This is a genomic window from Micromonospora sp. NPDC049679 (assembly GCF_040659735.1).
GTDB lineage: Bacteria > Actinomycetota > Actinomycetes > Mycobacteriales > Micromonosporaceae > Micromonospora_I.
On record NZ_JBFANZ010000014.1, the window covers coordinates 1 to 56,929 of the forward strand.

The 56,929-nt window shown below is 69.5% G+C and carries 49 protein-coding genes, 1 tRNA gene and 1 pseudogene (1 of these 51 cut by a window edge); 31 read left to right on the plus strand and 20 right to left on the minus strand.

Annotation, left to right across the window (positions count from 1 at the left end):
* Positions 1-114: 114 nt before the first annotated feature.
* Together AB0J06_RS11555 and acs are read right to left on the minus strand one after the other, a co-directional pair.
* Entirely contained in the window at positions 115-2,904 is a 2,790-nt protein-coding gene (locus AB0J06_RS11555; RefSeq protein ID WP_357427312.1) for an immune inhibitor A domain-containing protein, read from the minus strand.
* Between the two features lie 239 nt (positions 2,905-3,143).
* Complete coding sequence (gene acs / locus AB0J06_RS11560) at positions 3,144-5,105, minus strand: acetate--CoA ligase (protein ID WP_357427314.1); 1,962 nt, start codon at positions 5,103-5,105, stop codon at positions 3,144-3,146.
* Positions 5,106-5,407: 302 nt separating this feature from the next.
* On the opposite strand from acs, the gene AB0J06_RS11565 reads away from it, so the two are divergent.
* Positions 5,408-6,154, plus strand: a complete 747-nt coding sequence (locus tag AB0J06_RS11565) for an oxidoreductase (protein ID WP_357427316.1) — start codon at positions 5,408-5,410, stop codon at positions 6,152-6,154.
* A 541-nt stretch (positions 6,155-6,695) separates the two neighbouring features.
* On the opposite strand, the gene AB0J06_RS11570 is transcribed toward AB0J06_RS11565, so the two are convergent.
* Together AB0J06_RS11570 and AB0J06_RS11575 are read right to left on the minus strand one after the other, a co-directional pair.
* Positions 6,696-7,496, minus strand: a complete 801-nt coding sequence (locus AB0J06_RS11570) for an HAD-IB family hydrolase (protein WP_357427318.1) — start codon at positions 7,494-7,496, stop codon at positions 6,696-6,698.
* Positions 7,497-7,698: 202 nt separating this feature from the next.
* Positions 7,699-8,226, minus strand: coding sequence for a tyrosine-type recombinase/integrase (locus AB0J06_RS11575; protein WP_357427320.1), 528 nt, complete (start codon positions 8,224-8,226; stop codon positions 7,699-7,701).
* Between the two features lie 1,144 nt (positions 8,227-9,370).
* Here AB0J06_RS11575 and AB0J06_RS11580 point away from each other — a divergent pair.
* Positions 9,371-9,817, plus strand: a complete 447-nt coding sequence (locus AB0J06_RS11580; RefSeq protein ID WP_357427322.1) for a hypothetical protein — start codon at positions 9,371-9,373, stop codon at positions 9,815-9,817.
* A 643-nt stretch (positions 9,818-10,460) separates the two neighbouring features.
* Here AB0J06_RS11580 and AB0J06_RS11585 read toward each other — a convergent pair.
* From AB0J06_RS11585 to AB0J06_RS11605, 5 genes are all read right to left on the minus strand, one after another.
* Positions 10,461-11,255, minus strand: coding sequence for a hypothetical protein (locus AB0J06_RS11585; RefSeq protein WP_357427324.1), 795 nt, complete (start codon positions 11,253-11,255; stop codon positions 10,461-10,463).
* Between the two features lie 11 nt (positions 11,256-11,266).
* Positions 11,267-11,743, minus strand: coding sequence for a hypothetical protein (locus AB0J06_RS11590; RefSeq protein ID WP_357427326.1), 477 nt, complete (start codon positions 11,741-11,743; stop codon positions 11,267-11,269).
* Between the two features lie 453 nt (positions 11,744-12,196).
* Positions 12,197-13,675 (minus strand): class I SAM-dependent DNA methyltransferase, encoded by a 1,479-nt coding sequence (locus AB0J06_RS11595; protein ID WP_357427328.1) that lies wholly within the window; start codon positions 13,673-13,675, stop codon positions 12,197-12,199.
* Positions 13,668-14,909 carry a restriction endonuclease subunit S gene (locus AB0J06_RS11600; protein WP_357427330.1) on the minus strand — a complete coding sequence of 414 codons (1,242 nt, stop codon included), beginning with the start codon at positions 14,907-14,909 and terminating at the stop codon, positions 13,668-13,670. The genes AB0J06_RS11595 and AB0J06_RS11600 overlap by 8 nt, the downstream gene beginning before the upstream one ends.
* Positions 14,906-17,668: a DEAD/DEAH box helicase family protein gene (locus AB0J06_RS11605; RefSeq protein WP_357427332.1), complete on the minus strand. Its 2,763-nt coding sequence runs from the start codon at positions 17,666-17,668 to the stop codon at positions 14,906-14,908. The genes AB0J06_RS11600 and AB0J06_RS11605 overlap by 4 nt, the downstream gene beginning before the upstream one ends.
* A gap of 217 nt (positions 17,669-17,885) precedes the next feature.
* On the opposite strand from AB0J06_RS11605, the gene AB0J06_RS11610 reads away from it, so the two are divergent.
* Complete coding sequence (locus AB0J06_RS11610) at positions 17,886-18,404, plus strand: hypothetical protein (RefSeq protein WP_357427334.1); 519 nt, start codon at positions 17,886-17,888, stop codon at positions 18,402-18,404.
* Between the two features lie 168 nt (positions 18,405-18,572).
* Here AB0J06_RS11610 and AB0J06_RS11615 read toward each other — a convergent pair whose 3' ends face one another.
* Positions 18,573-18,800, minus strand: coding sequence for a hypothetical protein (locus AB0J06_RS11615; protein ID WP_357427336.1), 228 nt, complete (start codon positions 18,798-18,800; stop codon positions 18,573-18,575).
* 131 nt (positions 18,801-18,931) lie between these two features.
* Here AB0J06_RS11615 and AB0J06_RS11620 point away from each other — a divergent pair, with 131 nt between their 5' ends.
* Positions 18,932-19,531 (plus strand): helix-turn-helix transcriptional regulator, encoded by a 600-nt coding sequence (locus AB0J06_RS11620; RefSeq protein WP_357427338.1) that lies wholly within the window; start codon positions 18,932-18,934, stop codon positions 19,529-19,531.
* Between the two features lie 285 nt (positions 19,532-19,816).
* Here the strand turns inward: AB0J06_RS11620 and AB0J06_RS11625 are convergent, their stop codons facing one another.
* Positions 19,817-20,635 (minus strand): hypothetical protein, encoded by an 819-nt coding sequence (locus AB0J06_RS11625; RefSeq protein WP_357427340.1) that lies wholly within the window; start codon positions 20,633-20,635, stop codon positions 19,817-19,819.
* A 731-nt stretch (positions 20,636-21,366) separates the two neighbouring features.
* Complete coding sequence (locus tag AB0J06_RS11630; protein WP_357427342.1) at positions 21,367-22,554, minus strand: GNAT family N-acetyltransferase; 1,188 nt, start codon at positions 22,552-22,554, stop codon at positions 21,367-21,369.
* Between the two features lie 184 nt (positions 22,555-22,738).
* On the opposite strand from AB0J06_RS11630, the gene AB0J06_RS11635 reads away from it, so the two are divergent.
* The 8 genes and pseudogenes from AB0J06_RS11635 (at position 22,739) to AB0J06_RS11670 (ending at position 28,811) form a co-directional block, all read left to right on the plus strand.
* Positions 22,739-23,962 (plus strand): M48 family metalloprotease, encoded by a 1,224-nt coding sequence (locus AB0J06_RS11635; protein ID WP_357427344.1) that lies wholly within the window; start codon positions 22,739-22,741, stop codon positions 23,960-23,962.
* Positions 23,963-24,150: 188 nt separating this feature from the next.
* Positions 24,151-25,206 (plus strand): septum site-determining protein Ssd, encoded by a 1,056-nt coding sequence (gene ssd, locus AB0J06_RS11640; RefSeq protein ID WP_357427526.1) that lies wholly within the window; start codon positions 24,151-24,153, stop codon positions 25,204-25,206.
* Positions 25,203-26,390: a TadA family conjugal transfer-associated ATPase gene (locus tag AB0J06_RS11645; RefSeq protein WP_357427346.1), complete on the plus strand. Its 1,188-nt coding sequence runs from the start codon at positions 25,203-25,205 to the stop codon at positions 26,388-26,390. The genes ssd and AB0J06_RS11645 overlap by 4 nt, the downstream gene beginning before the upstream one ends.
* Positions 26,391-26,575: 185 nt before the next feature.
* Positions 26,576-27,157, plus strand: a pseudogene (locus AB0J06_RS11650) (hypothetical protein); the annotation flags it as partial.
* Positions 27,157-27,885, plus strand: a complete 729-nt coding sequence (locus AB0J06_RS11655; protein WP_357427348.1) for a type II secretion system F family protein — start codon at positions 27,157-27,159, stop codon at positions 27,883-27,885. The pseudogene AB0J06_RS11650 and the gene AB0J06_RS11655, both read left to right, overlap by 1 nt.
* Positions 27,886-27,910: 25 nt before the next feature.
* A complete protein-coding gene (locus AB0J06_RS11660) occupies positions 27,911-28,078 on the plus strand; it encodes a DUF4244 domain-containing protein (RefSeq protein WP_081883916.1) in 168 nt (55 codons plus the stop codon).
* Positions 28,075-28,443, plus strand: coding sequence for a TadE family type IV pilus minor pilin (locus AB0J06_RS11665; protein WP_357427350.1), 369 nt, complete (start codon positions 28,075-28,077; stop codon positions 28,441-28,443). The genes AB0J06_RS11660 and AB0J06_RS11665 overlap by 4 nt, the downstream gene beginning before the upstream one ends.
* Entirely contained in the window at positions 28,440-28,811 is a 372-nt protein-coding gene (locus AB0J06_RS11670) for an Rv3654c family TadE-like protein (RefSeq protein WP_357427352.1), read from the plus strand. Before AB0J06_RS11665 ends, AB0J06_RS11670 begins: the two co-directional genes overlap by 4 nt.
* A gap of 27 nt (positions 28,812-28,838) precedes the next feature.
* Here AB0J06_RS11670 and AB0J06_RS11675 read toward each other — a convergent pair whose 3' ends face one another.
* A complete protein-coding gene (locus tag AB0J06_RS11675; protein ID WP_357427354.1) occupies positions 28,839-29,030 on the minus strand; it encodes a hypothetical protein in 192 nt (63 codons plus the stop codon).
* A gap of 426 nt (positions 29,031-29,456) precedes the next feature.
* Positions 29,457-31,868, minus strand: a complete 2,412-nt coding sequence (locus AB0J06_RS11680) for a DEAD/DEAH box helicase (protein ID WP_357427356.1) — start codon at positions 31,866-31,868, stop codon at positions 29,457-29,459.
* Between the two features lie 139 nt (positions 31,869-32,007).
* On the opposite strand from AB0J06_RS11680, the gene AB0J06_RS11685 reads away from it, so the two are divergent.
* From AB0J06_RS11685 to topA, 6 genes are all read left to right on the plus strand, one after another.
* Positions 32,008-32,364, plus strand: coding sequence for an STAS domain-containing protein (locus AB0J06_RS11685; protein WP_357427358.1), 357 nt, complete (start codon positions 32,008-32,010; stop codon positions 32,362-32,364).
* Entirely contained in the window at positions 32,361-32,798 is a 438-nt protein-coding gene (locus AB0J06_RS11690; RefSeq protein WP_357427360.1) for an ATP-binding protein, read from the plus strand. Before AB0J06_RS11685 ends, AB0J06_RS11690 begins: the two co-directional genes overlap by 4 nt.
* A gap of 207 nt (positions 32,799-33,005) precedes the next feature.
* On the plus strand, positions 33,006-35,378 hold the full coding sequence (locus AB0J06_RS11695; RefSeq protein WP_357427362.1) for a sodium-translocating pyrophosphatase: 2,373 nt from the start codon (positions 33,006-33,008) through the stop codon (positions 35,376-35,378).
* 129 nt (positions 35,379-35,507) lie between these two features.
* A complete protein-coding gene (locus tag AB0J06_RS11700; protein WP_357427364.1) occupies positions 35,508-36,050 on the plus strand; it encodes a hypothetical protein in 543 nt (180 codons plus the stop codon).
* Positions 36,041-36,655, plus strand: a complete 615-nt coding sequence (locus tag AB0J06_RS11705; protein WP_357427366.1) for a hypothetical protein — start codon at positions 36,041-36,043, stop codon at positions 36,653-36,655. Before AB0J06_RS11700 ends, AB0J06_RS11705 begins: the two co-directional genes overlap by 10 nt.
* Positions 36,656-36,996: 341 nt before the next feature.
* Positions 36,997-39,828 (plus strand): type I DNA topoisomerase, encoded by a 2,832-nt coding sequence (gene topA / locus AB0J06_RS11710; protein WP_357427368.1) that lies wholly within the window; start codon positions 36,997-36,999, stop codon positions 39,826-39,828.
* 12 nt (positions 39,829-39,840) lie between these two features.
* Here the strand turns inward: topA and AB0J06_RS11715 are convergent, their stop codons facing one another.
* The gene (locus AB0J06_RS11715; protein ID WP_357427370.1) at positions 39,841-41,169 is read right to left on the minus strand and encodes a D-arabinono-1,4-lactone oxidase; all 1,329 of its coding nucleotides are present in this window, start codon (positions 41,167-41,169) and stop codon (positions 39,841-39,843) included.
* Positions 41,170-41,357: 188 nt separating this feature from the next.
* Between AB0J06_RS11715 and AB0J06_RS11720 the strand changes: the two genes are divergently transcribed.
* On the plus strand, positions 41,358-41,990 hold the full coding sequence (locus tag AB0J06_RS11720; RefSeq protein ID WP_357427372.1) for a TetR/AcrR family transcriptional regulator: 633 nt from the start codon (positions 41,358-41,360) through the stop codon (positions 41,988-41,990).
* Between the two features lie 43 nt (positions 41,991-42,033).
* Here AB0J06_RS11720 and AB0J06_RS11725 read toward each other — a convergent pair whose 3' ends face one another.
* Positions 42,034-43,242, minus strand: a complete 1,209-nt coding sequence (locus AB0J06_RS11725) for an amino acid deaminase/aldolase (RefSeq protein ID WP_357427374.1) — start codon at positions 43,240-43,242, stop codon at positions 42,034-42,036.
* 314 nt (positions 43,243-43,556) lie between these two features.
* Between AB0J06_RS11725 and tmk the strand changes: the two genes are divergently transcribed.
* From tmk to AB0J06_RS11760, 7 genes are all read left to right on the plus strand, one after another.
* Positions 43,557-45,650, plus strand: a complete 2,094-nt coding sequence (tmk, locus tag AB0J06_RS11730) for a dTMP kinase (RefSeq protein WP_357427528.1) — start codon at positions 43,557-43,559, stop codon at positions 45,648-45,650.
* Positions 45,650-46,876: a DNA polymerase III subunit delta' gene (locus tag AB0J06_RS11735; protein WP_357427376.1), complete on the plus strand. Its 1,227-nt coding sequence runs from the start codon at positions 45,650-45,652 to the stop codon at positions 46,874-46,876. The genes tmk and AB0J06_RS11735 overlap by 1 nt, the downstream gene beginning before the upstream one ends.
* Positions 46,877-46,978: 102 nt before the next feature.
* Entirely contained in the window at positions 46,979-47,479 is a 501-nt protein-coding gene (locus AB0J06_RS11740) for a sigma-70 family RNA polymerase sigma factor (RefSeq protein ID WP_357427378.1), read from the plus strand.
* Positions 47,472-48,650, plus strand: a complete 1,179-nt coding sequence (locus tag AB0J06_RS11745; RefSeq protein WP_357427380.1) for a sialidase family protein — start codon at positions 47,472-47,474, stop codon at positions 48,648-48,650. Before AB0J06_RS11740 ends, AB0J06_RS11745 begins: the two co-directional genes overlap by 8 nt.
* 103 nt (positions 48,651-48,753) lie before the next feature.
* Positions 48,754-49,080, plus strand: a complete 327-nt coding sequence (locus AB0J06_RS11750) for a YbaB/EbfC family nucleoid-associated protein (protein WP_357427382.1) — start codon at positions 48,754-48,756, stop codon at positions 49,078-49,080.
* Position 49,081: 1 nt separating this feature from the next.
* Positions 49,082-49,387, plus strand: a complete 306-nt coding sequence (locus AB0J06_RS11755) for a hypothetical protein (RefSeq protein WP_357427384.1) — start codon at positions 49,082-49,084, stop codon at positions 49,385-49,387.
* Positions 49,387-50,046: a hypothetical protein gene (locus AB0J06_RS11760; protein ID WP_357427386.1), complete on the plus strand. Its 660-nt coding sequence runs from the start codon at positions 49,387-49,389 to the stop codon at positions 50,044-50,046. Before AB0J06_RS11755 ends, AB0J06_RS11760 begins: the two co-directional genes overlap by 1 nt.
* Positions 50,047-50,277: 231 nt before the next feature.
* Here the strand turns inward: AB0J06_RS11760 and AB0J06_RS11765 are convergent, their stop codons facing one another.
* A complete protein-coding gene (locus AB0J06_RS11765) occupies positions 50,278-51,756 on the minus strand; it encodes an LPXTG cell wall anchor domain-containing protein (protein WP_357427388.1) in 1,479 nt (492 codons plus the stop codon).
* Between the two features lie 260 nt (positions 51,757-52,016).
* On the opposite strand from AB0J06_RS11765, the gene ricT reads away from it, so the two are divergent.
* On the plus strand, positions 52,017-52,859 hold the full coding sequence (gene ricT / locus AB0J06_RS11770) for a regulatory iron-sulfur-containing complex subunit RicT (protein WP_357427390.1): 843 nt from the start codon (positions 52,017-52,019) through the stop codon (positions 52,857-52,859).
* A 108-nt stretch (positions 52,860-52,967) separates the two neighbouring features.
* Here ricT and AB0J06_RS11775 read toward each other — a convergent pair whose 3' ends face one another.
* Entirely contained in the window at positions 52,968-54,677 is a 1,710-nt protein-coding gene (locus AB0J06_RS11775; RefSeq protein WP_357427530.1) for a metallophosphoesterase, read from the minus strand.
* 260 nt (positions 54,678-54,937) lie between these two features.
* Here AB0J06_RS11775 and AB0J06_RS11780 point away from each other — a divergent pair.
* Positions 54,938-55,014 (plus strand) — tRNA-Thr (locus AB0J06_RS11780).
* Between the two features lie 14 nt (positions 55,015-55,028).
* On the opposite strand, the gene AB0J06_RS11785 is transcribed toward AB0J06_RS11780, so the two are convergent.
* Positions 55,029-55,259, minus strand: coding sequence for a hypothetical protein (locus AB0J06_RS11785; protein WP_357427540.1), 231 nt, complete (start codon positions 55,257-55,259; stop codon positions 55,029-55,031).
* On the opposite strand from AB0J06_RS11785, the gene AB0J06_RS11790 reads away from it, so the two are divergent.
* The 3 genes from AB0J06_RS11790 to AB0J06_RS11800 all read left to right on the plus strand — a co-directional run bounded on the left by AB0J06_RS11790 (position 55,194) and on the right by AB0J06_RS11800 (position 56,883).
* Positions 55,194-55,589, plus strand: coding sequence for a nucleoside deaminase (locus AB0J06_RS11790; protein WP_357427392.1), 396 nt, complete (start codon positions 55,194-55,196; stop codon positions 55,587-55,589). The genes AB0J06_RS11785 and AB0J06_RS11790 overlap by 66 nt on opposite strands.
* A 106-nt stretch (positions 55,590-55,695) precedes the next feature.
* Positions 55,696-55,911 (plus strand): hypothetical protein, encoded by a 216-nt coding sequence (locus AB0J06_RS11795; protein ID WP_357427394.1) that lies wholly within the window; start codon positions 55,696-55,698, stop codon positions 55,909-55,911.
* Positions 55,912-56,412: 501 nt separating this feature from the next.
* Positions 56,413-56,883, plus strand: coding sequence for a hypothetical protein (locus AB0J06_RS11800; protein ID WP_357427396.1), 471 nt, complete (start codon positions 56,413-56,415; stop codon positions 56,881-56,883).
* Here the strand turns inward: AB0J06_RS11800 and AB0J06_RS11805 are convergent.
* A protein-coding gene (locus AB0J06_RS11805; protein ID WP_357427398.1) for a hypothetical protein crosses the window boundary here: on the minus strand, positions 56,853-56,929 show its final stretch. The gene runs 151 nt beyond the window's last position; only the last 77 of its 228 coding nucleotides appear in the window; the start codon falls outside the window, past its right edge; its stop codon occupies positions 56,853-56,855. The genes AB0J06_RS11800 and AB0J06_RS11805 overlap by 31 nt on opposite strands.

The window sequence follows — 56,929 nt, forward strand, 5'->3', positions numbered from 1 at the left end:
CCGACCGTCACGAACCCGCCCGGCTTCGCCGAGCTCATCCTCCCCGGGTTCGTCCTCGGCAGCGTCTCGATGGCCTACATCGCCCGGCTCGCCCGTCACTCGTGTCGCGCTACGTCAGCTCTTGGCCGGGGTGACCCGCACCGTGGCGTACGAGTTGTCGCCGGCGGTGCTCACGATCCGCATCGTGACGCCGTAGCTCACGCCCGCGTCGCCGGGATTTCCGGAGCCGAGGACGGTGAAGCCGAGGTCGGTGCCGTAGACGCCCCGGGCCGGGGTGCCGTCGGCGTTGACCGCCCGGGTGCTGTACGGCGCGTTCCCCCGCGACGGGACGACCACCGAGGCGTCGTTGTCACGGGCGAAGAACTGCGACCCGCGGACCTCGATCCCCGGAGTCCAGCCCTTCGCGTCGGTGAAGGCGTACGTCGCCGGCTGCGGACCGAACTTCGTGCAGTACTCGCTGTACGGCTCGTCGGGCGCCTCGAAGCACTCCTGGAACCCGTAGCTCGGGTGGAGCGTGAACGCGGCGTTCGACGACTGGGGCCGGCTGGGAATGTTGTCCAACGTGGACGGATCCTTCGCCGCGGCCTCACCCTGCCGGCGGAACGGATCGAAGTGCGAGTCCACGATGAGTAGCCCGCCCTTCGCCCCGTAGCTCGGCGTCGAGGTGAGGTTGGCGGTGACGTGGTTGACGTCGCCGAACGCGGTGTCCCGGTACCAGACCAGCATGCCGGGGGCGTTGTACTTGACCTTCTCCACCTTCCACGCGTCCCGCGAGTACGTGGTGTCGTAGGTGTACTTCAGCCCCTCGTCGAAGCCGTCGAAGTTGCGCCACTCGGCCAGGTAGTAGTGCGCCCGCACCTGGGTGCCCGAGTCGATGTGCCAGCCCGCGCCGGACGTGTCGGTCCAGGTGCCGCCGGTCGCGGTCCAGCCGTTGGCGCCACCCTCCACGTCGTCGCTCCACGTGGTCGCGCCGGCACCGGTCACCGAGAAGTCGTCGGAGAACCAGCCGCGCTCCAGGAAGCCGGCGTCGCTGGCGTAGCGGAGCCGCACCGTGACGGTGCTGCCGGCGTACGCGCCGAGGTCGACGTAGTCGTGCCGCCAGCCGTGGGTGTCACCGGTCAGGCCGTACTTCTTGTTGCCGAAGTCGGCCAGCCGCCCATTCGGGTCGGGGTAGTCGTCATCGGTGGAGACCACGTTGCCGGCCTCGTCGTGGACCTTGAGCTCGGTCCAGTTGGCCCCGCCGTTGGTCGACACCTCGACGAAGCCGAAGTCCCAGCCGTCCTCGATGACGTAGTTGTTCCACATCCAGAACTTGGCGTCAGCCGCGGCCGGCACCGTCACCTGACGCGTGAGCTTGACGTCGGCCCAGTCCTGGTCGGCGCCGCTGTACCACATGTTGCCACCGCTGTGCGGCTCCCCGAGCGTGATCACCTTGTTGGGCAGGTCGACCTTGATGCCGTCCTGGGTGCCCTTCGGGGTGCGCGAGGTCTGCCCCAGCTTGACCGTCCGCGGGTCGCTGTTCGGGGCGAGCGTCAGCGGGTTGGCCCAGCCGAGCACCCACTTGTCCCAGAGCCCCATGTGCGTCGGCAGCGACTGGAAGATCGGCCCGGCGTGTGAGCCGGACGACATGAGGTCCCAGAAGTCGACGTCGCTGTCGCCGCCGCCGGAGGTGTCGTAGAGGTCGGGCAGGCCCAGGTCGTGACCGTACTCGTGGGCGAAGACCCCGACGCCGGAGTCCTCGGGCTGCACGATGTAGTTGGACACCTTCACGCTGGTGCCGGGGACCGTGTAGCCGCCGGCGACCGCCGACGAGTGCGCCCAGATCGAGTAGACGCCCTGCGCGCCACCGCCGCCGGACTTGTCCTCACCGGCGTGCACCAGCACCAGGTGGTCGATCACGCCGTCGGGCTCGAAGAAGTTGCCGTCTCCGTCGCGGTCGCCCTGGTCCTCGATGTCGTAGTCGGCCCACGGGAAGTTCGGGTTCATCGCCGCGAGGGTGTCGACCGCGTCCGTCGCCAGCTTGCCGGCGCCGAGCGGGTTGGCCGGGTGGCCCGTCATCGCCTGCTCCGCCGGGGCGACCCAGTTGCCGTCCGCGTCCTGGAAGCAGCGCGACGCGCCGTACCAGCCCTCGGAGTGCGGCACCTTCACCCACGGGGTGGCCTGTCCGTCCACCGTGTACGCGCCCTTGGACATTTCCAGGTACATGTTGTGCATCGTCTTGCGGGCCATGCTGATGCCCGGCTTGCCGTCCGGCCCCGTCAGGTCGGTGCGGACGCGCTCGGTGATGCCCTGCTTGGTGTAGAGCATCTTGTTGAAGTGCTCGGAGGAGAAGTCCGGCACCCACATGGTGTTGTTGTCGGCGTGCGGCAGGGTCGCCGGGTTGGGGATGTTGTTGTGCAGCGGCCCGTTCTGCACCGTGCCGGGCACGCACGTGCGGTCCTCGAACACCGTCGAGGGGACCATGCTGCCGGTGAAGTCGTCGTTGGCCTTGTCGTTGAACTCGACGAGGACCGTCAGGAGCTTCGCCACCTGCGTGGTCTTCGCCTGCTTGATCTCGCGCGGGCTCTTGCCGGTCTTGATGGACTTCGCCTCGAGCTTGGCGAGCTCCTTCGCGGTCAGCGGGTTACCGCGCGCGAACTTGCGGTCGTACGCCTTTGTCCGCTCGACGGCGGATCCGTAGATCCCGCCCTTGCCCTTGACCTCCTTGCCATGGGTGTCGGGCTGCACCGCGGGCTCGGCGTAGTTGATGTAGTACTCGTCCGAGCCGATCGAGGCGCGGATCGGGTCACTTCTCTCGGCGGCGGCGCTGCCCGGCACGGTCAGTGTCGTGGCCGCGAGCGCAAGCGCGGGTACGGCGACGAGTAGGCGTCGGCGTGGGCCGCTTCGGGGGATGCCGGATTTCATCCCACTCCATTCCTGGCGCATGGGGGAAAGATTTGGCTGTCCTCGCCACTAACGCGCAAGTTTTCAGCCATCGATCGGCAACTTAATTCACAAACTTGTCGCTGGGCAAGAGCTGAAGGGCGGACATCTGACCGAACGGGTGAGGTGGAAGATCCGTCGGGATTTCGGGTGTGTGACACAAAAGACGATGGGTGACGGTCCGGCATGGACCGCCACCCATCGGGACGTACGCGAGATTGTCAGTCTTCGGACTTGCCCGACTGCATCCCGGAGGAGATGAGGTCCATCACCGCGGAGTCCTGGAGCGTGGTGACATCGCCCAGTGACCGGTTCTCGGCGACGTCGCGGAGCAGTCGCCGCATGATCTTGCCGGAACGGGTCTTCGGCAGCTCCGGCACGAGCATGATCTGGCGGGGCTTGGCGATCGGGCCGAGCGTCTTGGCGACGTGGTTGCGCAACTCCTGGATGAGCCTCTCGCCCGCCTCGCCGCCGACCTCCACATTGCCGCGCGGAATGGCGAACGCGACGATGGCCTGACCGGTGGTCGGATCGGTCGCGCCGACCACGGCCGCCTCCGCGACCGACGGGTGCGAGACCAGCGCCGACTCCACCTCCGTCGTGGAGATGTTGTGCCCGGACACCAGCATCACGTCGTCCACCCGGCCGAGGAGCCACAGGTGCCCGTCGGCGTCCTTCTTCGCGCCGTCCCCCGCGAAGTACATCTTGTCGAAACGCGACCAGTAGGTCTCGACGAAGCGCTTGTCGTCACCCCAGATCGTGCGCAGCATCGACGGCCACGGCTCGCGCAGCACCAGATAGCCGCCGCCGCCGTTCGGCACCGAGTTGCCCTGTTCGTCGACGACATCCGCGTTGATCCCGGGCAGCGGCGACATCGCGCTGCCCGGCTTGGTCGCGGTGACCCCCGGCAGTGGCGAGATCATGATGGCTCCGGTCTCGGTCTGCCACCAGGTGTCCACGACCGGGCAGCGGTCCTGTCCGATGTGCTTGCGGTACCACATCCAGGCCTCGGGGTTGATCGGCTCTCCGACGCTGCCGAGAATGCGCAGCGACGACAGGTCGTACCCGGCCGGAATGTCGTCGCCCCACTTCATCATCGTGCGGATCAGCGTGGGCGCGGTGTAGAGGATGGTCACCTTGTACTTGTCGACCAGCTCCCAGAACCGGCCCTTGTGCGGCGTGTCCGGCGTGCCCTCGTACATGAGCTGGGTCGCGCCGTTGGAGAGCGGGCCGTAGACGATGTAGGAGTGCCCGGTCACCCAGCCGATGTCGGCCGTGCACCAGTAGACGTCGGTCTCGGGCTTGAGGTCGAAGACCGCGTGGTGGGTGTAGGACGACTGGGTCAGGTAGCCGCCGGTGGTGTGCAGAATGCCCTTGGGCTTGGCCGTGGTGCCGCTCGTGTAGAGGATGAACAGCGGCTGCTCGGCGTCGAACGGCTGCGCCTCGTGCTCCGGGCTCGCCGTCTCGACCGTCTCGTGCCACCACAGGTCCTTCTCGCCCCAGGCGATGTCCTGGCCGGTGCGGCGTACGACGAGCACGTGCTCGACCGACGGGGAGAGCGCGACGGCCTCGTCGACCGTCGGCTTCAACGCCGACGGCTTACCCCGCCGGTAGCCGCCGTCCGCGGTGATGACCACCTTGGCGCTGGCGTCCTGGAGCCGACCGGAGAGCGCGTCGACGGAGAAGCCGCCGAAGACGACGTTGTGGGTCGCGCCGATCCGGGCGCAGGCGAGCATCGCCACCGCCGCCTCGGGAATCATCGGCAGGTAGATGGCGACCCGGTCGCCGGGCACCACCCCGAGGTCGGTGAGCGCGTTCGCCGCCTGGCTGGTCAGTCGCTGCAGGTCCGCGTACGTGATGGTGCGGGTGTCACCCGGTTCGCCCTCCCAGTGGATGGCGACCTTGTCCCCGCGGCCGGCGACCACGTGTCGGTCGACGCAGTTGTAGGCGACGTTCAACTGCCCGCCCACGAACCACTTGGCGAACGGAGGGTTGGACCAGTCGAGCACCTGGTCCCATTCCCGCGCCCAGTCGAGTCGCCGCGCCTGCTGCTCCCAGAAGGCGAGCCGGTCCGCTGTGGCCTCCTCGTAGGCGGCGGCCGTGACGTTGGCGGCAGCGGCGAGCTCGGCCGGCGGCTCGAACTGCCGGGTCTCCCGCAGCAGGTTCTCCAAGGTCTCGCTCATGGGTGGAACTCCTCGCGTCGCGGGTGAGGTGCGTCTCGGTAGGAGGTTAGTGGCGGTCCGTGTCCGGTGCGAGGCGTGGTCCGACCAGGGGTGCGACAACGCGCCCAATGGCCCGTGCCGCGCGCCGGCCGGTCTGCCGACGGTGGCGGACGTGCCGGCCGGCCTGCACGGCAGCTGCAGCATTGCCGCTCACTCCTGCGCGGATCATGCCATTTCCGCACCCGATCGCGCAGCCCCTGGGTAGTACCTCGTGATCCTCGGGTGCCGCCGACCTGCTGACGGCCGGGCATTAGCGTGAACCCGTGACCACGGACCCACTTGCCCCCCTGCTCAACCTCACCGACATCGCCACGTCGGTCGAGCACGCCCGCGAGCGGGTCGACCAGGCGTTGCGGCACCGCGCACTGCGCCGGCACGGCGGCCAGGTCGTGGCCGAGGTCAGCCTCCGGTCCGCCGTGGCCAGCGCCGCGCTCGAGGGGTACGTGCACGAGCGCGAAGCGGTCCGCGGCGGCACGGTCACGGACCCCGTTCTGCAGGGCGCGCTCCGCATCGCCGGGGCGCTTCCCGGTTTCGTCGACGTGTGGCAGAAGGCGCCGCGCCAGGTGCTCGCGAAGCTGCACGTGCTGGCGGCCCGCGGGGTGGTCCCCGACGACGTGCTCGGCCGGCCGAGCGCCGACGTGGGGGTCGCGGCCCGGATCGACGGCCTGGCGACCCTCATCGCGGGCGGCACAGGCGTCTCCCCACTGGTGCTCGCGGCCGTGGTGCACGGTGAACTGCTCGCGCTGCGCCCCTTCCCCGGGCCGTCCGGCGTGGTCGCCCGCGCGGCGGCGCGCCTCACCCTCCTGTCGACCGGGTTCGACCCGCGCGGCCTGCTCGCGGTGGACGTCGGGCACCAGGAGCGAGAGCCGGAGTACCTCGGAGCGGCCGGCGCCTACGCCACCGGGACGCCGGACGGGGTGCGGTCGTGGCTGCGCCACTACGCGGCGGCCATCGAGGTCGGCGCCGATCAACTCACGACGATCGGCGACGAAGTCCTCGCAACCGCCTGACCCCCGCCCTCGCCGTCCCCCCGCCCGCCGTCCCCCCGCAGGCCCGCCTCGTCGATCAAGGGCATATTCACATCAAAAGATCTCCGATCGTGTGAATACGCCCTTGATCGACGCGAAGGCCCTTGATCGACGAGGCGCGCCGGGCGGCGGGCGGGCTGCGGGCGGGCTGTGGGACGGGCGGCGGGGGCGCTGGCCTACCGCGTCAGGAGCCGGATCGGGGTCGGGTCGGAGATTCGCCGGCCCGCACATGGACGGCGCCTCACGGAGGAGGCGCCGTCATCACACGTCCGGCCGGGTTACCAAGCGTGCACCTTGATCTCGTTATCAGCGGCCCTCGCGGTGCCGCCGCAACGTGCCTGCCGTGGCTGGTCGCGCGTGGGTGCCCGGTGGCCGTGCACGGAGCCCGTTTGGGCGGGGTCCGCACCACTGTTTGTACGCCCCTTCGCCGTCGGGCACTAGGGCTATCGCGGAATTTGCGGCTACTGGACGTATATGCGGCTTTTGAGATAGTCGGCAGATGGCGGAGGCGCTGCTCGACCAGTCAGGCGGGGGAGGTGCGGGTTCGTCGGTGCCGCCCGTACCACGCGATCCCGATCGCGACCCCCACGCCGACCCCGAGCGCGGCCGCGGCGACCGGGACGGCCGGGCGTTCGCGCAGACGCCGGCCGAGCGGGATCGGGTGGCGGAACTCCAACACCGGCCAGGCGTTCTCCGTGGCGATCTTGCGCAGCGCCCGGTCCGGATTGACCGCGGTGGGATGCCCGACGCACTCCAGCAGGGGAATGTCCGTGGAGGAGTCCGAGTACGCGTAGCAGTTGGCGAGGTCGTAGCCACGCGCCTCGGCCAGCTCCGCGACCGCCTCGACCTTGCTCGGCCCGGCCGCGTAGAACTCGACCGCGCCGCTGTAGCGCCCGTCCTCGATCGTCATCCTGGTCGCGATCACGTCGCTGACCCCGAGCAGCTCGCCGATCGGCCGCACCATCTCGTCGCCCGACGCGCTGACCAGGACGACGTCCCGCCCCGCGGCCTGGTGCTCCTCGATCAGCGCAGCCGCCTCGGCGTACACGTATGGGTTGATCAGCTCGTGCAGGGTCTCCGCGACGATCTGACGGACCTGTTCGACCTGCCAACCCTTGCACAGCGTCGCAAGATAGTCGCGCGTGCGGGTCATGGTCTGCTCGTCGGTGCCGCCCAGTCGGAACATCAATTGGGCGTACGCGGACTTGACCACGTCTCGTCGCGTGATGAGGCCGTCGCGATAGAACGGCCGACCGAACGCCAGGGCGCTTGACTTGGCGATGACGGTCTTATCGAGATCGAAAAAGGCGGCGCTTCGGCCCACGGCGGGCCAGTCTAGTCGGATGGTCTATGGTCGGCGGGTACGTGGGGTCACAGCGACCGCTTCGGCGAGCCGCTTGATCCTGATCAGCCGGTCAGTGAAACGACGTGTCGTCTCGCAGTCGCATCGGCGCGTCATGCGAGTTGGGGCAAACGCCACTCGACGCGCACGGGTCGACTCAGGCATGCTTAGTTGCGACACGGTTTCATTTCCGTGGTCGGCACGTCCGGCAGGCCCTCGGCGGTTGCACCCCCCGTGACCGCTGAGTGGGTTCGGCTCGACCCCCCCGGAGCCGAACCCCAGACGACCCCCGCCTCCCCCCGGCGGGGGTCGTCGCTCTTTCCGGGCAAGCGCTCCCACCCTGGTCAGAGCGCATCTTCGCCCCGTTCGGGTCACCGTCGGTGTCTGATTCGCCCCGCAGAGGCAGCAGAGAGGCAGCAGGGTCGGCGAAGGCAGCAAGTACCCGGTCGGCGTAGTCATCCGGCGTGTGGGTGTACCGGTTGAGCGTCGTTGACGCCTGCTCATGGCCCATGACCCGCTGCACCAGGTTGATCGGCACACCGTCTGTCACCAGCCACGTCGCGTATGAATGGCGAAGATTGTGGAACCGCATGCCGCCGACCGCCTTGCCCGCGACACAGGCGACCGCCTCCCGCTCGGTGGTGAACTCCGCCGACCAGTTGGACGCCGCTATGCGCGAGGTAACCCGGCCGAGTGCGGATGGAGACAACATCGCGGCTTACTGCATGCCTGCATACATCGGTGTGCAAGCTGCGACCTGCTGGGTACATCTGAATGCACCACGCCGAGCGGTTCCGGTGTTCGAGAAGGCCCTTGCGACGCTGCCGGTATTCATGCGCCGCGACCAAGGTCTCTGCCTCACCCGCCTGGCAACGGCTCACGCTTCCCTAGGCGACAGGGCTAGCGTGCGCCGCGTGGGCCACCAGGCTGACACTCGGCCTAGTAACCAGAACTACGGTCGAGACGATCTGTGGTCGCTTGCGCTTCTCACCAGCCGGGCGACCTTCAACAGGTTCCAGGCTCGGTAGTGGGCGCCTTGGTCGTGATGCCAAAGTTCGGACCGGACGCGGCGCTGAAGCTCCGCAACGGTGACGTCCAGGAGTTGGCTCTGCTCCGGAGCCAGGTCCTCACCTGACGACAGCACGGCGACGACGAGGTTCTCGACGGTGGTGGCGGTCTCGTCAGATGACCCCGTCAAGGCGGGAAGGCGGTCGCGACTCCAACGCCTCAGCGCGTAGAGGGCCGCCGGCCTGGCCGCGCCGTACCAATTTCGCGGATAGCCATTCGGGTTCTGCTCGTCAACGGGAGGGACCCGTTGCCCGCGTTGCTTGGCCTGCCGACGCCTGCGGGCGTAGTCCCGCATGTCGGCATGCCACCCGGCGCGGCTCGCCGCTAGTGCGTCAAGCGCCCTCAGGAGAGCGTCCTCATCCTGCTGGTATGGCCCAGCCATCTCCTCCAGGAAACCCAACGTCGCGTGGAATCCGATTGGCCTGTAGAGCTGAACGCAGGACCGTAGGGCGGACACTCTCCGGCCGTAGGGCAGCGACCTGTCGCGGACCTTGCGCGCGTAGGTGCCGAAACTCACGGAGCGAGATTAGCCGCAGGCGTAAAGCATGTGGTGGGACGCGAGTGTCAAGCATCCCCCGTGACAGGACACGGCCGGCCGCCGGCATGTCGGGTCTCAGGACGTCCGTGACAGATCAGTCTCGGGACGTGGGTGACACGGCCGGCTAGACGATCTCCCCTTCGGTCCGCCGTAGGTGCGATGATGCCCTTCGCCTGTATGAGCTGCGGGTGGCGGGATCGGAGGGGGCGCGGCAGTGAGGTATGTCAGCGTTGAGCGGACCAGCGACGGCATGGCTCTGGATCCCGAGGCATACCTCCGGCAGTTCCCGTCGCTTGCTGACTCGTTGCCCGAGGGAGCACGCAGGTTCGCTACGGACCCCGGCCACTACGACTTTTTCGGTCAGCGGTGCGTCAAGGACCTGAAGCCCGCGCGACTGACGTCCGGGGAGACGGAGGGAAGCCGCTGGCTTGAGTTGTACCTGCGGCACAACTGTTGGAAGCACGAGGAAGACCTGACGATCCGCTACCGCGGCGTGCAGAGCCTGACGATTGAGCCGGCCGACCAAGGGCTGAACGTGGCCCAGCTCCAGGACGTGATGCTGGACGAAGTGCTGCCGCACGAACACGGGTGCCGACACGAAATCGTTTGTCTCTCCGGAAGGCTGATCGTGACGAGCCAGGACCTGGCCGCAACCTGGCTGCACGCCGACTGTCCGGAGCGTGAGCCGAGTCAGTGAGCCGGCTCCGATGTCCTTTCTGCGGTCACGGAGCTCCACCGCTCGCTGTTGCCAACCTCGGCGGAGTGTCTACGCAGGTCCTGATACCGATCTGTCACGCAGGTCCCGAGACCGGACAGGCCGGCCGCCGGCAGGTTGTTCAAAGTTTCTGTACGTCTTCAAGGCGGCCCTGAACGGGCCGCACGCGCCGCCGCCTGGGCGCGCGCCGGCCGCTGCCGCTGTCGCTCTGCGGCCGTCACGCCTGATGCCCGGCGGCTGGCGCGGAGAGCGGGAAGCCCAGAGGGCCGCCGCAGAACGACAGGCCGTTGAGTGGGCAGCTGGTGGGCCGGCCGGGGCGCGGCGGCCGTCGCACCGCCGCGCCGTAGGGCGAGTCACCGCCGGCCGTGGTGGGGTTGCGGCGCGGAGTGTGCGGGGGCGCCCCTCCAAGGTCAAGGGCGCTTCGCGTCGCTACGCGACGGCCCTGCGGGCCGCCCTTGACCCCGGAGCCTCTGCGACCCCTCAGGCCGGCTGTTGCCGGCAGGCCAGGGGCCTGCCTGGGTGTGCCCCGCGCCGCAACCCCACCACGGCCTCGTCGGCGAGGAGCAAACCTGGCCCGCTTCGTCAAGACCGCCTTGACAGCGAACGTTCCAGAGCGTCCCTGTGCTTACCTCTGTAACGCCGCGCGCGGCGGCGGCACTAGCTTGTCAAGTTGTCGCTCCAGACTCAGCGGATCCGCGAAAAACTCCACATCACCCACCTGGGCCAGTTCGCTCACGATCTCAGTCGGCCAGTCCGCCCGAGCGCCATCGAGAGCCGCGATCCGGTTCTCCTTAGGCACATCCGACAGGTCGAAGATGTAGTAGCAGTGCTCTGCCGCTTGGTCGCGATCTCGTGAGCTGACTGCCTGGATATAGGCAGAGCGATCGTGGCTAGAAACACGAAGCGTGACCTGACGCTTTCGGCCGGATCGTAGAGCCAACGGGGCCTCCCGCTGAACATGGCGACTGCCCTGTGCCCAGCTCTTGACACGATCCACTACGCGGTCAGGGAATCTAGTTAGAGTCTGGCGGACCGCGAGCCAGCGGAGTTGCTCCGTGCGCATGGACGCCTGAGCAACATCCAGCACCATCCGTCCGAGTTCTTCAGCAACCCCGAAGGTCGCAAGCTCCCCCGGCGCAGCATTGACTCCGCTGAGGCCAGCGCTTCGCGCAGCCTCCGCAAATGCCTCAGCGGGACGCCCAGCGCCCACGTTGACGCCTGTCATGGCGAGCTGAGTGGCAGCAACGGCTCGGTCTGATACCCGGAACCCAGATCCCATGGGCTCTACCAGGATCCGGACCACGTCGCCGTCGCCGTACGTCAGCGGTAGGTCCACCAGGAGCCCGTCGCCGTAGGGCCGGACGACAGTCTGGTCGTTGATCGTGCGTAGGATCGCGCCCACGGTGGCTGCTGAGTCCATGGTTCCCCTCCTCACGGCTCTGACCAGGTGAAATCGGACGCCATCTCAATGAAGCACTCGTTCGCGAACGCTTCAAGGATCGCACGGTACGTACCCGGAGCGACCCTGGGTTGAAGCGGAACTTCCGGAATATCTGTGGGTTCGTAGGCACCTTCGTCGGACGACCCGGGCTCCACACGGTGCTTGTGGGTGCCGGTGATCGGGCGATGGGGAACGTTGACGCACAGACGACGAGCTGAAAACCTGTCGCGACCAGTGCCGGCGAGGTACTGAAGCTTAGGCTCGCTTGGCGCCAGGGGATTCACCACCAGGCGCAGCATGCATGGACTTAGAACTGCCAGCGCGGTACGAACGCGAACCATGCCTTCCTTGCTGACTCCCCGGTTGGCATTCCAGGTGATACCACCAACCGTGACGGCCTGGGCGAGAGGCGAGAGCAACGCTCCGACGTTCGCGGCGGTGATGAGAGGCGAAGTCTGGCGGCTCATCAGTCCATGCACCTGGCCCTCAAGCCGTAAAGTCGGACCTTCTGTGAACAGGCCATCCGTCGCTCCCTCGGCGGTAGGGGACAGAGCTACCAGAACGTAGGTAGCAGGTTAGTTACGCCGAGCAAATCCTCAACCGTCCGTAAGGGTAGAGATGCCCTCTGACGTTCTCGTATCACGCTGGTCCTTCAGGGCGGATCCCACGCCGTCGGGGGCGTCAATCGGGCAGCGGTAACGGGTGGGCGTCGGTTCGGGCGGGGCGACGAAGACCAAGGTCAGGCCGTCACCAGGCCGTCGGAGGCCGAGCGAGAGCGACCACGACGACCATTGGTAACGACGTCTGCCCAGGTAACAAGGCGTGGCCGGCCCGATGACGAGGCCGGCCGGGGACTCCTTACCTGTAGTTGGTGAACCACGAGGACACTAGTAATCTTCTCGGCCCAGCGACCCGCGCTTCTACCCCCTAGCCCCTGCCTCAAGGGCTACCGCTACAGCCTCAAATTCCGCCAGTGCTGCGGTTAAATCTTCGACGATCTCCCGCGCGATGATCTCGGGTGCCGGAAGATTGTCCGTGTCCTCCAGCGAGTCATCCCGCAGCCAACTGACATCAAGGTTGGCCTTATCGCGCGCAACAAGTTCCTCGTACGTGAAGGACTTGAACCGTTCGGTTTCGGCGCGCTCTGACCGGGGTTTGCCTGGCGCGTAGCAGGAGACGAAGTCGTCGAGGTGCTGGCGGCGCAGTGGGTTCTGCTTCAGGGTGAAGTGTTGGTTGGTGCGGAGGTCGTAGATCCACAGTCTCTCGGTCCACGGGCGCTCGGCAGCTGGCTTCTTGTCGAAGAACAGCACGTTGGCCTTCACGCCCTGCGCGTAGAAGATGCCAGTGGGCAGGCGCAACATGGTGTGCAGGTCGAAGTCACGCAGCATCCGTCGGCGTAGTGTCTCGCCGACGCCGCCCTCGAACAGCACGTTGTCAGGCAGGACGACTGCGGCCCGGCCGTTGATGTTCAGGATCGTGGCGATGTGCTGTAGGAAGTTCAACTGCTTGTTCGCGGTGGTGACGCTGAAGTCCTGCCGCTCGATCTCCCGCTCCTCGCGCGACTCGCGACCGTCCATACCGACCATCGTCAGTGAGGACTTGCGGCCGAAAGGCGGGTTAGACAGCACCACCGAGTACCGGCGGCCTGGGTCGGCGATGAGGGCGTCCTTGACCTCGATCAGGCTCTGGCCGTTGGGAGTACCAATCCCATGCAGCAGTAGGTTCATGGCCGCCAGCCGGGCGGTGCCGTCGACAAGCTCGACGCCGTGGACAAAGGCGTCGCGCAGGTGCTCCCGCTCACTTGGCGTCAGGGTCTCTGCGTGCCGGGAGGCGTACTCGTGGGCGCCGAGCAGGAACCCGCCCGTGCCAGCTGCCGGGTCGACGACCGTATCCCGGACGGTCGGCTGTACGCAGTCGACCATCGCTTGGATTAGCGAGCGCGGGGTGAAGTACTGGCCCGCGCCAGACTTAATGTCCTCGGCGCCCTTGGACAGTAGATCCTCGTACGCGTCGCCCTTAATGTCGGTGCCGGTGGCCGACCAGTTCTCCTTGTCGATCAGGTCGACGATCAGCCGCTTGAGCTTAGCCGGGTCCTGGATCCGGTTCTGCGCCTTGCGAAAGATGGTGCCCAGGGTACCGGGCTGCCGGGCGAGGTCTTCCAGGATGTGCCGGTAGGTGACCTCCAGGTCGTCACCGTCGGCGTCGAGTAGCCGCTGCCACGAGCATTCTGGCGGCACGATGCGCTCCGGCTTGAGTGGACGGGTCTCCCGCTCGTGCGCCATCTTGAGGAACAGCAGGTAGGTCAGCTGCTCGGTGTATTCGATGGTGCCGACGCCGTCGTCGCGGAGCACGTTGCAGTACGACCACAGCTTGTCAACCAAACGGCGTGCATCAGACACCGGCCATCTCCTCCACAATCTCCAAATCACGCGCTCGACCGGTCAAGCGACCGGAGAAAGCGGCGGTAAGGGTAGCCCTTCTCAGTGCGCTAGACCGAATCGTGGATGTTGTGCAGATTTCCGTGAGACGTCTCTGAGCTACCCTGACATGCTCTACACGAGCGCATATTTGAGCCTGTTCGTCCAGAGTTGGGACCGGCAGGACAACGGTCTCCAGGTGCTTCTGATTTACCTTGTAGATCCCGGCAGTCGTCCGGGCCATAGATTCAACCTGCCGTCGCACGACCGGAGAGTTCCAGACCAAGGAGAGAAAACTGGGGTTAGTTCGTTTCGGATCCATGCGGACCCGGATCAAGGTGTCAGGATAGGCGACGGGGTCCGGCTTCTCTTGCACTAAGGCGCCTCGGGCCACGAGCCGAAGGCTGCCGTTGCCACGGGCCACCAGAAAATCACCTTGCTGTACAAGGAATGGCCGCGCCTCATCAAGTGTCCAGGCTCCACCCTTCCGCTCATTTAGATCGACTCGCTCCTGTTGAAGTGCTGTCAGGCGAAGGACGGGAAAGCCGCCTTCTCTGGTGGGCACGGATCGACCGTTCGACAGCGGCTCGGCGAGCACCTCTCGCAGGGTTAGCCTCGGCGAGGAAGCCATCGACTCATCGGCCAACAACGCGGACGTGGTCAACAACTCCGCTCGCGCTCTGGCGGCGTTGATGTAGTCGTTGGCGGCGCCGAGGCGGGAGAGGTGGTCTTCGAGGATGTCGACGATTTGCCGCTGGACGGCCTGCGGTGGCACCGGAATAGGGAGCTTCTCAAGTGCGCGCCGGTTGATCTTCGGTAGAACTGTCCGGGCCTGTTCGCCTGCCGCTCTCCGGGTAAATTCCGGAGTGAGCATCCACCACTTCAGGAATCGAGGATCGAGATCTGTGGCTACTGGATACATGTCTGCGCTGCAGAGTCCATCGAAGTCGGCCACGATAACTTTTGCCAGGTAGGGCCTGATCTTCGAATAGATGACCTGTCCTGTTTGAAACCGATGCTTTGGGCTTTTAACGCCATCGGCAGCAATCGTGCGGAACGGGAGTAGCCGCCCAGTACCACCCTCGATGTGGTTGGGTGCGACATGAGGCGCATCCGGATAGAGGGCTGGGTCAACCAGATGGCTGACGACTCGCGCGACATCTTTGAACGCGGCCCAGCGCCAATCTGATGGCAGCGGCCAAGGCATGCCGATCATGCCCCTAGTCCTGCATTTAGCTGGTCAATGAGGTCGGCTACCTTCGGACCGAGGTCGCGGATGGCGCCGTCGATGCCGCCACGTTCGGTGAAGGGCGCGTTGTCCAGGTCGTCGGGACTCAGCCCGGCCGACACGGCGATTACTTCGACCATCCGGTCCAGCCACCATCTTTCTGCGTCAGTGAAGTTCGCTCCGGCCTGGTCTTGTTGGAGCAGCCACGCAGCGTACCGCTCCCGGACTCGTTCGGCGTAGGGCACAAGCCGGTCGTCTTGGCCGACCGTGAATCGAATCAGAGAGACCAGGTCGGTCAGGGTGTGCCGGTCGCTGTGCCTAACACGGTCCGCTTCCAGGACCTCGTACGCGGACCAGATCAGGTCCGGAGTCCAGTTGCGCGGCGGGCGCGCGATGCGCTCGGCCAGTTCCTTGATGTCGCTGAAGGCGATGCGCCGCTCGCGGGCCTCGGTCAGCAGCTGGATCGCGGTGATCTCGTCGCGGTGCTCATTGAGGTAGACCTGCCAGGAGTCGACGATCGAGCGGGCGCGGGAGGTGTCCACCACCCCGTAGGCGTCGACGAGGGTGTCGACGCTGACTTCGTCGATGATTCGATCGTGGGCCTGGCGCAACTCCAGGATCCGCTGACGTAGCTGCGGGTTAGCGGCCAGTGGTTTCACCGCCGCGTTTATCAAGTTCTGCACGGCAACCGCCGGATCCGCGGCGTGGGCGGTGGCCTTGGCCTGGGTATCGGGGTCCACCGCGTCGACGAGGCCGCGCACGATGTCCCGGACCGGTGTGCCGGCGACATGGTCGAGTTCGGCCTGCTCGGCCGGGGTGAGCTGGAGTTGCAGCGCGGCGAGTCGGGAGGCGAGGGTGGCGGTTTCCGCCTCGGTGATAGTCAGGGCGGCGGCCTTGTCCAGCAGTTGCTTAAGCGAGACGCCCTTCTCTCGATTGAGTGGCGGGTCAACGAAGTCGTGGTCGGTGACGCCCACCGCGTCGACGATGACGAAACGGATTTTCTCGGTCGCGTCGGGGGTGACCGCTTGGAAATCGGCGGGGGCGATGGTGCGAGCTCCACGACCCTTCATCTGCTCGAAGTAGGACGCCGACCGTACGTCGCGCATAAAGAACACGCACTCGAGGGGCTTGACGTCGGTTCCGGTGGCGATCATGTCGACGGTCACCGCGATGCGCAGGCTCGCCGAGGTGCGAAACGCTTGCAGTTGGCCCTTCGGATCCCTGGCGTTGTAGGTGATCTTCGCAGCGAAGTCGTTTCCCTTTCCGAACACCTCCCGCACTGTGGTGACAACCTCTTCAGCGTGGGCGTCGTCCTTGCAGAAGATCAGCGTCTTGGGCACGGTGGTGCGGCCGGGAAAGATTTCGGTGAACAGTTTGTCGCGGAAGGTGTCCAGCACCAGCCGGATCTGCGACTTGGCGGTGACCGCTCTATCCAACTGCTTGCTGGTGTACTCAAGGTCTTCGTCGAGTTCTTCGAGGCGCTGCACGCGGCTGCGTCGGTCAACCTTCGGAACGACTGTTCCGGCCTCGATGCGGGAGCCCTGCTCGCTGATCTGGGTTTTGATCCGATACAGATCGAAGTCGACATTGACGCGGTCGGCGACCGACTGCGGATAGGTGTACTCGGAAACCAAGTTCTGCCGAAAGAAGCCGAAGGTCTGCTTCCCGGGGGTGGCGGTCAGGCCAACGATGTGCCCGTCGAAGTACTCCAGCACGCTCCGCCACACGCCGTAGATCGACCGGTGCGCCTCGTCGACGATCACGAGATCGAACGCCTCGGGCGGGAGGTCCCGGTTGTAGACGACGCTCACCGGGGCATCTGGCACGTAGTCGTCTAGCCCAGGGTCATCGCCCTCGGGAGCGGTGCCGCCGGCCAGCACCCGGTACACCCGTTGAATGGTAGAGATCACGACGTTGGAGCTGCGGAGCATGCCGGTACTTGTAAGCTTGTCGACGTTGTACAGCTCGGTGAACCGGCGTCCATCGTCGGGGGTGCGATAGTTCTGGAACTCGGCCAGAGTCTGGTCGCCGAGGTTGTTGCGGTCGACCAAGAACAGGATCCGGGCGAAGCCGCCGTGCTTGAGCAGCCGATACGCCTGGGTGACCGCCGTGTAGGTCTTGCCGGCGCCAGTGGCCATCTGCACCAGCGACCGGTCGAACCGCTGTTCGGCCAGTGACTGCTCAATACCCTGAATCGCGGTTATCTGGGCGGGCCGCAGCGGAGCGGTATCTAGCGGCGGCAGGTGGCGCACCTTTGCTCGCCAGGTAGGCCGATTCGGTTCTGCCGCGGCATCCCGCAGGATGCGGGCCAGGATGCCCGGCTGGGGAAACGCAAAGATCCGGCGGGCCCGCGGTTGGGGGTCGAACCCGTTGGTAAAGTGGGTCTCCGACCCGCTCGCCTCGAACACGAACGGCAGGCGGCCGTCCACTGTCAGTGCCTTGAGCCGCACCTCCGCTCGGAGGCCCTCGGCGTACTTGGCCGACTGCCACTCCACCCCCGACAACGGCGTGCCCTGGGGCTTCGCCTCGATTACGCCGACGGTCTTCTGATCGACGTAGAGCAGGTAGTCAGCTCGGCCGTGGCCCTTGGCCATCACCGCCTCGCGGACCGCGACGCCCTGGCCGGCGAACAGATTCATCGCCTTGCGATCCTGAACGGTCCAGCCGGCATCCGTCAGCTGGCGGTCAATGATCATGCGCGCGCGCTGCTCCGCCGCCAACCGCCGGTACCCCGAAACCTCGTCCATTTGAAGGGACAGTGTAGGTGGCCGACCAAGATCCGGTACATACCCGGAATGACCGGGATTCGGACCCCCAGTCCTGTTGACATTCCCCTAGCCTTCAAGGTGCGGGTAGTCAGTTTGTTGCTGCCCCCTAATCCGTGTGCCCGCGCAGCTACCGTCTGCACGACCCACCGGCACTCCCTGATCGTGCCCATGGCGAGGTGCTCGTAGAGTCTGCGGAGTGAGTGGCTCTTATCTGGTCGTGCTCGGCGAACGCGACGCCATCTGGTGGGTGCTGCACGAGCAGCGGATGGCCTTCCCCGCCATACGACGAGCCGAGGTGGCGCGACTCGCGCCCGGCGATCGGCTGTTCCTATACGCCACCCGTGGCGCCTGGCACAAACCAACGCGCGACCGGGGCCGCGTCATCGGCACCGCGACCGCCGCAACCGCCGTACGTCGCTTGGACCAACCGATAGAGATCGCCGAGCGTGAGTTCCACTCAGTATGTGATCTGCGCATCGAGGGCGTAGTGCCCTATCCCGGCGGGTTGGAGTTGCAGCCGTTGGTGGACCAGCTGGACGCGTTTCCCAAGCCCCACGCGTGGAGCATTTACCTCCGCCGACCTCTAGTTCGGCTGTCCGATGCCGATCGCGCCATCCTCGACCAAGGCCTTAGCCCAATGCTCACGCCACCCGACCAGGCTTTGCCGACATACCCGCCAACCCGGAGCCCCTTCAAGAGGACCGGCGAGGGCTGAAGGAACGGCAGGAGCGGGCGCGGCTCGCTTCCGGGGGTGCCGGGGAGTCACAGAAAGTCAGCGAACGCCCTGATGCGTGACCGGTGTCAATGGTCACAGCAAGCGGTCGCCGACGGCAGGACCAGAGGGAACGACACCGAGCGGCACTGGCCGACAGCGCCGGCCGGCTCACAGCACCATCACCGCAACAGCCGCCGCCCCGGCGACCGCCGAGGACCAGCGGAGTACCTCCTTGGCGACTCGCACCTCGGTCCTGTCGGTGTCCGACGGGGCCATGTCGTCGTAGAACTCGCGAACTCCTGCGGCGGCATTCCCGACGACCGGCAACGAGTAGATCCCGCCCGTCGGCTTGGCGCGCTCGGCGGGCACGGCGCCGTCGTTCCCGCGGTCGTACATGTCAGTCTCCATCTCCGACCTTTGCAACAAAGGTGACTGGCGGTGTTGCCAGTAGTTGGAGCGTAGATCGGGGAGTGGGTGTGCGCAACTACCTCCAACAAAAAAACTAGTTGTTGGTGTACGGTGAAGGCGTGGACGATGGCGACAGGCAGTTGGACGCCCACCGGCACGCTTCACAGACCCCTCGCTACGACCTAACCGTCGGGCCGGGGCGGGAATCAGACAACCGCCGATTCGGGGAGCTGCTAGAACGTCTGCGATGGAAGGCTGGCATGTCCCGCGCGGATGCGGCGGCCAAACTCGGGTTCTCCTCCGAGTACCTGCGCCTGATCGAAGTTGGCAAGCGCACCCCTGCTCTCGGGCAAGTGCCGAACTTTCTGAATGCGTACGGTGCGAACGCTGCGGTCGAACGGGTCATGCCTGGTGGTGACCAGCCGGACGTGATCGTCATCGACCCGCTCGATGATCAGCCGGTCCTCGTCGAGTTCATAAGCCGGATCCGCGAGGCGCGGCGCATCGCACTCGGCGGCCCTCCGAACGAGGTGGATAGGCAGGTAGACCCGGACCAACCGAAGCGGCGGGCCCATGACCGGCTATCGGCTAGTCGTGCAGTCGAACTCGGTGTGGTGGTCTCTCTGCTTACGCAAGCTGACGACAGCACGCTCCGCAAGATCCGCGAGACGCTTGAGGACGAACTCGGCTACCCCGGTCGAGCAAGCAGTGGAATGTAAGCGTTGTGCGGCCGCCGTCGCCGTCGCATCAAACCGCATGACCGGCACCAGGAGAGCAGCCAAGCGAGCAGCCAAACCAGCGAGCATGAGCGGACGGTCGCGGACGGACATACGCTGCCCGGCACGAGGGCCAGGCGGTGGACCAGCGCCGGGGGACTGACTCGTAATGCGTAGGTCAGCCGGGGAAAACGCGTGGGAGGTAGGGGCCAGCATCCCACTATCCGTAGTTGCCAACGGCATAAGCACCTCAATGGCCGCCCTTCCCGGAGTTGCTGGCGTTCGCAACTAGAGCTTATCGACGTACGCCTGCAGTGATCGTGTGTAAACCTTGCCTACTGAATTGCCTAGGAGCTCGCTGAACATGTTGTTGAAGCGGAGCGTGTCGGTCTTATTGTGCCCCTGCAGGGTCACGCCCACTGACTTCTCGAATTTGCTCGGACTCTGCAACCACTCTAAGTAGATCAGGCCGCTTTCGTAGCCTCCGATATAGTCCCGCGTCAGGTGGTGGTCAACCGCGTCGGACACTTCACCGATGCAGCGAAGCCAACGAAGAACCGATTCATGACTTACGGCCAAGCTCTGAGGGAGAGTCGCCGCAGCCCGACGCGCCCCGAGGACTAGCATCGTATGCTCTGAAAGTTTACGCGCTTCCACGGCGAACTGGTGGGCAACTGCATTCCGTGCTTTGCGAAGGCGGTCTAGCTCCGACTCGGCTTGAAGAAGTGTGCTGGGTGCATCTCCAAACAGCCTCCGGTATTCCGCAATTCTAGATGACCACTCACCCCTGGTGAGTCCTTCGAGTGGCACCTGCTCGACGTTCAGGTTGTACTTCTTGAGGAGTAGGCCGTCAAGTCGTTTGGGGAAGCCTGGCGTGCGGGTCGGATCCGAATTTACGGCCGCAGTGGCGATGCCGAGCAGAAATCGCTCAAATGCTGAGGACATCAGAACCAGCATCGAGAGACGCCGCCACCGTTCGCCGATCTTAGTACGCCGCCTGAGGTCACTAACACTGTGTCCGAGTCGGTTCTTGTATCGGTCGTCGGTTATTCCGAGCGCCTGCTCCGGCTCCATCTGATCAGGTTTGCTCTTGAGCGTGTAGCTCAACAAATCCCCTGCTAGGGTTGCCGCCCAGTAATGGTCGCTGATGGCCGCGCGGTCTTGCCGAAACCTCCACAAAGCCAAAGATGTTCCGAGCGTTGGCTCTGACCGGTCGTATACTGCCACTGCCGACCCCCCACGATGAGTCTGAGCGACCAATGCGGCACGGCGGCCAGCTCGTCGGCCCCGACTGGCATACTGCCTCACTCCCACTATCCACGGTAGAGCCTCACCCAACGGCGTCCGGCGCCCCAACTGTCGGTGGCGAGGGCATCCGGCTGGCGGCACCCGCTGAGAAGAGGCTGGCCTCCCTCGGATGCACACCTGCCAGTGGCCTGTGGGCAGAGTTTGCGTCCGAGACTTCTTCCGCTAAGGGAGCTCCGCTGCAACAGAGCGAGCGGCTGGCCGACAGCAACGGTGACAGCAACAGGCCCAGACATGGATGGTTGCCCGGCGAGAGGGTGCGGACGATCGCCCCACGTCGCGGACGCCTGCGCACGACCTCGGACGAGTCACACAGAGCTTGTGAGCGAGGCGCCAGGCAGCGAGGCAGCAAGAAGGCAGCGCGAGCCTTGATACGGGCCGGACGCGAACCTCAACCTACGAGGCCCGGCGCCTGCTCATCGACGCGGGTTGTCGCCAGCTGGCATCAGCCAACAACCTGAAACCGCATCCCCCCGGCGGGGGTCGTCGCTCTTTCCGGGCAAGCGCTCCCACGCCAGGTGGCGCCGCCGCGATCAGAACGACGCGAACAGGCGCGGGGTCCGCGGCGGGAAGATGCCGCGCAGCGCCGTCGCCGCGGCATCGGGTACGGCGCCGAAGCCGCGCAGGGCCACCTCGACCGGGTCGAGCACGCCGTAGACCAGCGCGGAGATCCCCGCGGCGGTGAGCGTCGCGGCTGGCGTGGCGGCCCGCTCGGCGGTCACCTCCAGCCGGCCGCCCTCCCCGTTGAGCAGGTAGGTCCCGGCGATGAACGGATCGTCGACGACCTCGATGGTGACCCGTCCCGGGCCCGCAGCGATGCCGTGGAGCGCCTCCATCGACAGGATCCGTGCCATCGGGGCGGACGAGCCGGGAAAGGAGATCTTGGCTTCGGTGTGGGCGGCGAAATCCGTGGCCCACAATTCGGGGCTTTCGTTCGCCGAAACGGTCGTGGTCACCCGGGCGACCTGGTCGACGTGGCGGGCGAAGAACTGCAGCAGCAGTGCCCGACCGACCGGCCCGGTGGTCAGCAGGTCACCGGCGAGGAGGTCGCCGGCATGGTCTTCGATCCGGTACGTCACCGCGCCGACGGTCTCCCCGTCAACGACCGCCATGACCAGCCACTCCTCATCGCTGTCGCGCTGCCGTGCAGCCCGGTAATCGGGGAAGGCGGCAAATCCGTGCCGCTCGGCGAGCGACCGGTGGATGAAGTCGCGGTAGGTGTCGTAGCCGTCTTTGATCCGCTGCCACGTGACCTCGCCGGGCAGGTCGAGGCGCAGAAAATGATTCAGGTCCGCCGGCGAGAACGTGACGGTGCGTGGCTTGGGGAAACCGACGTAGCCGAAACGCTCGTAGAACGACGGCCGGAAAGGGTAGAGCGCCGTGGCGGCATGACCCTCGTCGCGCATCTCGCCGAGCAGTTGGGTGAGGAGTCGACGTACGTGTCCCTGTCGCCGGGCGAGGGGATGCGTGGCCACACCGGCGATTCCGGCCATGGGAAACACGGTGCCGCGAATGTTCTGCCGCATCGGTATCGCCGATGCGGCGGCGACGACCGTGTCCGACTCCTCGGCGACGAGCGTTACGTTGCCCTCGTTGTACGGCAGATACTGCCGCGTCTCCTGGGTCGCGGCGGCGTTCGCCGGTGAGCGCTCGAAGGCGTACGACTGCAGAGGAAAACTCGTGGTCAGGCGTTCCTCGGAACTGATGCGACGGATGGCCATCCCGCCATCCCAGCCGGGTGGCCCCGCAATTTCAACTCACTTGTCGGCGGGGCGGAATGCGTACCGGAAATAGCGCCTCGGCCGAACGGGCCGTTCCGGTCCGGTCATCCCTCCGGCATCCTCTACCTCCGTGATCATCAGCGAGGCGGCCGCCGACCGTTGTGCGAGGTGTTCCTCGGCCACCGTGACAATCCGTGAGGCCGCGCCGTGGTGCCCGCGCTGCGAGTGGAACCTGGACCGGTACGAGCCGAAGCGGCACCGCCCGGAGTTCGGCTGGCGGTGGATCGACCGGCGGACGCATGGCCTCGCCTACCGCCTGACGCGGCAGCAGTTCACCGCGCTGGCGCAGCGCCCCCTTGCGCAGCGCGGCCTCGGACCGGCGCGGATCGTGACGGTGACCGCCTCGGTGTTGTTGCTCGCCGCCGTCGCCCTGCTCGCGGCGGCCGGCGGGTGGCTGCTGGTCGCTTACCGGTTCCCGGCGCTGAACATGCTGGTCGGCATCGTCGCGCTCGCGGTGGCGTTCACGCTGCGCCCGCGGTTCGGTCGGCTCGATCCCGAGCTCGAGGTGCTGACGCGCGAGCGCGCGCCAGCGCTGTTCCGGCTGATCGACGAGGTGGCGACCGCCATCGGCGCCCCCACGCCGGACATCGTGGCGGTCGACGAGCGGCACCGCAACGCGTACGCGACGTGCGTGGGGGTGCGGCGGCGCCGGGTGCTCTGCCTCGGGCTGCCGCTCTGGGGCTCGCTGCCGCCGCAGGAACGGGTCGCGCTGCTCGGCCACGAACTCGGGCACTTCGTCAACGGCGACTCACGGCGCCTGCTGCTGACGCAACCGGCCTTCACCATGCTCGCGAACGCGGCCGACCTGGTCCGGCCGGTCGACACGGTCCGTGGGGCCGGTCTCCTGGAGATGGTGGGCGCACTGCTGGCCGGAGTGGTGCAGGCGACGATGGCGCGCCTGTTGTTCGGTGCGCACCTGCTGCTGCTCTGGGTCGCCCTGCGCGACACCCAGCGCGCCGAGTACCTCGCGGACGAGATGGCGGCCCGGGTGGCCGGTTCCGCGGCGGCGGCGAGCCTCTCCGATTCGGCTCTGATGGCCGACGTCATCGACATGCTGGTGCGCCGGGACGCGCGCGCCGGTCACGGGCCGGTGCGCTGGCGTCGGACGGCGGACGAGGCACGGGCCGCGAACGCCGAGCAGCTGCCGCTGCTGCGCCAGCTGTCGATCCGCGACGACGTGTCCCTCTTCGCGACGCACCCGCCGGTCGGGCTGCGGGCGCGAATGATCACCGAGCGCACCTGGCGGGAGCCGGCGGTGGCGCTCACCGAAGCGCGGGCCGCGCAGATCGACGCCGAGTTGTCCCGGGAGTACGAGCGGACCCAGCGGGCGCTCGCCTGGAGCCGCTGACGTAGCAGATCCACAGGCAGTCCGGGAGTTATCCACAGGCGGTTCAGTTATCCACAGGCGGCGTCCGCAGGGGTTGGCGGCCCGCTCCGGCTCCTCCACGGTGTGGCGGTACCCCTCGTACCCACCCCGTGGAGGCCGCGATGCCGCTCCGTACCTCCGTCCATGCCGGCGCCCGACTGCCGCTCGTGCTGACCGGCGACGCCGAGTTGCTCGACGACCTGCTGCGGCTGGCCGCCGCCGCCGGCACCGAGGTCGACCTGGCGCCCGACCCGGCCGCCGCGCGGTCCCGCTACGCCACCGCACCGCTCGTGTTCATCGGCGTCGACCAGGCGCAGCCATGCCTGCGGGCGCGGCTACCGCGCCGTCCGCGCCTGGTGCTGGTCGGCCGGTCGGGACACGACGATAAGCCCTGGCAGTTGGCCGAACTGCTCGGCGCCGAGCACGTGGCGATGCTCCCCGCCGCCGAACCATGGCTGGTGGACCGCTTCGCGGAGCAGTCGCCGGGCTCGACCCCCGCTTCCGGCGCCCGGATCATCGGGGTCATCGGCGGCCGGGGCGGCGCCGGCGCGAGCGTCCTCGCGGGCGGGCTCGCGGTCACCGCTGCTCGGGCCGGTCTGCGCACCCTGCTGGTCGATGCGGACCCGCTCGGCGGCGGTCTCGATCTCGTCCTCGGCTGGGAGCAGCTGGAAGGATTGCGCTGGCCGGCGTTGACCGAGACGGACGGTCGGGTGGACCCACCGGCACTGGTGCAGGCACTGCCGAGCCGCGGGGACCTCGTCGTGCTCTCGTGGGACCGGGGCGACCTGCTCGCCGTGCCGGTCGAGGCGATGGCCGCCACGATGGACGCCGGACGCCGCGGCCGGGATCTCGTCGTGGTGGACCTTCCCCGTCAGCTCGACGACGCGGCGGTGATCGCGTTGCAGGCCGCCGATCAGGTCTTCGTCGTGGTCCCCGCCGAGCTGCGCGCCACCGCCGCAGCGGCCCGTGTCGCGGCCACCGCCGCCCTGCACTGCCCCGATCTGTCGGTGATCGTCCGCGGGCCGGCGCCGGGCCGGCTCAAGGCGCGGGAGGTCGCGCGGGCCCTCGACCTGCCGCTCGCCGGCACGTTGCGGCCGGAGCCGGGGCTGTGTCGGGGCATGGAGCGCGGCGAGGCGCCCGCGGCGAGCGGGCGCGGCCCGCTGGCCTCGCTCTGCCAGCGCATCGTCGCCGACATCGCCGGGACGACGCCGAGGGCGGCGGCGTGAGTGACAGGCAGCTCGCGACACGGGTACGACAACGGTTCGCCGCCGACGGCGTCGACGTCACGCCGGCCGCGGTCGTCTCCGCACTCCGCGCCGAACCCGGTGCCGCCGTTCTCGGCGACACCACCGTCCTCCGCCTGGCCAACCGCGTGCACGACGATCTCGTCGGCGCCGGTCCTCTCTCGTCGCTGCTCGCCGATCCGGAAGTCACCGATCTGCTCGTGAACGGTGGCCAGGTCTGGGTCGACCGTGGCCGCGGCCTGCAGCGGGCACCGATGTCGCTGGGCGGGCCGGAGGAGGTGCGGCGGCTCGCGCAGCGCCTCGCCGCGGCCTGCGGCCGCCGGTTGGACGACGGCTGCCCGTACGCCGACGCCCGGCTGCCCGACGGCACCCGGCTGCACGCGGTGCTGCCGCCCGTGGCGACGAGCGGCCCCTATCTCTCGCTGCGGACCTTCCGCCAGCGTCCCTTCACCCTCGGCGAGCTTGTCGACCACGGCACGGTGCCGGCATCGGTCGCGCCGCTGCTCGCTGCGCTGGTGGCGGCCCGATTGGCCTATCTCGTCACCGGCGGGACCGGCTCCGGCAAGACCACCCTGCTCAACACTCTGCTCGGGCTGGTGCCACCGACCGAGCGGATCGTCCTGGTGGAGGACGCGGCGGAGCTTCGTCCGGTGCACCCCCATGTGGTGGGGCTGCAGGCGCGGACCGCCAACGTCGAGGGAGCCGGTTCCGTCGGCCTCAGCGACCTGGTACGTCAGGCGTTGCGGATGCGCCCCGACCGGCTCGTGGTGGGGGAGTGCCGTGGGGCGGAGGTGGTCGATCTGCTGGGTGCCCTCAACACCGGCCACGACGGCGGCGCGGGCACACTGCACGCCAACACCCCCGCTGACGTGCCGGCCCGGCTGGAAGCGCTCGGCCTGCTCGGCGGACTGCCGCGCGCGGCGCTGCACGCCCAGGTGACCGCCGCGCTCCAGGTGTTGCTGCAGGTCCGCCGCGCGACCGGTGGTCGGGTGCTGGAGGCGGTCTGCCTGTTGCTGCCGGCGGGGCGGGAACGGCTCGTCACCGCCGTTCCCGCGTGGCGACGGGGGCACGGACCCGGTCCGGGCGCTTCCGCGCTGGCCCAGTTGTTCGTCCAGCGCGGCGTGCCGGTGCCGCCGGTCCTCGCCGGGTTGGACGCGGGCTCGTGACCGGGGAATGGTCGTGGCTGGCGGCGAGTTGCCTGCTCGGCGCGGCGCTGGTCGCCGCGTCGCCGTCGGGAAACACCCGCGCCCGTCGCGCCCTCCTCCCGCGATCTTGCAGTTCTGGCCCTCGATATGCCCGGTTACGCCCCTTGTATCGCGGCCACAACTACAAGATCGCGCGGACGGTCCCCCTCGTGATCGCGGGTGCCGGTGCGGTCGGCGCGCTGCTCGCGGGGCCGGTCGCCGGGATCGCTGCAGGAGCGTACGGGGGGCTGGCCGTCCGGTCGGTGCTCCGCCGACGCTCGACCCGCACCGCCACAGAGCAGCGCGCACGCAGCCTCGACACACTCTGCGCGCTCGCCGCCGACCTACGGGCCGGCCTGCCGGCGGCTACCGTCTGGCCGTCCACCGGGCTGACCCGACGGGGCGGGCCCGACCGGCTCACCCGCCTGGCCCGGGCGGCGTGGGAGCTCGCCGAGCAGACTGGAGCGCCTCTCGCCGACCTGGTCGAACGGATCGAGGCGGATGCGCGGGCCATGGATCGCGCGGTCGCCACAGCGGCGGCTCAGGCGGCCGGCGCACGGGCGACCGCATGGCTACTGGCCGCGCTGCCCCTGGGCGGCATCGGCCTCGGCTACGGGATCGGGGCGGACCCGCTTCACGTGCTCCTGCACACGCCGCTCGGCGCCGGCTGCGCGCTCGCCGCGATCGCTCTGCAGTTCGCCGGGCTCGCCTGGACCGAGCGGCTCGGCCGCGCCCCCGAAATCGCCTGATGTCCGCGCAACTCGTGGCGGCCGGTTGCCTGGCCGGGGTGGCCGTAGTGGCAACCGTGCCGGAGATCCTCGCCGACCGGGCGGCCCGACACCGGCTGCGCCAGGTCATCGCGCGGGACGTGCCGCGTGGCCCCACCCGCGACCTGACCCGGCCGGTCGCCGCCCTGGCCGGCGTCACGCTCGCCCTGCTGATCGGCGGCGCGCTGGGGCTGGCCACCGGGGTGACCGCCGCGCTCGTGCTGCCGCGACTGCTGCGGCGCTTCGAGTCGGCCGCCGCCCGTCGGCAACGACTGCGAGAGATCGCCGATCTGCCGCTCGCCGCCGACCTGCTCGCCGCGGCGCTGCGCGCCGGCGCTCCGGTCGATCGGGCCGCCGCCGCAGTGGCGAAGGCGCTCGCAGGTCCGCTCGGCGAGCGACTGGCCACGGTCGCCCGGTCGTTGCGACTCGGTGCGGAGCCGCAGGAGGCGTGGGCGCACCTCATGCCGGTCGCCGGTGGTGAGCGGCTGGCCCGGGCGGCGGTGCGCTCGTCGGCGAGCGGGGCCGCCCTCGCCGGCGCCCTGACCCGGCTCGCCGACGACCTGCGCGCCGACCGGGCCGTCACGACCGAGGCCGCCGCGCGCCGCGCCGGGGTGCTGATCGTGCTGCCGCTGGGCCTGTGCTTCCTGCCCGCCTTCATTCTCGCCGGCCTGGTGCCGGTGATCGTCGCCGTCCTCGGCGACGTGCTGTGAAACTCATCGAGAAAGGAGCACCTCCGTGCGCAAGCTGATCGCCCGGTTGCGGGGCGACGCCGGAATGAACACCGCGGAGTACGCCGTCGGCACGCTCGCCGCCGTGGCCTTCGCCGGAATTCTGCTGAAGGTGTTGACCAGCGGCAACGTGCAGTCCGCGCTCACCGCCGTGATCGACCGGGCCCTGAAGTGATCCGGCGCCGGCTGGCCGGCCGTGACCGCGGCTCGTTCACCGCCGAGTTGGCGGCCGGACTGCCGGCGCTCGTCCTGCTGCTGTTGGCCGGCCTGACCGCCGTCAGCGCGGTCACCACCAAGGCGCAGTGCGTGGACGCGGCGCGGGAGGCGGCACTGGCCGCCTCCCGCGGCGAGCCCGGAGCGGCCGCCGGCGAACGCGCGGCGCCACCCGGCGCGGCGATATCGGTCAGCGTGGACGGCGATGTGGCCACGGCGACCGTACGGGCCCCGGTCCGGGCGCTCGGAGCGCGGCTGTCGCGGCTGACCGTGGAAGCGGTGGCGGTGGCCGCCGTCGAACCGGGCGCCCCGGAGCCGGCCCCGTGACGGCGCGTCGTCTAGCCGATGACCGGGGAGCGGCGTCGCTGTGGCTGCTGGCGGTGGGACTCGTGTTCGTGGCGGCGGGCCTCGCCGGGGCAGCCGTCGGTGCGGCGCGGGTCGCCCGTCACCAGGCCCGGGTCGCCGCCGACCTCGGCGCGCTCGCCGGCGCGGCGCGCGCGATCGAGGATCAACAGGCTGCCTGCGAGCGGGCGGCGCACATCGTGGCGGCCAACGGCGGGCGGGTCACCGACTGTGTTGTCGACGGCCTGGACCTGATCCTGACCGTCACCGTCACCGTCGAACCCCTACCCGGGCTGTTCCGCGTCGCGAACGCATCCGCCCGCGCCGGACCGATAAACACTGCGGCCGCGTAGGCGACGAACAGTCGACGGACGTCTGGCTTAGCCCGGGGTGTCGTCGTCAGCTGGTCGTGGCTGGCGGTACTCGGCGATCCACCGCTCTATATCTTCGGCCAACCAGATCTTGGTCCCCCGTAGTTCCTGGTACGGCTTGGGGAAGGTCGGATACCGGGCGAGCTGCTGGAACCGCTGCCGCGAGACGCCCAGGCGCTTCGCGATCTCGTAAGGCCCCATCAAAGGCCCCGGCCCACGCTCCATCCATCGAACGTAGGCACGTGAGAGTCTTCGGCGCCACGGTGTCCTTGTCGATCTACCTCGGCACGTACTTCGTGGCTGCGGCGCCTGATCTCCAATACGTCCCGGCCGGGTCGCTGCACAACAGGTTCGTGGGGTGGGCCCGATGAGCGTTCTACGCCCCGGTGATGAGGCGATGCACTACGAGGACGGGTCGCATCGTTGGTCGCCACCGGACCCCGCCGTCGACCAGGAGGCGTGGGAGGCCCAGGTGCGCGAACATCAGCGACAGCACTCGGAGCAGCTAGGCACCCCGAGGATTTCTCGCCGTTCGATCTGACCAGGGCGAGTCGACCTCCCCTCCCATGCCCCGCGACCGTCGAGCCGAACGTCGATCAAGGACTTTTGGGTAGATCAAGGACTTGTTCACATGACCGGAGATCTATCCAGGTGAACAAGTCCTTGATCGACGGGGAGAGTCGGCGCGTCCCGCAGGGCGGCCAGGACCACGTCGAGCACCTTCACGGCGCCGCTTTTCGACAGGGGGTTGTTGCCGTTGCCGCACTTCGGGGACTGCACGCACGACGGGCAGCCCGCCTCGCAGCCGCATTCGGCGATCGCGTCGCGGGTGGCCCGCAGCCAGGCCGCGGCCGTGCCGTACGCCCGCTCGGCGAAGCCGGCCCCACCGGGATGCCCGTCGTAGACGAAGACGGTCGGCGCCTCGGTGTCGGCGTGCGCGGCGGTGGAGAGGCCGCCGATGTCCCACCGGTCGCAGGTGGCGACCAGCGGCAGCAGGCCGATCGCGGCATGCTCGGCGGCGTGCAGGGCGCCCGGCACGTCGGCCACCTCGACACCGGCCGCGGCCAGCGCCTGCGGCGACACGGTGAACCAGACCGCGACCGTGTGCAGTTCCCGGGTGGGCAGGTCGAGCGGCCGGGTGTCGAGCACCTCGCCGGACCCGATGCGCCGCCGCTGGTAGGAGACGACCTGGTTGGTGACGTCCACCTCGCCGAGGAAGAGCCCGACGGGGCCGGCGTCGACGTAGGACCTGACCGAGGCGACGGAGAGTGAGGTGACGTCGCGGGCGTGCGTCGACCAGTCCGGCTCCTCGGCGTGTACGAGCGCGCACGCGTCGTCGAGGTCCAGGTCGTCGACGACGTACGACGCGCCCTGGTGGAGGTAGACCGCGCCGGGGTGGACCTGGAAGTGGGACGATTCCGGGTCGACGGTGCCGAGCAGCCGCCCGGTCGAGGATTCGACGACGGAGACCGGAGCGCCGCCGGTGCCCCGCAGATCGACCTCCGGCCGCCCGGCATGCGTCCAGTACCACCCGGTCGGCCGCCTGCGCAGCGCCCCCGAGGCGACCAGCGCCTCGACCGCCGCGACCGCGGCCGGACCGCCGAAGAGCTCGAGGTCGGCCGGAGTCAGCGGCGCCTCGGCCGCCGCGCAGCAGAGCTGCGGTCCCAGCACGTACGGGTTGGTGGGGTCGAGCACGGTCGACTCCACCGGACGCCCGAAGAGCGCCTCCGGATGGTGGACCAGGTAGGTGTCGAGCGGGTCGTCGCGGGCCACCAGGATGGCGAGCGCCTCCCGCCCGGACCGTCCGGCCCGGCCGGCCTGCTGCCAGAGCGACGCCCGGGTTCCCGGATAACCGCAGATGAGCACCGCGTCCAGCCCGGCCAGGTCGACGCCGAGCTCCAGCGCGTTGGTCGACGCCAACCCGAGCAGCTCGCCGGAGAGGAGGGCCTGCTCCAGGCCGCGCCGCTCCTCGCGTAGGTAGCCGGCCCGGTAGGCGGCGACCCGCGCGCCCAGGCCGGGCACGGCTTCGTCGAGTGAGCGTCGGGCCATCGTCGCGACCACCTCGGCGCCGCGCCGCGAGCGGACGAACGCCAACGTCCGCACCCCGGCGGCGACCGCGTCAGTGAGCAGATCGGCGCTCTCCCGCAGGGCCGAGCGGCGCACCTGCATCAGCTCGGTGGCGTCGTTCTCGACGGCCTCCGCCGAGGGTGGCAGCAGCGGCGGCTCCCAGAGCGCGAAGGTCAGCCCGCCGCGCGGCGACGCGTCCGCGACGACCGCCTCGACGGGCAGGCCGGTGAGCCGGCTGGCCGCCGCGGCCGGGTCGCCCGAGGTGGCGGAGGCCAGCACGAAGACGGGGGTACGGCGGTGCCGCTCGGCCTGCCGCCGGAGCCGGCGCAGGACGTGGGCGACGTGTGAGCCGAACACTCCCCGGTAGGTGTGGCACTCGTCGACGATCACGTACGCCAGCCGGCGCAGGAAGGTTGACCAGCCGGCGTGGCCGGGCAGGATGCCGTGGTGCAGCATGTCCGGGTTGGTGAGGACGAAGCGGGAATGCTGGCGGATCCATTCCCGTTCGGCGCGCGGCGTGTCGCCGTCGTAACTCGCCGGGCGTACCCCGTCGAGCCCGAGCCCGGCGACGGCGCGCAACTGATCGGCGGCGAGCGCCTTGGTCGGCGCGAGGTAGAGGACCGTGGCGCGCGGATCGGTGAGCAGCGTCGCCAGCGCGGGGAGCTGGTAGGCGAGGGACTTGCCCGAGGCGGTGCCGGTGGCCAGGACGACGTGCTGGCCGGCGTACGCCAGCTCGGCCGCCTCGGCCTGGTGCTGCCACGGGGTGACCACACCACGCCGCGCGAACGCCGCCCGCAGTTGTTCCGGCGCCCACTGCGGCCATGGCACGCTGGTGCCCGGTCGCGGCGGCACCCGCTCCACGTGCGTGACCGGCCCGTCGTCGGGTCCGCGGCTGCTCCGCGAGCGCAGCCGACGCAGCAGCTCGGCCGGCTCCGGGCCGGGGGCTGCGGTTACGGTGGCTGCTGACGTCACGTCCTGCACTGTCGCACTGGTGTGCGGATATGGCCAACGTGCGAAATGCCACGAGCGCGCCGGGGGAGAGGCGCGCTGCGCGTGTTTCCGCTCGGTGGTTAGATGCCTAAAGCGTTCATGCCGGCCGGAGGAGGGACTGATGGAGCTGTCGCTCACGACCCGCACCGTGGGCGAGTACACGGTGCTGGAGGTCGGCGGCGAGGTCGACGTCTACACCGCGCCTCGCCTGCGCGAGCGGCTCATCGAGGTGGTCGAGGGCGGTGCCCGCAAGGTGGTGGTCGATCTCGGCCGGGTGGATTTCCTCGACTCCACCGGGCTCGGGGTGCTGGTGGGCGCGCTCAAGCGGCTGCGTGCCGGCAACGGCACCTTCGGCCTGGTCTGTGGCAAGGAGCCGCTCCTCAAGATCTTCCGGATCACCGCGCTCGACCAGGTCTTTCCGATCTTCCCGACGGTCGAGGCGGCGACGACGGTGGATCAAGTCGGTCCGACCGCGTGATGTCGACGGTCCGGCTCTCCTTCTCTCCAGCGCCGGTACATGTGCGCACCGCGCGTCTGGTCGGGGTCGCGGTGGCCCGCCGCGCGGGCGTCGCCGAAGAGCTGCTCGACGAGGTGCGGCTGGCGATCGGTGAGGCGTGTACGCGGGCCGTCGCCCTGCACCGGCAGTACGGCCTGCCGGATCTCGTACTGGTCGAGATGTCCGACGAGGAGAGTTACACCGTTCGGGTGATCGACCGCGCTCCGATCGAGGCCGGTCTCGGTCTCGCCGCGCTTCCGCCCGACGATTTGGCCAACGAATCCCTCACCGACGAGGCGTTGACGGTCGGTGTCGGGTTCGCGCTGCTCGCCGGCTTCGTCGAGGACCTTCAGGTGCGCCCTGTGGACGAGGGCATCGGCACCGAGGTCCGGATGGTCTGGCCCGTCGGGCGCTGACTCCTCCTAACACAACGAGGAATATCACCGCCCCAAGTGGGTAGACGGTGTGACCTCGCACACGGTGTGCGGCTACAGTACGCGGGTTATCAGGCAGCGCCCTGCTCCCGCGACGTGTGGGAGCCGGGAGACACCACTCCCAGCGTGGAGACGCCCCGCCGGATCGTCCACCGGTACGGGGCGAGCGTTCGGTACAGGAGGACATAGATGTCCGGGACTACCTTGGCCGCCGACAGCGGCGGGCTGTCCCTTTCCGGAGAAAACCTGACGTACGTCATCGTCGCCGCGGTCATCGCGCTGGTGGCGCTCGGGTTTGCCTTCGCCCTGGTCAGGGCGGTTCTGGCAACCGGTAAGGGCACCAAGAACATGCAGGAGATCGCCGCAGCCGTGCAAGAGGGCGCGTCGGCCTATCTGTTCCGCCAGTTCAAGACCCTCGGCGTGTTCGTCGTACTTGCCGTGGTGCTCCTCTTCCTGCTCCCGGTGCACGACACGGGCGGCAGCGAAGTCATGGTGAAGATCGGCCGATCCGCGTTCTTCGTCGTGGGTGCCGCGTTCAGTGCGTTCATCGGCGGCGCCGGCATGGCCCTCGCGACCCGCGCCAACCTGCGGGTGGCCGCGGCGGCGGGTGCGGGCGAGGGCGGCCGCGAGGCGGCGATGAAGATCGCCTTCCGCACCGGCGGCGTGGTCGGCTTCCTCACCGTCGGCCTCGGCCTGTTCGGTGCGGCGCTCGTCGTGCTGATCTTCCGGGGCGACGCGGCGACCGTGCTGGAGGGCTTCGGCTTCGGGGCGGCGCTGCTGGCCATGTTCATGCGGGTCGGCGGCGGCATCTTCACCAAGGCGGCGGACGTCGGCGCCGACCTGGTCGGCAAGGTGGAGCAGGGAATCCCGGAGGACGACGCGCGTAACCCCGCGACCATCGCGGACAACGTGGGCGACAACGTCGGCGACTGCGCCGGCATGGCGGCGGACCTGTTCGAGTCGTACGCGGTGACGTTGGTCGCCGCGCTCATCCTGGGCCGGGCCGCCTTCGGCGAGCAGGGGCTGGTCTTCCCGCTCATCGTCTCCGCGGTCGGCGTGGTCGTGGCGATCATCGGGGTGTTCATCACCCGGCTGCGGGTCACCGACCGTACCGGCATGGTCGCGATCAACCGGGCGTTCTTCGCCTCGGCGGTCCTCGCGGCGGTCCTCGTCGCGATCGTCTCCTGGCTCTACCTGCCGGCCACGTTCGCCGGCTTCGGCGCGGAGTTCGCGGCCACCGAGGGCAACCCGCGGCTGATCGCGATCGGCGCGGTCGTGATCGGCATCGTGCTGGCGGCCGCGATCCAGGCGCTGACCGGCTACTTCACCGAGACCCACCGCCGTCCGGTCCAGGACATCGGCAAGAGTTCGTTGACGGGCGCGGCCACGGTGATCCTCGCCGGGATCAGCGTCGGGCTGGAGTCGGCCGTCTACTCGGCGTTGCTGATCGGCGCCGGTGTGTTCGGCGCGTTCCTGCTCGGTGGCGGTTCGATCACGCTCTCCCTGTTCGCCGTCGCGCTCGCCGGCACGGGCCTGCTCACCACCGTCGGCGTGATCGTCGCGATGGACACGTTCGGCCCGATCTCGGACAACGCGCAGGGCATCGCCGAGATGTCCGGCGACATCGACGAGCAGGGCGCGCAGACGCTCACCGAACTCGACGCGGTGGGCAACACCACGAAGGCGATCACCAAGGGGATCGCGATCGCGACCGCGGTGCTCGCCGCGACCGCGCTGTTCGGCTCCTACACCGACACGGTCACCACGGCGCTCAACGACGCGGGCATCGACAACGTCGGTGGCTACCTCGCCAACGCGCTCAACGTGTCCAACCCGAAGAACCTGGTCGGCCTGATCATCGGCGCGGCGGTCGTCTTCCTCTTCTCCGGTCTGGCCATCAACGCGGTCTCCCGCTCGGCCGGCGCGGTCGTGATGGAGGTGCGCCGCCAGTTCCGCGAGTTCCCCGGCATCATGGACCGCACCCAGCGGCCGGAGTACGGCCGGGTGGTGGACATCTGCACGCGGGACGCGCAGCGCGAGTTGCTGACGCCGGGTCTGCTGGCGATCTTCGCACCGATCGCGGTCGGCTTCGGACTGGGCGCCGGCGCGCTCGCCGCCTACCTGGCGGGCGCGATCGCCACCGGTGTGCTGATGGCGGTCTTCCTGTCCAACTCCGGTGGTGCCTGGGACAACGCCAAGAAGCTGGTCGAGGATGGCGCGCACGGTGGCAAGGGCTCCGAGGCGCACGCCGCGACGGTCATCGGCGACACCGTCGGCGACCCGTTCAAGGACACCGCCGGTCCGGCGATCAACCCGCTGCTCAAGGTGATGAACCTGGTCGCGCTGCTGATCGCCCCCGCGGTCGTCACCTGGAGCGTGGGCACCGGTCAGAACAACGCGCTGCGGATCACCATCGCACTCGTGGCAGCGGCGATCATCGTGGTGGCGGTCACGTTCACCAAGCGCAAGCCCGTCGCGATGGGCGAGACCATGGACGGCTCGGGAAAAGCCGGTGACGGGGACGGCACCTCGGTCGCCGACGCGGAGAAGGTGAACGCCTGACCTGATCGATGACGGGGCTCCTTCTTCGCGCGGCGAGCGCGCGGAAGGAGCCCCGTCGCTGTCGCCACGGCTGTGCGCGCGTCACAACCGTCTGTCCCCCCGCCAGCCGGAACCCGTACGCTGCAACGCATGCGCACCCCCCGCCCGGTTCCCGCCGGACCGATCACGGCTGTCCTGTCCGTGCTCGTCCTTTTCCTCGGGGCCTGTGGCGCGGGGCCGTCGCCCACCGTCTGGGCGGCGTCGGTCTGTACGGCGCTGACCCCGTGGCGGGCCGAGATCGGCAAGCTCACCAGCAGCACCCAACAGCAGATGACCGCGAAGACGACGCCGGCCCAGGCAAAGGAGAATCTGGTCCGGCTGCTCGCCGGGGCGGAGGCGGCCAGCGAGCGGGCCCGCGACCAGGTCGAGAAGGCGGGCGTGCCCGATGTCGACCGGGGCGACTCCGTGGCCCACGGCTTCGTCGCCTCGCTGAGTTCGGTCCGTGACGCCTACGGCAACGCGAAGCGGGGGATCGAGCAGCTCGACGCCAGCCGGGGCGGCTCCTTCTACGACGGGGTCGAAACGGTGCTCAAGACGCTCAACACGGAATACAGCCGCAGCGCGTTGGATACGGACTCGCTCAACTCGCCAGAGTTGCAGAAGGCCTTCGACGAGGTCCCGGAGTGTCGCTGACGGCGCCTGAGGGGCTCCCGTCGCCGGACCCGGTCCGGCAGCTTTCCCTGTTCGGCGTCGAGGCGGCTGAGCCGTCCCCGGCGGATCTCGCCGGCCTGCTCGCCGGCCCCGGTGACGTGGTCCGGATGGGCGGGACGGCGCGTGTCTCGATCGTCGTCGACGCCGCCTGGCGGGTGCACGTGCTCGTCGCCGAGTTCGCCGCGCGGGGGCTCGGCGCCACCTGGGTCCCCGCCGACGCGGGGCGGCTCGCCGTCCGGACCGCGTACGCGATGACGCTCGCCGGTCTGGCCGCGGGCTGGCTGCGGGGCGCGGTCAAGCGCCCGCCGCCCGACTTCCACCTCACCGGTCCCCGGCTGCGGCTCTGGGCGGCCGCGGCCGGCAGCGTGGAGCAGCCCGGCTACGTGCTGCGGCTCGGCCCGGCGCAGGAGGCGTGCTGGGAGCAGGTGGGAGCGGCGCTCGCCGCGGTGGGGCTCCCCGCGGCGTTACTCGATCCCGGTTCCGGCGGCCCGGCCTACCGCATCACGGGGCGGCGCCGGCTGGCCCGGCTGGGTGAGCTGGTCGGCGACCGACCGGCCGCGGCGCCGGCCGCGGAGTGGCCGGGATGACGGCCGGGACCAGGACGATCAGCATGTGCGATGTGTGCGGAGGGGCACCGAAATCGACACCCGCCATTTTTTCCGGCGTGGTCACCTGATCGGTGCGGTGAGCCACGTCACGCCTGTGCGGGGTGTACGGTGTCGCCGTCCGGGCGCATCACCGCAGGCACGGCACCCCGCCATCCGCCATTCCGGCCGACGGGGGTGCTGGCGTATGCGGACACCTTCGCCCGGACAGCGCGTTACGTTGGACATCCAGAGCGTCGATCGTGAAGGCGCGGGGTCAGTGACAGGTGCGGGCTCGGCATGCCAGCCGGGCGCCGCGGAGCGAGCCGAGGTCAGGGAGAGAAGTGCCGAGTAACGCCGGGAGCATGCGTCTGGTCATCGTCGAGTCTCCGGCGAAGGCCAAGACGATCTCGGGCTATCTCGGCCCGGGGTATGTCGTCGAGGCCAGCCTGGGTCACGTGCGTGACCTCCCCCGCAACGCGGCCGACGTGCCCGCCAAGTACAAGAAGGAACCGTGGGCCCGGCTCGGCGTCGACGTCGACAACGGGTTCGCCGCGCTCTACGTGGTCTCCGCCGACCGCAAGCAGCAGATCGCCAAGTTGACGAAGTTGGCCAAGGAGGCCGACGAGGTCTTCCTCGCCACCGATGAGGACCGCGAGGGCGAGGCGATCGCCTGGCACCTGCTGGAGACGATCAAGCCCAAGGTCCCCGTCCGGCGGATGGTCTTCCACGAGATCACCAAGCCGGCGATCCAGGCAGCGGTCGCCAACCCCCGTGAGATCGACCGCGATCTGGTCGATGCCCAGGAGGCGCGCCGCATCCTCGACCGTCTCTACGGCTACGAGGTCTCGCCGGTGCTGTGGAAGAAGGTCATGCCGCGGCTGTCGGCGGGCCGGGTCCAGTCGGTGGCGACCCGCATCGTGGTCGAGCGCGAGCGGCAGCGGATGGCGTTCCGCACCGCCGAGTACTGGGACATCCAGGCGACGCTCGCAGTGGAGGCCACGTCCGTCGGCGAGGGGCCGCGCACCTTCAACGCCACCCTCGTGGCGCTCGGCGGCGACAAGATCGCGACGGGCCGCGACTTCGAGCCGACGACCGGGCGGGTACGGCCCGAGGCCGGGGTGATCCATCTCGACGGCGACGGGGCGCGTGGCCTGGCGGCCCGGCTCGATGGGCGGCCGTTCACGGTGACGCGGGTGGAGGAGAAGCCCTACCGGCGTCGGCCGTACGCCCCGTTCATCACCTCGACGCTGCAGCAGGAGGGGGCGCGAAAGCTGCGCTTCTCCTCGCAGCAGACGATGCGGACGGCGCAGCGGCTCTACGAAAACGGCTACATCACCTATATGCGTACCGACTCCGTCAACCTCTCCGAGACCGCGATCACCGCGGCCCGGGCGCAGGTCGCGGAGCTCTACGGTGACCGGTTCGTCCCGCCGCAGCCGCGCCGCTACACCGGCAAGGTGAAGAACGCGCAGGAGGCGCACGAGGCGATCCGCCCCGCCGGCGACACGTTCCGTACCCCCGGCGAACTCGCGAAGGAACTGTCGACCGAGGAGTTCAAGCTCTACGAGCTGATCTGGCGGCGCACGATCGCGTCGCAGATGACCGACGCGGTCGGCTCCAGCGTCTCGGTGCGGATCCGCGCGGTCTCCACCGCGGGCGAAGAGGCAGACTTCGGCGCCACCGGTAAGACCATCACCGACCCCGGCTTCCTCCGCGCGTACGTCGAGTCGTCCGACGACGAGAACGCCGAGGCCGAGGATGCCGAGCGTCGCCTGCCCAACCTGACCAAGGACCAGCCGCTGACCGCGGAGGAGTTGGCCGCGGTGGGGCACAGCACCCAGCCGCCCGCCCGCTACACGGAGGCGTCGCTGGTGAAGGCGCTCGAGGAGCTCGGCATCGGCCGGCCCTCGACGTACGCCTCGATCATGCAGACCATCCAGGACCGCGGTTACGTCGTCCGGCGCGGCCAGGCCCTCATCCCGGCGTTCCTCGCGTTCGCCGTGGTCGGACTCCTGGAGCGGCACTACCCGCGCCTGGTCGACTACGACTTCACCGCGAGCATGGAGAACGAGCTCGACGAGATCGCCGGTGGCGACCACGCGTCGCTCGACTTCCTCAACGCGTTCTACTTCGGCAGTGGCAACGGGGCCGGTGACGCCACGATCGCCCGGTCGGGCGGGCTGAAGAAGCTGGTCACCGAGAACGTCAGCGAGATCGACGCGCGCAGCGTCAACTCCATCCCGCTGTTCCGCGACGACGACGGCCGCGACGTGGTGGTCCGGGTCGGCCGGTACGGGCCGTACCTGCAGCGGAACCTGCCCGGCCAGGAGCCGACGCCGTCCGCCGAGGGCGAGCCCAGCGGCGACCGCGTCTCGATCCCGGAGGGGTTGGCCCCCGACGAGCTGACGCCGGAGAAGGTCAACGAGCTCTTTCTCGGCGGCGGTGGCGAGCGCAAGATCGGCGAGCACCCGGAGACGGGCGAGCCGATCCTGCTCAAGTCCGGCCGCTACGGCCCCTACGTCGCCAGCGGTGACCGCAAGTCTTCGCTGCTCAAGTCACAGTCACCGGAATTCGTCTCGTTGGAGGAGGCGCTCCGGCTGCTGTCGCTGCCCCGCGTGGTCGGCGTGGCGCCCGACGGAGCCGAGGTCCTCGCCGCGGCCGGCCGCTACGGCCCGTACGTGAAGAAGGGCGACGAGTTCCGCTCGCTGGACTCCGAGGAGAAGCTCTTCACGGTCACCCTCGATGAGGCGCTCGCGCTCCTCGCCGCCCCGAAGACCCGTCAGCGCAAGGCGGCCGCGCCGCCGCTGCGCGAGATGGGCGTCGATCCGCTGACCGAGAAGCCGCTGGTCATCAAGGACGGGCGGTTCGGGCCGTACGTGACCGACGGGGAGACCAACGCGTCGCTGCGCCGCGGGCAGACGCCCGAGGAGCTCAGCATGGAGCAGGCCTCGGAGATGCTGGCCGAGAAGCGCGCCAAGGGGCCGGCGCCGCGTAAGAAGGCCACCAAGGCGGCGGCGAAGAAGGCCACGCCGGCGAAGAAGGCGACCAAGGCGACGAAGGCGACCAAGGCGACGAAGGCGGCGGCCGACGGCGGGACGCCGGTCAAGAAGGCGGCGAAGAAGGCCACCAAGAAGGCGGCGCCGAAGAAGGCGGCGGCCAAGGCCGCGGAGTAGTCGCCCGGCCCGTCAGGGGCCGAGGACGCGCTGCGTGTAGGCGTTGGCGAAGACCCGTGCGGGGTCGAGCCGGTCCCGCACGGCGAGGAAGTCGTCGAAGCGCGGGTACGCCGGCCGCAGCGACTCCGCGTCCCGGTAGTGCAGCTTGCCCCAGTGCGGTCGGCCACCCAGCGCCTCCGTCACCTCCTCGAACGCCCGGAAGTACGGCTCGTACGGAGCGCCGACGTACTGGTGGACGGCGATGTACGCCGACTCGCGGCCGTAGCCGTGGGAGAGCCAGATGTCGTCCGCGGCGGTGAAGCGCACCTCGACCGGGAAGAGCACCTTGAACGGCAGCCGGTCGACGATGCGGCGCAGCGCGGTCAGCGCCTCGGGGAGCGCGGCGCGCGGCAGCCCGTACTCCATTTCCGTGAAGCGGACCCGGCGTGGTGTGCAGAAGACCTTGTCGGAGCGGGCGGTGTAGCTGCGGGCGGTCAGCGCGCGGGCGGAGATCGCGCTGATCGCCGGGACGGTGCGCGGCGCGGCCCGGCCGAGTCGGCAGGCGCCCGCGAAGACGGTGTTGGCGAGAAGTTCGTCGTCGAGCCAGCCGCGCAGGCGGGACAGGGGAGCGTTGTCGGCGGGCACCCGATTGTTCGTCTTGAGCTGCGCCCGGTCGGTGTACGGAAACCAGTAGAACTCGAGGTGGTCGTTCTCCTCGATGGCCGTGGGCAGGTCGGCGAGGACGGCGGCGAGCGGAACGGGACGCTCGTCGGCGCGGAGCACGAAGGCGTCGACGCAGCGCAGGGTCACGTCGACGATGACCCCGAGCGCGCCGAGACCGACGCGGGCGGCGGCGAAGAGGTCCCGATGTTCCTCCGCCGAGCAGCGCAGCACCTCGCCCGTGCCGGTGACCAGGGTCAGTGCCTCGACGAAGGTCGCCAGGCAGCCGTGCCGCGCCCCGGTGCCGTGGGTGCCGGTGGAGATGGCGCCGGAGATGGTCTGCGCGTCGATGTCGCCGAGGTTGGGCAGCGCGAGGCCGTGCCGGGCGAGCAGGTCGTTGAGGGTGCGCAGGGGCATGCCGGCCGGGACGGTGATCCGCCGCTGGGCGGGGTCGACGGCGAGCGGCCCGGCCAGTCGGGAGAGTTCGATGCGCTGGTCGTCGCCGCGGGCGATATCGGTGAAGGAGTGCCCGCTGCCGACCGCCTTGACGCGGCGGCCGGTGTCCGCGGCGGTACGGATGGCCGCCGCGACCTCCCCGACGCTGCGCGGCACGAGAACGTCGGCGGCGACCGCCGCCTGGTTGCCGGCCCAGTTGGACCAGGTCGATCGCGCGCGGTCGGGTCGCGGTGCGGTCCTGCGCATTCCGCCCTCCCGGGTCGGCATTCAACGCGATCCGTCTTCATATCAGGATTCGTCGCGATGAGTAAACACCCTGGCTGAACTCGCTCGTTAGTCCGAGTAACGTCTCGAATCTCGCGACGCCGAAAGCGATTGATCGCGAAGAGATCGATCTGCGGAAGATCGATCTGTCGAAAGGGGAGTGGGGACGAGTGTCGACATCGACCGTCACCACCGCCGGCCCGCTGCGTCGGGTACCGGTGCAGGGACGCAGCGTTGCGCGCGTACAACGGATGCTGGACGCCTGCGCGGATCTGGTTGACGAGGTCGGCTATGAGGGCCTGACCACAACTCTGCTCGCTGAGCGCGCCGAAGTGGCGATCGGCTCGGTCTACCAGTTTTTCCCGGACAAGCGCGCGATCGTGCAGGCGGTGACGCTGCGCAATATGGAGGCCTACCTGCAGCGACTGTCCCGCCGGTTCGAGCGGGAGGATTTCGCGCACTGGTGGGATGCCGTCGATGCCGGGATCGACGAGTACATCGCCATGCACCGCACCGTGCCCGGATTCCGTACGCTCCACTTCGGCGACGTGGTGGACCTGCATCTGCTTGACGAGACCCGCGACAACAACTCGGTCATCGCCGAGCAACTGACCCGGGTGATCGTGGAGCGGTTCACACAGCTCGACGTGGCCCGGTTGCGTTTCTCGTTGGAGATCGCGGTGGAGGCGGCCGACTCGCTTATCAAGCTCGCCTTCCGGCGGGTCGCCGACGGCGACGAGCGGGTGCTGCGGGAGGCGCGGGCGCTGGTCCGGGAATACCTGCACAGCCACGTCGACGGCTGACGGAGCGGGGGCCCGCGGACGCGGCGGGGACGTCCGCTGCGACCTAGAGGAACGCCTGCGCCTCGCCGCGGTAGGTCGGGACGGCCGCCACCACGCGGTCGCCCTCGACCAGGTGCAGCTCGCTGACGTGCTCGCACAGCTCACCGGCCTTCGCGTGGCGGAACCACACCCGGTCACCGGGGCGGAGCCGGTCGGCGGCCGGACCGGTGAGCGGGGTCTGCACCTCGCCCGCCCCCTCGGGGCCGGTCAGTCGCAGGCCGGCGGGCAACCATGGCGTCGGCAGCCGGCTCGGTCCGGCGGCCCCGGAGGCGATCCAGCCGCCGCCGAGCACCGTCGCGATGCCCGGCGCCGGCCGGCGCACGACCGGGAGCGCGAAGAACGCCGCTGCGGCCGGGCGCCAGGCGCGGTAGGCGTCGAAGAGGGTGGGGCCGTAGAGCCCGGAGCCGGCGGTAACCTCGGTCACTGCCGGGTCCGCGGCGGTCGCCGCGACGCTGCCGGTGCCGCCGCCGTTGACGAATTCGAGGTCGGCGTGCTCGCGTACGGCGGTCACGGCCGCGCCGCGCCGCCGCAGCAGTTCCCGGTACGACCGGCGCTGCACCGCCCGGATCGCCGCGCCCCGCAGCGCCCGACCCGGCGGCGCGTCGCCCATCCCGGCGATCTGCGCCTCGTACGCCATGAGCCCGACCAGCCGGAACCCCGGCCGTTGCGTGACCTCGCGCGCGAGCCGGTCGGCGGCCGTCGCGGAGTGCACGGGTGAGCGGCGTACCCCGATGTGCAGGCGGCCGCCGAGCGGTCGCCAGGACGCGTCGAGGTCGAGACAGACCCGGATCACGGCCCGACGCTGCGGCGGCGCGACGGCGTCGACGAGATCGAGCTGCGCCGGGTCGTCGACCATGATCGTGACGGCGGCGGCGAGATCCGGGTTCGCGCCGAGCTCGGCGAGGGCGCCGCGGTCGGCGGTGGGATACGCCACCAGCACGTCCCGGGTGACGCCGGCCCGGATCAGCCAGAGCGCTTCGCGCACGGTGTACGCCATGACGCCGTGCCAGCCGGGTCCGCGCAGCGCGCGGGAGAGGAGTTCGCGGCAGCGGACGGATTTGCTGGCGACCCGGATCGGTGTGCCGGCGCCGCGTTCGGCGAGCGCCGCCGCGTTCGCGTCGAAGGCGGCGAGGTCGACGGCGGCGAAGGGCGGGTCAAGGTGGGCGGTCGCCCGGTCGAGGCGCTCGCGCAGGTCGTCGCGTTCGGTGGCCACGTCAGTACGCTAGCGGTTGGACGGGAAACGCGAAACAGCCTCGCTTAGGCTACCGGGCCGGCGCGCCGCACGGGCCGGATCAGGGCAACGTCGGGGTGGAGTCGGTCCCGCCCGCCGTTACAGTGTGAACCGGGGGAGCCCAGCGATGGGCCGGCAGGGGAGGTACGGCCATCGACATCAACGCCAGCGCGGGGGAGGGTGCGGTGCCACCTGGCGCCTCGCAGACTTCTCCGTCCGCCAGCCAGGCCGAACTCTCCGGCTACAAGGCGCTCCGGTCCGTCCTGCGGATCCGTCCGTTCCGCCGTCTCTGGATCGTGCTGGGCGTGGCCTCCTTCGGCGACTGGCTCGGCCTGCTCGCCACCTCGATCTTCGCCGCGAGCCAGGTCGAGAGCAGCGCGGCCAAGGGCGCCGTCTTCGGCGGCGTCATCGCGGTGCGGCTGCTCCCCGCCCTCGTGCTCGGGCCGGTCGCCGGCGTGCTGGCCGACCGGTTCGACCGGCGGATCACCATGGTCATCTGTGATCTGCTGCGGTTCATCCTGTTCGCGTCGATTCCGCTCGTGGCGCTCTTCGGCGGTCGGGGCGTCATCGCGGCGGGCTGGGCGGGGACAGCGGTCTTCTTGATCGAGGCGATCACGCTGATCTGGATTCCGGCCAAGGAGGCTGCGGTCCCCAACCTGATCCCGCGCGCGCGGCTCGAGCTGGCCAACCAGCTCACGCTGATCACCACGTACGGCCTCACCCCGGTCCTGGCCGCCCTGAGCATCTCGGTGCTCGACGCGACCGTTCGGGGGGTGACCGGCGCCGCGCCGCCGACGTGGGCGGAGCCGGCGGAGCTGGCGCTCTACTTCAACGCGTTCTCCCGGTTGGCTACCGCGATCGTCGTCTTCTACGGCATCAAGGAGATCAGCGGGCGGGCCGGCGCGGGGGGGCACTCCGAGCAGGGCCTGATGCGCCAGTTCGCCGAGGGCTGGCGTTTCATCGGCAAGACGCCGCTCGTCCGGGGGCTCGTGCTGGGTATCTTCGGCGCCTTCGCGGCCGGCGGCATCGTCATCGGCAGCGCGCCGTTCTTCACCGTTTCCCTCGGTGCCGGCCAGGCGGCGTTCTATCTGCTCTTCGCCTCGATCTTCATCGGCCTCGGCCTGGGCATCGGACTCGGCCCGATGGTGGTGCGTGACCTCTCCCGGCGGCGCTGGTTCGGGATGAGCATCGTCCTCGCCGGGGCGTCGGTGCTCGTGCTCGCCGGTGCGATCCACCTGTCCATGGCGATCCTCGGTGCGGTGCTGGTCGGCGCGGGCGCCGGCATGGCCTTCCTCGCCGGCACCACGCTGCTCGGGCGGGAGATCGCCGACGATGTGCGGGGACGGGTCTTCGCCGTGGTGCAGACCGGCACCCGCGTCGTGCTGATGCTCGCGATCTCGCTGAGCAGCCTGCTGGTCGGCGTCGGTGGTTCCCGTGAACTGCGGATCGCCGATCTGGGGATCTCCGTCTCCTCGACCCGGCTCCTGCTGCTGGTCGCCGGGCTGTTCGGCATCTCTGCCGGCATCAGCGCGTTCCGGCAGATGGACGACAAGCCAGGGGTGCCGGTCCTCGCCGATCTCTGGGGATCGGTCCGGGGCCGTCCCCTGTCGCCCGCCGAGCCGTTCACCCGGCACGGCGTCTTCGTGGTCTTCGAAGGAGGCGAGGGGGCCGGCAAGTCGACGCAGGTCAACGCGCTCGCGGAGACGCTGCGGGAGCAGGGCCACGAGGTGGTCGTCACGCGGGAACCGGGCGCGACCGACATCGGCGAGCGGATCCGTGGTCTGGTGCTCGGCGGCGCGGCCGGGGGCGACGGTCCCTCCCCCCGCGCCGAGGCCCTGCTCTACGCGGCCGACCGCGCCCACCACGTGGCCACCGTCGTCCGGCCGGCGCTGGCCCGTGGAGCTGTGGTGATCAGTGACCGCTACGTCGACTCCTCCCTGGCCTACCAGGGCGCCGGCCGTACCCTGCCCGTCGACGAGGTCTCCTGGCTCTCCTCCTGGGCGACCGGAGGACTCAAGCCGGACCTCGTGGTCCTCCTCGACGTCGACCCGACCGTCGGGCTGACCCGGGCGGCGTCCCGCGGCGGCGGGGTCGACCGGCTGGAGAGCGAGTCGGTCGCCTTCCACGAGCGGGTCCGTTACGCGTTTCTCGATCTGGCTGCCGCCGACCCCAAGCGTTACCTGGTGCTCGACGCCGCCCAGCCGGTGGGCGCGATCCGGGTCGCGGTCGCCGAGCGGACGGGCGAATTGATCGCCCGGTCCGACGTGACGACCGGCGAGGACCCCGAGGACCCCGAGGACCCCGAGGCCCGCGAGGCCCCCGGTCAGCGGGGGTTATCCGATGACGTGCTGACATCCATGGTCGACGGCGAGTTGGAGCGGCGGCCGTAATGTCCGACGTCTTCGTAGACCTGGTCGGCCAGGATGACGCGGTCGACACGCTGCGCCGCGCGGCGATGGCGGCGGCCGCGTTCCTCGCCGCGGGTGACCCGGTCGACAGCGCGGAGCCGCTGCGGGCGGGCGCCGGCAACACGGGGGCCATGACCCACGCCTGGATCTTCACCGGGCCACCCGGTTCAGGTCGTTCCGTCGCCGCCCGCGCTTTCGCCGCCGCCCTCCAGTGCGTCCATGGCACCGGCTGCGGCGAGTGCGCCGGCTGTCGCACCACGCTCGGCGGCACCCACGCCGATGTGCGCTTCGTCGTGCCCGAAGGGCTCTCCATCGGGGTCGGCGAGATGCGCGCGCTGGTGCTCCGCGCGGCGAGCACGCCCTCCGACGGTCGCTGGCAGGTCGTGGTGATCGAGGACGCCGACCGGCTCACCGAAGCGGCCGGCAACGCGCTGCTCAAGGCGATCGAAGAGCCGCCGCCGCGCACCGTCTTCCTGCTCTGCACCCCGTCCACCCACCCCGACGACGTCTCCGTCACCATCCGTTCGCGCTGTCGGGTGGTCCCGCTGCGGCAGCCCTCCGCCGACGCGGTCGCCACCATGCTGACCCGGCGCGACGGGGTGCCCGCCGACGTCGCCGGCTGGGTCGCCGCCGCCGCGCAGGGACACGTCGGGCGGGCCCGCCGCCTCGCCCGCGACCCCGACGCGCGCAAGCGGCGCGACGCGGTGCTCGCCGTACCGCGCCGGTTGACCGGGGTCGGCGCCGCCTTCGACGCCGCGTCGGCGCTGATCGAGGCGGCCGAGGCGGAAGCCGAGGCGGCGGTCGCCGAAACCGACACGAGCGAGCGGGAGGCGCTGCAGACCGCGCTCGGCGCGGGCGGCACCGGTCGCGGCGCCGCCGGCGCGATCAGGGGCGCCGCCGGCCAACTCAAGGACCTCGAGCGTCGGCAGAAGTCCCGCGCCACCCGTGCCCAGCGCGACTCACTGGACCGCGCCCTGGTCGACCTCGCCGGCTTCTACCGTGACGTGCTGACCCTGTCCATGCGGGCGCCGGTCGCGCCGGTGCACGCCGACACCGCGCCGCTGGCGTCGGCGGCCGCCGAGAAGTGGACCCCCGAGGCCGCACTGCGTCGCCTCGAAGCGGTGCTCGCCTGCCGCAAGGCGATCGAGGCCAACGTCAAGCCGCGGATCGCCGTCGAATCGATGATGCTCGCCCTCTGGCGCGGCTGACCGCACGCGCGAACCCCGATCGATCGTTTCCGGCAAATCCGGCCGGTCCGACGGAACCTTTCACGCCGCCCATGAGTGGGATGGGTGATGAAGGGAGCGCGGGTGTCCGAAGACGGTGTGCTCGGCGAGGTGTATTCCGGGTCGTTCCGCCGGCTGGTGGTCCAGCTCTACGCGGTCACCGGTGACCTCGGCGAGGCGCAGGAGGCGGTCCAGGAAGCCTTCGTACGGGCGGCCGCGCGGCCCCGGCTCTTCGCCGCGCTCGACAACCATGAGGCGTGGCTGCGCCGCGTCGCGCTCAACGTCGCGCGGAGTCGGTACCGACGCCACCGTCTCCTCCGTGGCCTGCTGCACCGCATCGGTCCGCCACCGGTCGTTCCCGAGACATCAGCGGAGCACGTCGCGCTGATGCAGGCGATGCGGCAACTGCCGCGGAGCCAGCGGGACACACTCGCGCTGCACTATCTGGCCGACCTCCCCGTGAACGAGGTCGCCGAGGCGCTCGGCGTCTCGGCCGGCACGGTGAAGTCGCGGCTGTCTCGAGGGCGGCAGGCCCTCGCCCTTCTGCTCACCGAACCCACTCTCACCGGGAGTGCCCATGCCTGATCTGGAGTTCCGGGCGTTCGACGCCGAGACCGTGGGCAACGCGGTCCGGCAACCACCCCTCGCCGATCTGCGCGGGACGGCGCGGACCCGGCAACGCCGCCGGATTGCGGTGGCGCTGGCCACCGTGGCCGCGCTGGGCGCGACCGCGCTCACGCCGGTAACCATCGACCGGTACGGCACCGACCCGGCCGGATCCGGCGACCCGCTGCCACGGTCGCCCTTCGCCGAGCTCGTCGTCTTCGGATCGCACACCGCGGTGGCCGTTCGCCTCGCCGAGGACAATTGCAGCGTCATCTTCACCCGCACGACGGACGACGGCCAGACCTGGTCGCGGGAGGGGAGAATGGGTCACACCCTGTGTGAGGGCAGTTCCCGGCCCGAGGTGCGGTACGTGGTGCTCAGCGAGCGGACCTACCTGGTTTCGTACAACCAGCGGGTGTACGCGACGCGGAACGGCGGCTTGGCGTGGAGCCTCATGGCGGAGGTGAGTCACGAGGTCGACGCCTTCCCGCGCGGCGCACACATCTTCAGCTGCCTCGTTGCCTGTTTCGGGGTGCCCGAGCCGCTCGCGACCGATCCGATCACCGGCGTTGTCTTTCGGCTCCGCTCCCGGTTGCCGCACGCGCTCGCCCAGATGTACGTCACCGACGACGGCACGATGTGGGGCGTGCTGCAGCCCGGCGACTGGCCGCAGCCGGCGCTGCTGGTCAAAAGCGCCGACCGGGGAAAGACCTGGGAAACGGCGCCGGTTCCCGCGGGAACGAGGGCCGTGGGCATCGCCGCGCGTGACAGCCGGGAGGCATACCTTCTGCTCGTGCCCGACTATCGCCAGAGCAATCCGGACCGGTCCGGCCCGACCCGGGTGCGCCGGACGACCGACGGCGGCAGGACCTGGACCGAGGTCACGACCGACCTGCCACACTCGGATGCGACGCGGCCCTTCACGGTCGCGTCCGACGGCGCCCTCATGCTCATCGACGGCACCGGGCAGCAAGCGGCCGTCTGGGTGAGTCGCGACGGCGGCGCCCATTTCACCAAGGGCGCCGAGATCGCGAACCCCGGCAACGCCGGTGGTCTGCCGGGACGCCTCTGGACGATCACCAGCAGCGGCACTTCCGTCGTCACGGAGAACGGCGAGCACTGGCGCAGCGTGCTCCTGCCCGCGACGTAATTCACCGCAATCGACTCCGAGGGGTTCCGTCGGGCCGCGCCGGCCGGTACGGTTCGGTGCCGTAGTGCAACGAAGACCGCACATTGGGTGAGGGAGCCTGCGGATGGCGCGGGAGATCGACGAGGCCTGGATCGAGGAGGCGGTGGAGCGCTACCGCCACATCGAGTCGCTACAGGCCGAGTTCGACAAGGCGGTGCACGGGGTGGAGGTGACCGTCCGCTCGCCGGACGGGCTCGTCGAGGTGGTCGTCACCGCGGCTGGTGCGATTACCGACGTGCGGATCTTCGGCGCGCTGCACGGCCGTACCAGTGTGGAGCTTGCCCGGTCCGTGCACGCCGCGGTGACCGCGGCCGCCGACGCGGCCAGATGGGCACGGGAGAAGCTGCACGGCGAGACCTTCGGCGACTACCGGCCGCTGACGGAGGCCTGAAATGGAAAGTCTGCGCGATTTCGCCGGCCGGCTCGACGACGCGGCGGCCACCCTGACCGTGACCGTGTACGCCATCGCCGATCTCGGTCCGCCGGCGTCCGCCTTCGGCGCCGACGCCCCCGGTAGCTTCGGTGAGCTGGGGCGCGCCCTGCACGCTCAGTGGGTGGCGGCGGTGGGCGCGCGGGGTCGCGAAGCCGCCGCGACCGCGGAGCGTTGCGTCGACGCGGCCGGCGCGGTGCGGGTGGCGGCCGACGCGTACGCCGAAACGGACGATGCCGCCCGGCGACGCCTGCCGGAGGAGGCGTGATGGATGCCCTGGATCAGGTCGCCGGGCCCGCCGTCGACCTGCTGACCCGGGTCGACGACCTGTTGGCCGGGCTGGGCGCGCCGCACGATCATCCGATCTGGCCGCTTCTGCGCCGGCTCCGGGCCCTCCCCGGCGAAGCGTTCGGCGCGATCGTCGCGCTGCAACCGGCGTCCCTGTCCGCCGCCGGGTCCGCGCTGCGCGGCCTCCTACCCCGGTACGCCGACGCGCGCGCGACGCTGACGATCCGTCCATCGTGGGAGGGTGCCGGGGCTGAGGCGTTCGACGCGCAACGGACCGCGCTCGTGACGCATCTCGACGCCGGCCCGGAGAGCCTTGCGGGCCGGAGCGCCTCGACTGCGTCCTATCTGGATGGCGTTGCGGACTGGGCGACGTGGAGCCGCGACGCTCTCGCCCGCGCCCTCGCCGAGGTGCTCGGATCTGCCGAATCGGTGCTCATCGTGGCCGGTGCGCCGGCCGACGACCGATCGGCGCGCGCCGCCGCCGACATCGGGGCGCGGGTGCTCGCCGTGGTTATGGAGAGTGTGGACCGCGGCGAGGCGTTGCTGCGGCAGTGGGGGCCGGCCCTCGTCGAGTTGCCCTACCGGTCGCAACCGCCGGGCGGGAGCCGCCCGGACGTCGCCACCCGCCTGGCGTACTGACGTCCGTGCAGATGCCAACGGCGCCGCATCAGGAGCGATGAACGCTTCGCGCTCCGACTGCGACGCCGTGGCCTTACCCTGCACCCCCCGCAGGCTCTGGATGTATCAGACAACGCCGATGTCCGCCGTTTGTCGCGGTCCCCGGCCATGATTCATCCGTACGGCCGAGCGGGGTTCACACGAATCGGGGTCGGGACGCGTCATGCGTCCCGACCCCGATCCTCCGTAACGTTACGCGCGCCAGCTCAGTCGCCGCCGCCGCGTGAAGAACACCAGTGCGCCGCCGCCGACCGCCAGCAGCAGACCGATGCCAGCGAAGACGGTGATGTTCGCGCCGGTCACCGGCAGACCACCGCCGGCGCCGCCCGCCTCTTCATCGCCCGCCTCTTCATCGCCCGGCTCTTCGTCGCCCGGCTCTTCGTCGCTGACGCCGCCGCCCTCGTCGAGCGGCGCCACAGCGGCCGCGTCGAGCAGTCCGACACCGAGGTCCACGACGCTGGCGCTGTCCGTGTCGGAACCCGCGTTCTCGCCAGCGGTGATGACCTGGAGCCGCAGAGACGCCGCCTGGGCCCGTACCGCCTGGTCGGTGATCTGCTTCTCCAGCTCGCCGAGGGAGAGCCGGACGATCGACAGCTCGCCCTCCGCGGGGGCCGCCGCCGCGCCGCCGATCGCCTGGCCGGCCGGGGCCAGCTCGGGCAGGAGGGGCAGCTTCGGCAGGTTGGGCAGGGGGAGCGGGGCGTTGCTGGTCGCCTTGGACCGGGCCCCGGCGACCTCGTTCGGGCTGAGCCCCTTGATCACCTGATCGAGCGGGTTGCCGCCGAGCAGCGGCAGCTTCTCGGTGCGGGCCAGGGAGCGGGCCTCGGCCGCGCCGGCCAGCGAGGTCGGCAGGGCCAGGTCGATGGTCTTACCGGGCGCGTCGAGCCGCTGGGTGGGGATGTTCGGGCCGGAGATCTCCAGAACCGGCGAGGTGTACTCGACCGTCGCGCTGGCCCGCGAGCCGGCCGTGCTGACCGTGAGCTTCGGCGGCTTGATGACCTTGACGGTCACCTGCGACGGCGAACCGGCGAAGAGCCGGATTTCGGCCAGGCCGATCGAGGCCGTGGCGACCGAGCTCACGACGTCGTTCCGGCTGGTCAGGCCGGTCGCGGTCGAGCTGGTCAGGTTGCTCGGCAGCCGGACGAGCGCCTGGCCGCCGGGGCCCGGCAGGACGCTCAGGTCGGCGATCGTCGACGACGACATCGTCGCGTCACCGCTCTCCTGGCCGCACTCCATGCCGTCGATCCAGGTGGCGTGCGCCTTGAGGTCACCGACGCCGAGGGAGAGCACGCCGAGGTCCCGCTCCAGTGCGTTCGCGGTGGCCGGGTGGGCGTGAGCCGGCGGAGCCTGCTGGTAGACCGTCTGGGAGAGCGGCCCGAGGGGCAGCTCCACCCCGAGCAGGTTCGCGTCGATCTGACGCGCCCCCGCCTCGCTGTGGACCGTTCCTTCGCCGCTCAGCCCGGAGCTGGCGGAGGCGATCCGGACGTTGGCGACCGGGCCGAGGCCAAGACCCAGCGGGTGCAGGTCGAGTAGGCCGAGTTTGACCAGGTCGGCGCTGGCCAGCGCGCCGTAGGAGGCGGGCTGCGTGCAGGGGGAGGCCGCCGCGGCGGGACCGACGGCGAGCGCGGGCGTCACGAGTGCGCCGACGACGCCGGCGGTGGTGAGGCCGGCCACGAGGCGGCCTCTTCGTGACAGGGTGGAACGTGCGGACTGAACGTCCGTCATCGACATCCTCCGGTGTGACCGAAAGCCAGGGACGGCGGCGTACGGGAGCTGCGCCGCCGGCACCGCATTGAGCGGTGTCTACGACGTGGCACAACGAAGCCGACCGGCGAGGGTTGCGGGGATGATCAGATTTAGCGTTTGCGCAAGCATGACGGGTCATCCGTTCGGGTGCCGTTTCCGGCCGACCCGTTGCGTCGTAGGGTGGCCACATGGGGATGCTCTGCGCCGTCAGTTTCAACCGGTACGGACGCCTTTATTACCTTGATCCCGGCGAGTTGCGCCCCACCGTCGGTGATCGCGTCCTGGTGCCGACCGACGACGGCGCCGAGGTGGCGGAGTGCGTGTGGGCCGCGCAGTGGGTCGACGAGGACACGAGCGGGTTCCCGCGGCTGGCCGGCCTTGCCAACGACCAGGACCTGCGGCGTGACGAAACGCTCCGCAAGCGCAAGGCCGAGGCGAAGGTCGCCGCGAAGCGGCTGATCCGGGAGCACGGCCTGCCCATGAAGGTCGTCGCGGTCGACCACGTCCTGGAGTCCTCGGACGGATCGCCGGCGAGCGGGCGTACGACCATCTACTTCACCGCGCCGCACAGGGTGGACTTCCGGTCGCTGGTCCGTGACCTCGGCGCCACCCTGCACTGCCGGGTCGAGCTGCGACAACTCTCCGCTCGGGACTCGGCCCGGGTGCAGGGCGGCATCGGCTCGTGTGGACGTGACCTGTGCTGCGCCACCTTCCTGACCGATTTCGAGCCGGTGACGATCCGGATGGCGAAAGATCAGGATCTGCCGCTCAACCCGCTGCGGATCTCGGGCGCGTGTGGCCGGCTGATGTGCTGCCTGAAATACGAGCATCCGCTCTATCAGCAGTTCCAGGCGTCCGCGCCGGCGGTCGGCACCCGCGTCTCGATCCCGGAGGGTGACGGCCGGGTGGTCGGACACAGCGTGCCCCGCGACTCGGTCGTGGTGCGGATGGACGCCGACGGTTCGCGCTGCTCGTGCAGTCGGGCGTCGGTCTGCGGCCCCCGCAAGGCCCACGACGAGCACTACAACTGACCCCCGCGTGCCGTACACGCCGGGTCGATCAAGGACATATTCACATAGAACGATCTGCGATCGTGTGAAAACGTCCTTGATCGACGGGAAACTCCTTGATCGACCGGGTCAGCGCAGGGTGAACGGGGGCTCGGCGAGTCGCGGCTGAAGCGGCGTCACGGGCTCGATCCACGGACATTCCGGCGCGGCGTCCGGGTTGGCCTGCCACCTGCGGCCGATCCGGTCGAGAGCGACGGGGTAGACGGTCAGGCTCCCGTCGGTGGCGATGTGCAGCCGCAGGAAGCTCTTCGCGTCCTCGATGCCCTGCCCGGCGAAGAGTTCGTTCAGATTGACATCGAACGCTCCCGCTACCAGCAGGTATGCGGCGGTGACCTGACTGGCGAAGAGGCCGAGCACCGGACCGTAGAGCACCACCGCCGCCACCACCGGCAGCGGCCACGGCCAGCGGACGAGGTCGAGTTGCAACCACGCCCAGGTGCCGCCGGCGGCGAGCCCGATGTGGGCGAGCCCGTGGGTCAGACCGAGAAGCCAGTGCCGGGAGTGTCGGCTGCCGCTGGCGCTCGGGGGCTTCGCGAAGAGCACCGCCGCGACGAGCGTCAGCAGCACGACCATCGCCAGCGGGATGCTGAACAGCCGCTGCTCCGTGCCGCCCACCCGTTGGGTCGCCACCCCGGCCATCGTGAGCAGCAGCAGCGTGTGCAGGCCGCCGAGCAGGGTGGTGAAGCCGGGGTTACGCAGCGGCAACCGCCCGAAGATCCCCCAGGAGTAGCGGCGCGAGCGGGCCGGTTCGGGATACCGCCCGGCCAGTTCGTAGTCGCGGTTACGGCTGGCCTTCCGAACGATGGTGTCCCGCGGTGGCACGGTGATCTGCTCGGGGAGCTTGTGGGTGGGGTAGAGGTAGGCGCCTCCGCCGCCGCAGGTGATCAACTGCCGGTCGGCGCCGGAATAGCGGGCGTAGTGGTGCAGGTCGCCGGAGACGAGCAGCCGCACCTGCGCCCCGGTCGGCGCGATCACGGTGCGGATGAAGTAGTCGACCGAGTCGTACGCCTTGGGTTCGTGCACGGCCTTGACCCAGCTCGGCTGCGGCACCGCGATGATCACCCGGTCCTCCGGACCGAGCCGCTCCGCCGCCTTCTCGAAGTACGTGAGCTGCGGATCGTCCAGATACGTGCCGAACTGCTCGTCCAGCCCGAACAGCCACCAGTGCGATGGCAGCTCGACCGCGAAGTAGGAACGGGACTGCTCGGTCCGCCAGCCGCCGATGGTGGCGTCCCGCCGGCGCGCGAAGAGGCGCAGGAACGCGGTCAGCCCGTCGTACCAGTCATGGTTGCCCGGCACCGCGTAGAGCGTCGGTTGCGGTCCGTCGGCCGGTGGCTCCGGCTGCGCCGCCCGGTAGGGCCCCTTGCAGCGATCCTCGTAGGCCGACTTGCTCGCCGTCGGATAGACCTGGTCGCCGCCCATGACCACGATCTCGCCGCGCGGCAGCCGATGCCCGTCGAGCTGAAGCTCCGGTTGGACCAGGAGGTACGCCATGGAGTACGTCGCCGGGAAACCGTCGCCGAGGTCAGCGATGTAGTCGAACCACAGCTCCCCGTTGGTGCCCTCGTGCCGGTGCACGTCGCCGGGCAGCGAGTTCTGCAGCTCGCGCTTGTCGAGGTAGGCGCCGAAAAGGCTGGCGAGCAGGGTGCGCAGTCCGGTGCTGAGTAGCAGCAACGGCGCCAACCAGGGCACCGGCGGACGCGGCGTGAAGCCGATCTCCTGCGGGTCGAGGCTGTCCGGGCGGGGGCGCTGGGACGGCTCGGCCTCGGCGGGCGGCATTGACGCGGGCTGCTCGTACGTCACGAGGCGCGAGCCTAATGCCGATCACCGAGATGTGCTGTCCTGTGCCATCCTGTCCGGATCCTGCTCTCACCGTCGCCGTGATCGGGGAGCACCTGCCGGGTGTCCCGAACCGACCCGTGTGATCACGCGGATGATGGGGCGTCCGCCCTCGCTGAGCTGCGGTAGGCGTGAGTTGAAGTGACCGGCGCGGCCCCCTGACACCATCCCCCGGATGTGCCGTACACTTGGCCGTCGTTGCCGCCTTAGCTCAGTCGGCTAGAGCGACGCACTCGTAATGCGTAGGTCGACGGTTCGATTCCGTCAGGCGGCTCCACGGGAAAGCCCAGGTCATTGGCCTGGGCTTCTCCTTTTCCCCAGGTCGATCACCGTGCCGTCGCCGGTCCCGGTCCGCAAATAGTCCGCATCACGCGCCGTGAACGCCTCGTCCAGGCGGTGGGCCACCGCGTCCAGGTCGTCACCGAACAGCCCCGCGTACACGGTGCCATCGTCGTCATGTCGGGAGCGATCGTCGGTGAAGGCACCAGCAGCGTTGTCGAGCTGCGAGACCCAACCGCACACGCCGAGGTCATGGCCCTACGCGACGCTGGCAGCAAGCTCGGGCGGCACCTGTTCGAAGACGCGGTCATGTACGCCAGCAGCGAGCCCTGCCCCATGTGCCTCATGGCCTGCTACTGGGCACGCATCCCCCGCCTGGTCTTCGGAGCCAGCAGCCACGACGTAGCTACGTACGGCTTCGAAGACCTCCAGCTCTACCGCGAGGTCGCCCAACCCGTCGAGCGCCGCTCCCTGCGTGAAGAGGTCGCCGAAGGAGCCCTCCGGGACCAGGCCGTCGACGTACTACGCAAGTGGGCCGGCATGCTGCCCTCACCGGTCGAGCCCAAGTTCTGAGGCCCGCTAGTCCCACCTGGTGCTTGACAGGGTGGGTTCTTCGTCCTAGACGATCATGAAACCGCTTAGCCTGTGCGGTAGGGGTGCCGACCAGGAGGAATTGGCGATGGCGAAGTCGGGCGGACGACGGAAAGAACTCATCAAACTGGGGTTCTTGCTCCTCCTTGGGGCCGTTCTTTTGCCGGAGAAAGTCAGCGAGGGCAGCTGGCGTGCCTGGGTGGGGGTACCGCTGGGCGTCGGTGTCCTCTGGCTTTTCCTGACCGAACTCCGCGCAGCCATCCGCATGCGCCGACGCTCCGGATCATCTGAGCAGGAGATCTGACCCTTCGCCCTAGCGAGTGAGACGACCCACTGCAGCCCGTGAGCCGGCACCGAGGATGGTGGGAGGCGAGCGTCAAGCATGTCCCGTGACGGGACACGTGGCCACCGGCCACAGATTGCCGAATTGCGCTCTATCAGATCAAGGCGGCCCGCAAGCGGGCCGCGCCGGCCGCGCTCGGCCTGCTGGCGGCGCAAGCGCCGGCATCGGCCGGCGCGCCGGCCAATGAAGGGCATGCCTCCGGCGGGGGCCAGACGACTCCGAGATGGAGTTGCCGAACGGTTCCGGTTCGTGGTGGTGGGATGCCATCCCGCCAGCCACCGACCCAGGCAAGCCGAGCAGACCAGGGCCAGGGCGCCAAGGTCGTTCGTCCGGTAGGGCGCTCCACCTTGTCGCCCTGGCCCTGGCCAGCTCCACGGTGTGTGGGTCGGCGGCAGACGGGATGGCACAATGCGGGGACTTCCGTCCTCGACCGCGACGTGCCTGGGAGCGAATCCATTGGACATGGCGTTCTGGCTCGGTCTCTTCCTTGCCATCCCACTGTCAATACTTGCCAATGCTTTGACAGGCCCGACTCAGCGCCTGATCTCACGTTATAACAAGCGATACAGAGACAAGATCGCAGCCAAGCGGGCTAAGGAAAAAAGATTTGCTTCACTGATCGCTGACAAGACTGATGTCGTCACCTGGCGCTTGATCTTCCATTTCTTTCAAGCGCTGCGCGGCGTGGTTGTCCTAATATCAGGAATTGTGTTGGCTGGAGTGTCGTCCTATTTCTCACAGCCTGCAAGGGTGGTCCCCCTAATCGCCGCATTGCTCGCGATTCTTGCCGGCAATTTGATAATCATTTCAACTACACGTCAAGGAGTGCAGCTCTACTTTGATGCATTTGCGGCGCGGCTTCTAAAGGCAGGGGATGACTCCGTAAACCCGAGGCCCGTAGCTCAGTCGAGCAGTCCCGGAACCCGCTCCTGAAGCTGGGCTATCACCCGCGACAGCCCGGCGTTCAAGTCGTCGCCGT

Excerpts from the sequence above, each read along its gene's own strand:
- AB0J06_RS11575 (WP_357427320.1), bottom strand. The coding sequence starts at position 8,226 with ATGTTGTCTCCATCCGCACTCGGCCGGGTTACCTCGCGCATAGCGGCG.
- AB0J06_RS11760 (WP_357427386.1), top strand. The coding sequence starts at position 49,387 with ATGGATGCCCTGGATCAGGTCGCCGGGCCCGCCGTCGACCTGCTGACC.
- AB0J06_RS11790 (WP_357427392.1), top strand. The coding sequence starts at position 55,194 with ATGTCGGGAGCGATCGTCGGTGAAGGCACCAGCAGCGTTGTCGAGCTG.
- AB0J06_RS11605 (WP_357427332.1), bottom strand. The coding sequence starts at position 17,668 with ATGGACGAGGTTTCGGGGTACCGGCGGTTGGCGGCGGAGCAGCGCGCG.
- AB0J06_RS11755 (WP_357427384.1), top strand. The coding sequence starts at position 49,082 with ATGGAAAGTCTGCGCGATTTCGCCGGCCGGCTCGACGACGCGGCGGCC.
- AB0J06_RS11600 (WP_357427330.1), bottom strand. The coding sequence starts at position 14,909 with ATGATCGGCATGCCTTGGCCGCTGCCATCAGATTGGCGCTGGGCCGCG.
- ricT (WP_357427390.1), top strand. The coding sequence starts at position 52,017 with ATGGGGATGCTCTGCGCCGTCAGTTTCAACCGGTACGGACGCCTTTAT.
- AB0J06_RS11750 (WP_357427382.1), top strand. The coding sequence starts at position 48,754 with ATGGCGCGGGAGATCGACGAGGCCTGGATCGAGGAGGCGGTGGAGCGC.
- AB0J06_RS11630 (WP_357427342.1), bottom strand. The coding sequence starts at position 22,554 with ATGGCCATCCGTCGCATCAGTTCCGAGGAACGCCTGACCACGAGTTTT.
- AB0J06_RS11590 (WP_357427326.1), bottom strand. The coding sequence starts at position 11,743 with ATGAGCCGCCAGACTTCGCCTCTCATCACCGCCGCGAACGTCGGAGCG.
- AB0J06_RS11585 (WP_357427324.1), bottom strand. The coding sequence starts at position 11,255 with ATGGACTCAGCAGCCACCGTGGGCGCGATCCTACGCACGATCAACGAC.
- AB0J06_RS11745 (WP_357427380.1), top strand. The coding sequence starts at position 47,472 with ATGCCTGATCTGGAGTTCCGGGCGTTCGACGCCGAGACCGTGGGCAAC.
- AB0J06_RS11800 (WP_357427396.1), top strand. The coding sequence starts at position 56,413 with ATGGCGTTCTGGCTCGGTCTCTTCCTTGCCATCCCACTGTCAATACTT.
- AB0J06_RS11675 (WP_357427354.1), bottom strand. The coding sequence starts at position 29,030 with ATGGGGCCTTACGAGATCGCGAAGCGCCTGGGCGTCTCGCGGCAGCGG.
- AB0J06_RS11735 (WP_357427376.1), top strand. The coding sequence starts at position 45,650 with ATGTCCGACGTCTTCGTAGACCTGGTCGGCCAGGATGACGCGGTCGAC.
- AB0J06_RS11775 (WP_357427530.1), bottom strand. The coding sequence starts at position 54,677 with ATGCCGCCCGCCGAGGCCGAGCCGTCCCAGCGCCCCCGCCCGGACAGC.
- AB0J06_RS11655 (WP_357427348.1), top strand. The coding sequence starts at position 27,157 with ATGTCCGCGCAACTCGTGGCGGCCGGTTGCCTGGCCGGGGTGGCCGTA.
- AB0J06_RS11555 (WP_357427312.1), bottom strand. The coding sequence starts at position 2,904 with ATGAAATCCGGCATCCCCCGAAGCGGCCCACGCCGACGCCTACTCGTC.
- AB0J06_RS11695 (WP_357427362.1), top strand. The coding sequence starts at position 33,006 with ATGTCCGGGACTACCTTGGCCGCCGACAGCGGCGGGCTGTCCCTTTCC.
- acs (WP_357427314.1), bottom strand. The coding sequence starts at position 5,105 with ATGAGCGAGACCTTGGAGAACCTGCTGCGGGAGACCCGGCAGTTCGAG.
- AB0J06_RS11685 (WP_357427358.1), top strand. The coding sequence starts at position 32,008 with ATGGAGCTGTCGCTCACGACCCGCACCGTGGGCGAGTACACGGTGCTG.
- AB0J06_RS11795 (WP_357427394.1), top strand. The coding sequence starts at position 55,696 with ATGGCGAAGTCGGGCGGACGACGGAAAGAACTCATCAAACTGGGGTTC.
- AB0J06_RS11580 (WP_357427322.1), top strand. The coding sequence starts at position 9,371 with ATGGCTCTGGATCCCGAGGCATACCTCCGGCAGTTCCCGTCGCTTGCT.
- AB0J06_RS11615 (WP_357427336.1), bottom strand. The coding sequence starts at position 18,800 with ATGTACGACCGCGGGAACGACGGCGCCGTGCCCGCCGAGCGCGCCAAG.
- AB0J06_RS11715 (WP_357427370.1), bottom strand. The coding sequence starts at position 41,169 with ATGCGCAGGACCGCACCGCGACCCGACCGCGCGCGATCGACCTGGTCC.
- AB0J06_RS11700 (WP_357427364.1), top strand. The coding sequence starts at position 35,508 with ATGCGCACCCCCCGCCCGGTTCCCGCCGGACCGATCACGGCTGTCCTG.